Genomic DNA, 56,611 nt, shown 5'->3' with positions numbered 1-56,611 from the left:
CGGCAGTTCCTTCCTGCTACAGGTGGGTGAGTTGGGCGATGTCGGCGGGCAGGAGCAGCCCGTGCCGCACGAGGTCGACGACCACGGAGACGGATGCGCGCTCGAGCTCGGCGACGCCTTCGCTGTCGGCGACGCCCTGCGACGCGGCGTAGAGTCCGACGACGTCGCGCACTGTCAGGCCCTCGGGGTGGAGGCCGGAGACGATGGCGAGCACGCCGGCGTCGATGTCGTGGGTGAACCTCGGGCCGTCGGTACGCGTGAGGCGCAGCGCCTGCGACTCAAAGCCCATGCCGAGCTGCGCGTCGGCGAGCTTGACGTCCTCGAGCGCGACCGTGGGGCGCACGACGTAGCGCGCGTCGAGGACGTCGTCGGCGGCTGAGTCGCGCAGCCATGCGGTGCGCGTGAAGTACTCCTCGGCCTCCGGGCCAAGCGGGTCGGTGAACGGCTGGGTGAGCTCCTCGCACGTGACCTCGCTGGGCGCGTTGCCGATGTCTTCGATGAGGATCCAGCCGAAGCCGACCGCGTGGACGTCGCGCTCGCGGAAGTGCTCGAGCCACTGGGCGGTGCGCGACACGCCCTCGGGCGAGCGCGGGTCGATGGACTCGTCGCGCAGCCACGTGGAGACGTACATTCCGGGGTCGACCACGTCGCGCTGCAGCACCCACGCGTTCACCCCGGTAGACGGCAGCCACGACGCCACGCGCGACTGCCACGTCTCGCCGAGGACGTGCGCCCACGACGCGAGGAGGAACGCGCGGCCGCCCTCGGCGAGATGCTCCGGCGCGCCGGCCGCGACGAGGGCGGAGGCGCCGTCGAGATCGAGCCCCGAGTCGCGATAGATGTGGCCCACCTCAGGCGGGCCGACGACAAACGGGGGATTGGCAACAATGCGATCGAAGCGCTGCCCGCGGACGGGTTCGAACCAGGCGCCCTCGCGCAGCTCGACGTTGCTGACCTCGTTCGCCGCCATCGTGGCCGCCGCGAGCTGCAGCGCCCGGCCGTGGATGTCCGTGGCCACCACGTGCTCGGCGGCGCCGGATTGCGCGAGCGCCTGCACCCCGGAGCCCGTGCCGAGGTCGAGCACCGACGTGACGGGCGTGTGCGGCGACGCGTTCAACAGCGACAGCGAGGCGGATCCGACGCCGAGCACGTGGTCGCGCCCCGGCACGTGGTCCGTCATGGACGCGTCGAGGTCGGAGAGGATGAGCCGCGGGGTGCCCGCGATGACGTGGGGGCGGATGTCGAGGGCGGGGCGCACGAGGCTGCTGTCGTCGCAGTGGACGACCACGGATTCGTCGAGAAGCGACAGCGCGAGTCGGGGGTTGAGCATGTCCGCGAGCTGCTCCGCGGTCGCCGGGCGGCGCAGGAGGAAGAAGCGAATGAGCGCCGCGAGCCGCGAGTCGTCGCCGCACGCGTCGAGGACGACGCCCGGCTCGCGGCGGTAGAGCGCCTCGGTGGCCTCGGGCCCGAGGTGGGCGGCGATGCCGTCGGCGGTAAACCCCGCGGCGGCAAGTTCGCGGGCCAGCTCCTCCGCCACGGTGGGGAGGTTGGCGGTCAGCGGGGCGGGGTCGTTCACGCGGGGCTCCGTTCGGGGTTGTTTTGGGTGCTAGTGCGGGCCGTGATTGTCGGCATCGATGATAACGGGGGAGTGCTCGCCGCCCGCGCCACCCGGCTCGCCCGGCTCGCCCGCAGCACCGCCGAGTTCACGCCGCCGCTGCGCCTCCATGCGCTGCTGCTCGCGCGCCGCCGCCGGCTTGTACACGTTGCGGGTGCGTGAATCCCGCACCTCGCCGACTGCGTTGCCGCGGACCACGGCGATCCACGGCAGTGGCACCGAAACGACGAAGAGGATCGACGCGAGCACCCAGTAGTTCTTCCACGCCGCGAAAATCGCCAGCAGGATAAACGGGATGCGCAGCCCTTGCAGGATCGTGTACTGGCGCTCCCGCGACTGGCGGTTGTGTTCCGCGGTGTGCGAAGCGTCGGTAATGAGCGCCCGCTTCGAGCGCGAGCGCCACTTGTGGCGTCGCGCAGCCGGCGCGGGTACCTGGCCTGCGTCCGGCTTCATGTCCACGATGCCCTCGTCGGGGTGGCGTCCCTGTTCGCTCATGAACCTCGAGGTTAGCGCCCCGGCTTAACGTCCCGCCCCATTTGGGGCATGATGGATCGCGTGAATACGACGACGAAGACACTCGAGCGGCCGGATCTGCGGGAGGACACCTCGTCGAGCACCGACGACGGCGCCCCGAAGTTTTTCCACTACGTGAAGAAGGACCAGATCGTGGATTCCGCGATCTCCGGCAAGATGGTCGTCGCGCTGTGCGGGGAGACCTTCCCAGTGAAAAAGCAGGCGAAGCCAGGCTCGCCCGTCTGCCCCGATTGCGAACGGATTTACAAGGGGCTGCGCCGCAAGTGAGGTCGCAAGGGACCCAGTCCGCATCAACCGGATCGGCCGGGCCTTCGCTGCGTAAATGGCAGCAGGAGGCCCTCGATTCGTTTCTGCGCACGAAGCCGCGCGACTTCATGGCCGTGGCGACGCCGGGCGCCGGCAAGACCACGTTCGCCCTCACGCTCGCTTCGAAGCTTCTCGACGACAAGTCTGTCCAACGCGTTATCGTCGTCGTGCCCACCGAGCACCTCAAGCACCAGTGGGCGGACGCCGCGAAGCGCTTCGGCCTGTCCCTCGACCCCAACTTCACCAACTCCTCGGCCGTCAACGCCGCCTACGACGGCATCGTGGTCACCTACGCGCAGGTGGGCATGCACCCGTTCAAGCACCACGCCGTCGCCTCAGCGCGGCGCACGCTGGTCATCCTCGACGAGATCCACCACGCTGGGGACTCGAAGAGCTGGGGCGACGGCGTCTACGAGGCATACAACGACGTGGAGCACCGCCTCGCGCTCACCGGCACGCCGTTTCGCTCGGACGACTCGCAGATCCCGTTCGTGCGCTACGTCGAGGACGGCGAGGGCCACCTCGTTTCTGAGTCGGACTACACGTACGGCTACTCCCACGCGCTCGCCGACGGCGTCGTGCGCCCCGTCGTCTTCCTCGCCTACTCAGGCGAGGCACAGTGGAAGGACTCGGCGGGCGAGGAGTACTCGGCCCGCCTCGGCGAGCCGCTCAACGCCGAGCAGACCGCGCGCGCCTGGAAGACGGCGCTCGACCCGAAGGGCGACTGGATCGCCGCCGTGCTCACCGCCGCGCACACCCGTCTGACCAAGATCCGCGCAAACATGCCGGACGCCGGCGGGCTCGTCATCGCGACAAACAAGACCACCGCCCGCGCGTACGCGAAGATCCTCAGCCAGCTCTCGAGCACGCCGGTAACCGTCGTGCTCTCCGACGAGCCGGGTGCGTCCGAGCGCATCGACGAGTTCTCCGCCTCGCGCGACGAGTGGATGGTCGCCGTGCGCATGGTGTCCGAGGGCGTCGACGTGCCCCGCCTTTCCGTCGGCGTCTACGCCACCTCCGCCTCCACACCGCTGTTCTTCGCCCAGGCCATCGGCCGTTTCGTGCGCTCGCGTATGCCCGGGGAGTCCGCCTCCGTGTTCCTGCCGTCCGTCCCCGTGCTCCTGCGCCTCGCCGAGGAGATGGAGATCTCGCGCGACCACGTCCTGGGCAAGCCGCACCGCGAGTCCGGCTGGTCCGACGAGCTCCTCGAGCAGGCGAACCGGACGCAGACCGAGCCCGACGACAACCCGAACTACGAGGCGATCGGCGCCTCCGCCGAGCTCGATTCGCTCATTTTCGACGGCTCCACCTACGGCACACCCACCGTCGCCGGCTCCGAGGAGGAGCAGGACTTCCTCGGCCTGCCCGGCCTCCTCGACGCCGACCAGGTCCGCACGCTCCTGGCCAAGCGGCAGAGCGACCAGCTCGACGCCCGCGACGCGGAGGAGAAGGCGCGCCGGGCGGCGGAGCGCAAGGCTCGGGAGCGCGCCGATGTGCTCGGCGAGAGCCCGGATAGGGGAGCGGGGCAGGCGGCACCCGCCGGCGAACAGGGCGCCCGCGGCACCCAGGACGCGCGCGCCACCGCGGCGGACGAGATCCCGGAGCTGCGCAAGGAGCTCAACGCCCGCGTCGCCATCGCCGCGGGCAAGACGGGCCGGCCCCACGGCGCGATCCACACCGAGGTGCGCAAGGCCTGCGGCGGCCCACCCACCGCGCTGTGCAGCGCCGAGCAGCTGCGCGAACGCATCGCGTTTCTCCGGGACTGGTAGCACTGGGGGAGTAGCGGGGTAGCGCCGGTTGCCGTTTTTGCCGGTAGGGTGGGCTTACGACCGATATCCCAGAAAGGACACCGATCAACGATGAGCACCCCGTACAACTCCGGCCAGAACCCGAACGAGCCGTACGGTCGCAACTCCGACGACCCCAGCTGGCAGAACCCGTACGGCACCGCCCCAGAACATGCCCCAAAACAGGCCCGTGAATACGGGGCGGAATACGCGCAGGGCGAGAACTACGGTGGCTACCACGAGCAGCTGCAGCCTGACTACGCCAGCCGCGAGGCGGGTTACCCTGGCTACGGTATGGCGGGCGCATACCAGGACCAGCAGACCACGTACGGCTACACGCCGGCACCGGCTCAGGAGCAGAAGAACGGCCTCGCGCTCGCGGCGATGATCCTGGGCATCATCGGCCTGCTCGGCATCCTCACCATCGTCGGCGGCTTTATCTTCGGCCTCATTGCCCTCATTCTCGGCATCGTCGGCCTGCGCAAGGCGGACAAGATCACTGGCCCCGGCGCCCGTCGGGGCATGGCCATCTCCGGCATCGTCATGGGCGCCATCGCCCTGGTCATCTCCACGCTGATGCTCATCTTCAGCGTGAACATCGCCAAGCAGCTTATCGACGACGGCGTCGTCGATGCCTGCCAGAACCTCGAGCCCGGCTCCCAGGAGCAGCAGCAGTGCCTCGAGGACGAGATCGACCGCAGCCTGAACGGCACGTCTGAGAAGTAGCGCGCAACAGCGCACCAACGCGAAGGGCCCCCGCTTCGGCGGGGGCCCTTCAGCCGTCGATACGCAGTGCCTTAATCGAGGTAGTCGCGCAGCACCTGCGAGCGCGACGGGTGGCGCAGCTTCGACATCGTCTTCGACTCGATCTGGCGGATGCGCTCGCGCGTGACGCCGTAGACCTGGCCGATCTCGTCGAGCGTGCGCGGCATGCCGTCGGTGAGGCCGAAGCGGAGGCGGACGACACCCGCCTCGCGCTCCGAGAGGGTGTGCAGCACGTCTTGGAGCTGGTCCTGCAGAAGAGTGAAGGAGACGGCGTCCACCGCGACGACGGCCTCGGAGTCCTCGATGAAGTCGCCGAGCTGGCTGTCGCCCTCGTCGCCGATCGTCTGATCGAGCGAGATCGGCTCGCGCGCGTACTGCTGGATCTCGAGGACCTTTTCCTCGGTGATGTCCATTTCCTTCGCCAGCTCGAGTGGCGTCGGCTCGCGGCCGAGATCCTGCAGGAGCTCGCGCTGGATGCGGCCGAGCTTGTTGATGACCTCAACCATGTGCACCGGGATGCGGATGGTGCGGGCCTGGTCCGCCATCGCGCGGGTGATGGCCTGGCGGATCCACCACGTGGCGTAGGTGGAGAACTTATAGCCCTTGGAGTAGTCGAACTTCTCCACCGCGCGGATGAGGCCGAGGTTGCCCTCCTGGATGAGGTCGAGGAACGCCATGCCGCGGCCGGTGTAGCGCTTGGCCAGCGACACGACGAGGCGGAGGTTCGCCTCGAGGAGGTGGTTCTTCGCCTTGCGGCCGTCGCGGGCGACGGCGCGCAGGTCCCGCTTCATCGCGGGGGCGAGCTTCGCCTCCGTGTCGCCTTCGGCGACGGCGCGCTCCATCTCGTCGAGGCGGTACTGGGCGTACAGGCCGGCTTCGATGCGCTTCGCCAGCGACACCTCCTGCTCGGCGTCGAGGAGGGCGACCTTGCCGATCTGCTTGAGGTAGGCGCGCACCGAGTCGGCGGAGGCGGTCAGCTGCGCGTCCTTGCGGGCCTGGCGCAGCGCCGCGGATTCCTCGATGTCCCAGACGGAGGAGCTGTCGCCGTCCTCGTCGTCGTCATCGTCCTCGTCATCGTCGGAGCCGCCGCCGAGGCCGTCTTCGTCCTCGACACCCAGGTCGTCGTCCCCGTCGTCCATCTCGTCGTCGAGGCCGTCCACGTCGTCCACGTCATCGTCGAAGTCGTCGTCGCCGCCGAGGTCCGGATCGAAATCGTCGTTGTCGCCGGTGTCGATCGAGGCGTCGCCGCCCACGCCGTCCGCATCGAGCGTGCCTGCACCGTCGACGAGATCCTCGTCCGCCTCAGCGGCCGACGTTGCGGCGGCAGCGCCGGTCTTCTTCGCCGTCTTCTTTGCGGCGGTCTTGCGGACGGTCTTCTTCGCAGACTTCTTGGCGGTCTTTTTCGCGGCTTTCTTGGCCGTCTTCTTTACCGCTTTTTTGGCGGTCTTCGTCACAGACTTCTTGGCCGTCTTCTTCGCGGTCTTCTTAGCCGATTTCTTGGCTGCGCCGGTTCCGGCACCGTTGCCCGCACCACCGTCGGCCGCGACTGCGGTCGCGTCGTCGGTTGTATTGCTTGAACCTTCGCTGGCTACCACGTATGCCCTTTCGAGTCATCGGACTTACCACTGTCAATCCAGGGTACGTATGGGTCTCAAATTTTTCAGAACGACTATCTTAACAGGCACCCGTCAGGTATATTCCTTCTCCCCGCGCAGCGCCCGCCTCGGCGGTGATCATGGGGGCCACCGTACCCCACACGCGCGCGCAGGCTACGGCGCGACATGAGCGCGGGCCGCCATTGCGGCGCCCACGATGCCGGCGCGGTTGCGTAGCGTTGCGGCGGCGACGGGGGTCTCGAGCGTGAGGTGGTGCAGCCACTCGTCCGCCTGCTGCGAGATGCCGCCGCCGAGGATGAACGCGGCGGGGTTGAAGAGGCGGGCGTATTCGTGCAGTACGACGTCGACGCGGGCGGCCCAGGCCTCGTAGCTCAGGGACTCGCGGTCGCGCACCGCGGAGGATGCGAGGTGCTCGGCCTCGGTGCCGTCGATACGCAAATGCCCGAGCTCGGTGTTGGGGAAGAGCACTCCGTCGACGAGGAACGCGGAGCCGATGCCGGTGCCGAACGTGAGGAAGATGACGGCGCCCTCGCGGACGACGTCGGCGCCGAACGCGACCTCGGCGATGCCGGCGGCGTCCGCGTCGTTGAGCACCGCGACCTCGCGGCCGCCGAGCGCGCCCGCGAACAGCGCGCGCACGTCGGTGCCGATCCACGCGGGGTCGATGTTGGCGGCGGTGCGCGCGGTGTGGTTAGTGACAACGGAGGGCAACGTGATGCCGACGGGGCCGTCCCACCCGCACGCGGAAACGATCTCGGCGACGACGCCCGCCACGGCCTCCGGCGTCGACGGCTGCGGGGTGGCGATGGTCGTCGGTGCGCCAACGAACTCGCCCGTCGCGAGGTCGACCACCGCGCCCTTGATGCCGGATCCGCCGACGTCGATGCCGAAGCCAAACGAGGGTGCCTCTGCCGTGCCAACTTGCGTCATGCAACGCAGTGTACAAATCCCGCGCCAGCCCCGCCGTCCGCCACCGAAATTCCGATTCTGAGCTGCGAAGATGACAGGGGCATGTGCATGTCCTAGTATTCCGCTCAAAAGTCGTGCGCGCCGCGACCACGAACGCGGCGCACAAGGCGCACACTGAGCTGACGTTGAGCTGGAGGACAACCATCATGGCCACCGATTACGATGCGCCGCGCCGCCGCGTGGACGACGACATCGAAACCGATTCCCTCGAGGGCCTGAAGGCCGCGGAGGTCGCGGGAAGCAGCATGGACGACGACGGCGAGATCGTCGAGCCGGTCGAGCCGCCCACCCAGGACCTCTCCGGCGAGGAGCTCAACGTGGAGGTCAAGCCGCGCCAGGACGACGAGTTCACCTGCGCCTCCTGCTTCCTCGTGCAGAAGAACAACCGTCTCGCCTACACGGAGCCGGACGGCTCGAAGATCTGCCTCGACTGCGAGTAGCGCGCGTTCGCGGCAGCGTATCGACGGCGCACAGCGGCGGCCCACCGGAAACGGTGGACCGCCGCTTTTGATGCGCCCGCTACCGGCGCCCGCTACCGGCGTCTGCTACCGGCGCCGGCTCGGGTCGGGGAGAAACGCCTCGAGCACCGCCTCGGGGTCTTTCGCCGAGACGAGCCAGTACGGGGTGGGGTCTTCCGGGTCGTCGAGGACGACGAGGACGTGCTCGGCCACCCAGGGACGCGAGACGAGGAACGCCGCCGGATCGAGCTGGCGCCCGAGAGCGTTCTGGCGGGCGGAGGCGGGCACGACCGTGGCGCGGCCGACGGCGGTGTCCGGCAGGTTCGCGTCCTCGGCAAGGAGCCAGCGGGTGCCGTCCGCGTCTTGTTCCACCGACACCGTCGTGCGCGAGAGCCAGACGAGGAACCAGACGAGTAGCGCGCCGACAACGACGAGCGGGACGATGAACCACCAGACGTTCCGGTTGAGCGCGAGCTCGCCGGCGAGGAGCACGTCGAGGCCCGCGACGGCGACCCACCAGTACCACGGCACCCATTGGCGCTCGCTGTAGAGCAACCGCGGCTCGGCGGCCTGTCCGGCCGGGCTCGCGGGGGTGTGGTCTGGGGTGGGGACGCGTGCACTCACGCCCATCACTCTAGGCGGGACGCCCCGCCCAGGCACACGTAAGGTAGGGCCGATGGAACACCAACACCCCCAGCACAACCCGGCGGACCAGCTTCCGCCAATCGCGGTGAAGCGACTCGACCCCGACGTCCCGCTGCCGATGCGCGCGCACCCGGAGGACGCCGGCGCAGACCTGTACGCGGCGGAGGACGTCGTCATCGAGCCCGGGCAGCGCGCCTTGGTGGGCACCGGCATCGCCATCGCTCTGCCGGTGGGCACGGTCGGGCTCATCCACCCGCGCTCCGGGCTCGCGGTGAAGCACGGGCTGAGCATCGTGAACACCCCCGGCACCATCGACGCCGGGTATCGCGGCGAGCTGAAGGTCTGCCTCATCAACACCGACCCCGAGACGCCGGTTGCCATCACACGAGGGATGCGCGTCGCCCAGCTCGTGGTGCAGCGCGTCGAGCTCGTGGACTTCGTTGAGGCCACTGAGCTCGACGACACCGAGCGCGGCAGCGGTGGCTACGGTTCCACCGGGACCCACTGACCCGTCGCATTCGGGGCGGGCACTGCGTATCGACGGTGCGCCCGCGACCGCCACGGCACCGCGGGCTACAGTCGGTAATTGCATACACGACCGCGAATGACACGAGCGAACGCCCGCACCGCGCCCCACGCGCGGCGTCTGGGCAGGAGAAACTAACGAGGAGAGAGGCGACCATGGCGTTTTGGCCGTTTGGCAAGAAAAAGAAAAAGCAGCAGGAAGAGGCCCTGGAGCGGACTCAGGAGCAGGGCGCGGAGCAGGCCGAACAGGCGCAGGAGCCTGCCGAGACCGCGACCGCTGACGCTCCCGCCAAGGACGCCGTGAGCGAGCCGGCCGCGCCCGCCGCGCAGGACGAAACCACCGCGCCGGAGCCGGAGGAAACCACCACCGCGCAGGCCGCGGCGCGCAAGAGCGTCGCGCCGTCCGCGGAGGCGTCGGCCGCGTCCAGCGTGGCGGCGCTGACCGATTACGACCCAGTGGGCGGTTCCACCGGCCCGTTTGACGGCGACAACGTGGACATCGACGATTTTGACTTCTCCGACTTCTCCACGGTCACCCTCAACCTCGGCTCCATGCGCGTGCCGCTGCCGAAGGAATCCCAGGTGCAGGTGGAGATGGGCGAGCAGGGCCCAAAGATGGTGCACGTGGTCACCCGGTTCGGCCGCATCACCCCGGTCGCGTTCGCGGCGCCGCGCACGGGCGGGCTGTGGGCCGAGTCCACCGAAGAGATCATCGAGGGCATGCGCTCCGAGGGCATGCCCGTCGCGCTCGAGCAGGGCCCGTGGGGCCAGGAGATCGTGGGCACCGGCACGAACGGCGTCATCCGCATCATCGGCGTCGAGGGTCCGCGCTGGCTCTACCGCGTCACCCTCGCCGCGCCGACCGGCTCCGAGGACCAGCTCGCCGAGATCGGCCGCGAGACCGTCGCCCGCTCCTTCATCTACCGCGGCGACGACCCGATTCTCGCCGGCAATTCCCTCCCGGTGGTGCTGCCCGCGCAGCTCGCCCAGCAGGTGCAGCAGGCCGCCGAGGCCCGCGCGCGGCAGGCCCAGGCGGCTGAGCAGGCGCCGGCCGCCGGCAACCCGAACGCGCTGAGCGACGCGCTGCAGCAGATCATTGCCCAGAACGCGGAGAACCAGAAGCAGCTGCAGGAGCTGCGCGCGAAGCGCGACGCCGAGCGCGACGCGGCCCGCAAGGCTCGCGCGGCAGGGGGCGACGCCGCCCCCGAGTCGCCGAACGCGTAGTGGACCGCGTCGGAGACCGGCTCCAACTCGCCGTGCGCGCGATGGCGCACGGCGGCGAAGGCATCGCCGACGCGCCCGACGGGCGGGTGGTCTTTATCCGCGGCGCAGTACCGGGCGACACGGTCGACGCGGAGCTGGTGAAGGTGAAGAAGCGCTGGGCCCGCGCCGAGCTGCGCGCGGTCGTGGAACCGTCGCCGCTGCGCGTACCTGCCACCTGCCCGGCCGCGGCGGCGGGGGCGGGGTGCTGCGACTATGCGCACATCGCGCCGCACGCCCAGGCCGAGCTCAAGCGCGAGGTGCTGGCCGGGCAGCTCACCACGCTGTCGGGGCGCTCCGGCGTGCTCGAGGGTTTCGACCTCGACGACATCGAGGTAATCAAGCTCGAACCCTTGACGGGTTGGCGCACCAGGGTCCGCCTCGGCGTGGACAGCGAGGGCCGCGCCGGCCTGCGCCGCGCGCGATCCACCGAGGTCGTCGCGAGCGAGACCTGCACACAACCCGTGGCGGGACTGCTCGAGGGCGTCGCGGGTTCCGGCGCCGACGCCCGGTTCACGCCGGGCGCGGAGCTCGTCGCGGTCATGGACGCCAACGGGCAGCGCCACATCGTGGAGACGACGTCGGCGCAGCGCGGCCGCCGCGTCGAGCTCATCGAGCGAACCGTGGAGGGCACCGAGGACGTCGTCGAACGCGTGCGCGGCGCCGAGTTCGTCTTCCCGGCGACGGCGTTTTGGCAGGCGCACACCCGCGCCGCGGAGGCGTACAGCGACATCGTCGCGGCGTGGGGCCGGGGCGACTACGCCACCCGCACCGGGTGGGACCTCTACGGCGGCGTCGGCGCGTTCGTCCCCGCGATCAGCGACGCGATCGGCGGCGGGCTCGTGGAGTCGGTGGACTATTCGGGCGCAGCTGCGTCTCGACGCCACCAAGGGCTCGCCACGTACGACGCCCATTTCCACCACGGCAAGGTCGAGGACGTCGTCGCCCAGCTGCCCGCCCCCGGGCTCGTCGTGCTCGACCCGCCGCGTTCCGGCGCGGGTGCGGGTGTGATCGAGGCGATCGCCGAGGCGAAGCCGGAGCGCGTCATCCACATCGGGTGCGACCCGGCGACGTTTGCCCGCGACGCGGCCGCGTTCGGGGGCCTTGGGTTCGTCGTCCAGCGACTCGCCCTGGTGGATGCCTTTCCGAACACCCATCACTTCGAGGTGATCGCCCAGCTTGAACCCGCTCGCGGCGGCGAATCGGCCGTGTAAGGGCGGCGTGTAAACTAGCGGGAACATTCCACGCGAAGGAGAACCACAGGACTGTGACACTGCTCGAGCACATTCACACGCCGGCGGATGTCCGCAAGCTGACCCCAGCGCAGCTGTCCGACCTTGCGGACGAGGTCCGCGCGATGCTCATCCAGAAGGTTGCCGCCACCGGCGGGCACCTGGGGCCCAACCTGGGCGTCGTCGAACTGACCATCGCCCTGCACTACATCTTCGATTCGCCGAACGACCCGATCGTCTTCGACACCTCGCACCAGTCGTACGTGCACAAGATCCTCACCGGCCGCGCCGACCAGTTCGACACCCTGCGCAAAAAGGGCGGGCTGTCCGGGTACACGGACCGTGGCGAGTCTGAGCACGACTGGACGGAGTCCTCGCACGCGAGCGCGGCGCTGTCCTACGCGGACGGGCTGTCGAAGGCGAAGGAGCTCACGGGGCGCGGGGGCGACCACGTGGTCGCGGTCGTTGGCGACGGTGCGCTCACCGGCGGGATGTGCTGGGAGGCGCTGAACAACATCGCCGCCGGCAACCGCAACGTGGTCATCGTGGTCAACGACAACGGCAGGTCCTACTCGCCGACCATCGGCGGCTTTGCCGACAACCTGACCAAGCTGCGTGACCAGCTCGCCGCGATCCGCATCCAGCCGGGTTACGACGAGGTGATGGAGTCCGGCAAGAAGACGCTGAAGTCCATGGGGTGGGTCGGGGAGCGCACGTTTGACGCGCTGCACGCGCTGAAAGAGGGCGTGAAGTACCAGGTCCTGCCCACGGAGATGTTCCCCGAGCTGGGGATGAAATACGTGGGGCCGGTCGAGGGCCACGACCTTAAGGCGCTGCTCGGCGCGTTCAAGTACGCCAAGCGCTACAACGGGCCGCTCATCGTGCACGTGGTCACAGAGAAGGGCCACGGGTTCGCGCCGGCCGTGAACAACGTGGCGGATCAGATGCACTCGACGGGCGTGATCGACCCGGTCACGGGCGAGTCGCTCGCCACGTCCGAGCCGGGGTGGACCGCGGCGTTTACCAAGGAGTTGCTGCGAGCGGGCCACGAGCGCGACGACATCGTCGCCGTCACCGCCGCGATGGCCGGGCCGACGGGGCTGCAGCCGTTCGCGGAGCAGTTCCCGGAGCGCTTCTTTGACGTCGGTATCGCCGAGCAGCACGCCGTGACGTCGGCGGCCGGCATGGCGCTCGGCGGACTGCACCCCGTGGTCGCGGTGTACTCCACCTTCCTCAACCGCGCCTTCGACCAGCTGCTCATGGATGTTGCGCTGCTGCGCCAGCCGGTCACGCTCGTGCTCGACCGGGCGGGGGTGACCGGGTCCGACGGCGCGAGCCACAACGGCGTGTGGGACATGGCGATCGCGTCGGTGGTGCCGGGCGTCCGCATCGCCGCACCCCGCGACACCGCGCGGCTGCGGGAGGAGTTCAACGAGGCGCTCGCCGTGGACGACGGACCGACCATCGTCCGCTTCCCGAAGGGTGCGGCGGGCCCGGACATCCCCGCGCTCGAACGCCTCGCTGGCGGCGCCGACATCCTGCGCACCGTGGAGGGCGAGGCGGAGGAAAACGAAGTCGACATCCTGCTCGTGGCCGTCGGGCCGTTCGCCGCATACGCGCTCGAGGTGGCCGAGGCGGTGGCCGAAGACGGCATCCGCGTCACCGTCGTCGACCCGCGGTGGGTCGTGCCCGTGAGCGCGGACGTGTTCGACTTGGCAGCAGACGCGGATCTCGTGGTGGTGTACGAGGACGGCATCGTGCGCGGCGGCGTCGGGTCCGCGGTGGGCGAGGCCCTAAGCGCCGCCGAGGTGGACACGCCCGTGCGCCAGCTCGCGTTCCCGGACATCTTTCCCAAGCACGCCTCGCGCGCGGAGGTACTCGAGGAGTACGGCCTCGCCCCGGACGCCGCGGCGCGACAGGTGCGGCAGTGGGCCGCCACGCTCGCGGATCCGGACGCCGAGTAACGGGACGGGCGCGTTACGCGTCGCGCACCGCAGCGTGCGCGGCGGCGATGAGCGGCGCCGTGTAGTCCACCTGCCAGGGCCGCGCCCCCGCTTCTGCGAGACTGCGGGCAACCGCATGCGTGCCCCAGTGCGGGCCAGACTCAGGCGCCTGCCAAATCACCTCGCGGAGCACCGCCGGCGCAAGGAGTACTTCCGGCTGCATCTCGATGTCTTCCGCGAGCTGCGCAATTGAGGCACGCGACGCCTGGAGCACTTGCCAGGATTCGTGGTGGTAGCGCTCCCACGAGGACTTCGACGGAGCCGCCGCCGGGTCTGGCGCCTGGATCTCGGGCCACGTCGCAGCGTCTGCGGCGAGGGCACGCTCAACCACGCTGAGCCAGCGCGCGGCGTCGCGCGGGCGCATCCGGTCGCGGGAAGCGAGGCGCGTCAATTCGCTGGGGGCGGTTGGCTGTGCGCGCGCGATTTCCACGATCGCCTGGTTGCTCAGCAGCCGCGAGGGTGAGGTGTCGGTGTCGCGCCCCAGTGCGTCGCGCTCGCGCCACAGCTCGCGGGCGACCTGCAGGCTTGCCTTCGAGCGCAGCGTTGACACGCCCTTCACATCGCGCCACGTCTTCGGCGCCGGCGACTCGGCTGCGGCGCGCATGAGGTGCTCGAACTCCTCGAACGCGAAGTCGAGCTTGCCCGACGCGTCGAGGTATTCCGTGAGCGCCTCGGCGAGGTCGTGCAGGTACTCCACGTCGAGCGCGGCGTACTCCCGCCAGGCGGGCGGCAGCGGGGTAGTGGACCAGTTCTCGTGGCCGTGGCCTTTCTCAAGTTCCACGCCGACGAAGCGCTCCACCATGGCGGCGAGGTTGGGCCGGGAAAACCCGGCGAGGCGCGAGGCGAGCTCGGTGTCGAAGAGCCGGCCCGGGTGCAGGCCGAGTTCCGCGAGGCTGCGCAGGTCCTCCTTGGCGGCGTGGATGATCCATTCCTCGCCGTTGAGCACCTCGCCGAACACGTCGCGGGCCGCGTCGCGGTGGCCCTCGGGTGCGATGAGGAACGTGCCGGCGCCGCGCCGGCGTACCTGCACGAGGAACGCGCGGTCGCCGTAGCGGTAGGTCGAGGCGCGCTCGGTGTCCACGGCTAACGGCCCGCGCCCGCCCGCGAGCGCGCCCGCAGCCGTGGCGAAGGCTGCGGGCGTGTCAACGAGCTGATACTCGGGCCGTGCACTCATGGGGACAAAACTAGCGCGCGCCGAGCTGCGTCACACCTTCCGGCGGCAAGCCAGCGACGTGGGCGAGGACGTTCGCGAACGCCTCGACGTGGTGGCTCAGGTCCGTGCCCTCCGCCGTCCAGGAAGCGCGCATTTCAAGCTGGTAGGCGCGCGGCGGGCCGCCGATCTCGCCGAACCGGACCGAGGCGGTGGACGTCACGGTGCCGCCGAGGTTGGTGTAGCGCGCGTCCTTCTCCGCGAAGGACTCGTTGAGCCACTGCCACGCGACGTCGGGCAGCAACGGGTCGGACGCCACGGCGTCGTCCATGTCGGCCTGGATGTAGGCCACGAGGCGCATGGAGCCCTCCCACGCCTCCTGCGCGGCCGGGGAGTGCAGCAGGATGAGGCGGCCGAACGCGTCCCCCTCGGAGTCGACGGGGACGTGCTCCTCGTCCGGGTGCGCGACCTCGAGGCCGATGGCGTGGCTGAACGGGGCGGGACGCTGCGGGGGTCGAATGGTGCCGAGGGTAATCTCGGGGCGCAGGGACGCCGCGTGCATAGACTCGACGGCGGCGGAAAAATCCGCAGGCCAGGCGTCAGAACCGTGGTCGGCTGTGGAGGAGGCGGAGCCCGCGTCGTGCAGGGGCGTGGTGTCCGGATTCATCACAGGCTCAAAACTATCCAGCGCGCAGGCGCGGTGGGGGAGGCGCGCCGGAGCCGGGGCTGGAGGGGGCGGGCCCCGGCGTAAGATTGCCTCAGACTTTCGTTTGATCTGCCGCACCGGCAGGAGAGGAGACCACCATGGCCAAGCTTGATTTCGAGAAGCTCAACGCGACGCAGCGTTTCTTTCAGTTCGCCGTCTTCCGGGCGATCCCCGGCGCGCTGGGCTCGGAGCGCTCCGAGATTATCGACGAAGCCAGGGCCTTCTTCGACGGCCTCGAGCGCGAGGGCGTCGTGGTGGTGCGCGGCATCTACGACAACACCGGCATCCGGGCGGACGCGGACTTCATGATCTGGTGGCACGCCGAGGAGTTCGAGCACCTGCAGAAGGCGCTCGCTGACTTCCGCCGCGAGACCACGTTCGGCCAGCTCGTGGAGCTCAGCTGGATCGGCAATGGCCTGCACCGCCCCGCGGAGTTCAACAAGTCCCACCTGCCCAGCTTCATCATGGGCGAGGAGCCCGGCGCCTGGATCACGGTCTACCCGTTCGTGCGCTCGTACGACTGGTACATCATGGACCCGCAGGAGCGTCGTCGCATCCTCGCCGAGCACGGCATGGCGGCGCGCGATTTCGCGGACGTGCGGGCGAACACCGTCGAGGCGTTCACGCTCGGGGATTACGAGTGGATGCTCGCGTTCGAGGCGCCGAGCCTCGAGCGCATCGAGGATCTCATGCACAAGATGCGCTACACCGAGGCCCGGCTGCACGTGCGAGAGGAGATCCCGTTCCAGACCGGGCGGCGCGTCGACGACATCGCCGAGATCATCGGGATGCTGCCCTAGCGCAGCGCGTGTGCCCTAGCGCAGCGCGTGTGCCCTAGCGCAGCGCGTCGGCGCGGCGGAGCTCGTCGTTACGCTTCCTCGCCCTCGTCGAGCGTCAGCGAGATGGAGTTGATACAGTAGCGCAGGTCGGTGGGGGTGTCGTAGCCCTCGCCGGCGAACACGTGGCCGAGGTGGGAGCCGCAGTTCGCGCAGAGCACCTCGGTGCGCACCATGCCGTGCGACGTATCCTCGCGCTCGATGACGTTGTCGCCGGCGAGCGGGGTGAAAAAAGACGGCCAGCCGCAGTGCGAGGCGAACTTCTCGCTCGAACGGAAGAGCTCTTGGCCGCAGGCGCGGCAGCGGTAGACGCCCTCGGTGGTGGTGTCGGTGTACTCGCCGACGCCGGGGGGCTCGGTGCCCGCCTCGCGGAGTACGTGGAACTCCTGCGGCGTCAGGCGCGCCCGCCACTGGTCCTCGCTGAGGTTTTTGAAGTCGATGGGTTCGTTCATGGGCGGGTCTCCTCCTCCAAAGGTGCGGGTTGCATCGCAGTCGCGGTGGGCACGGCCCATGCCCACGCCGCTACAGCAACTATAAACACGGCCCACCCCGCGGTTGGCAGGAACGTGTTGAGCCACTGGCCCGCGAGCGGGTGCAGGGGGCTTGCCCAGTCGAGCGGGGCGAGGCAGAGCAGCGCGCCGGCCCACGCCGGCCAGCCGTGCATCGGGCTCGCGCGGTGGAGCGCCGTGAACAGGGCGGGGAAGAGCATCATCGAGTAGTACGCCTGGCCGAGCGAGGAGAGCAGGCACACGCCCGCGAGCAGCACGCCGGTGCTCATGGCGAGCCAGAGCCACTCGTCGCTGCGCCGCCACCGCGCGAGTCCGACCACGGCTGCGGCGACGGCGGTCGCGAGGACCGCGGCGAGCACCGCGTGCGCCCACCCGGGCATGCCGAAGTACACCGCGAGGCCGGACAGCGACGAGTTTGCGTAGTCGCGCGTCTCGCCGAGGTACGGCACCACCACGTCGAGGTAATCGCGCGCCCCCGGGGTGAGCGGCCACGCCACGAGGTTGAGCACGACCGGCACCGCCACCCCGGCGACGAATGCGCCCCACCGCAGCTTCAGCAGCGGCAGCAAGAGTAGCGGCGCGAACATCGGCTTGACGACGATAGCTACGCCCAGCACCGCCCCCGCCGCGACGTCGCGCCCGTGCACAAAGAGCGCGAGAAACGCGGTGAGCGCGAGCAACAGGATGCCGTTGATGTTGGTGAACACGAGGGTGTTGGTGACGGCCTCCGTCGCGAAGGCGAGCGCGAGCGCGACGGGGAACACCGCGTCCGTGGTGCGGCGCCCGCTGAGGCGGGTGAGCCAAGCGAGCGCGGCGATGATGCACACGGCGTTGAGCGCCACGAAGCAGGGGCGGGCCGCCTCGGCGCTGGGCAGGAGGCCGAGCGGGGCGAGCAGTAGCGTCGCGCCGGGGTTGTACAGGTAGTGCGGGTTGACGTGGCTGTACACCTCGTCGTACACCGGCACCCGGTCGATAAACCGGCGCGCGGCGGACCAGACGGTGGTGAAGTCGTCCGTGACGGACCCTGCGCGGGCGAGCACCAGGACGCGATGGAGGATGAGCAGCACCGCCGCCGGCCACGCGAGCGCCGCCGCCCCGCGCCCAAACGCTGCGCCGGAGTCGCGTCCGGACCCGTAGCTGGGATCGCGGGTGTCCGCCGGCGGCGGGGCGGTCAGCCAGGAATCGAGGCGGGAGTGCGTAGTCACCCGACTAACGCTACCGGGTGCGCTGCGGCGAGCTGTCCCGCCCGCTCCGGTAGCGGCAGAAGAGGAGGGAATCGCTCGTGCAATGCACCGCCTCGAGCTCGAAGCGGCGCTCGCAGGTCTCATCGGACTCCCCGAACAGCCGCACCGCCGAGGGCTGCACCGCGAGCGGGCTGATGGTGTAGTGGAACACGTCCACCAGGTCCTGCTCCACGAGCTGCGTGTTCACGCTCGGACCGCCCTCGCACACGATCCGCGCGTGGCCACGCTCGCGCAGTGCGCCGACGACGGCGGCGAGCGAGTCGCCCCCGACCGGGAGGATCTCCCCGCCCGCCCGCCGGATCGCGTCGGCCCGCGCGGCGATGTCGCCCCCGTCCAGCGCCGCATTCGGCACCGTGAACACCGGGGCGACAGCGGTGTCCGTGATTAGCTGGGTGTCCGTGTCGAAGTCGAGGCTGCGGCTGACCACCACGATCGGCGGCACGGGCTGCTGGCCCGCCGCCTCGCGCTCCCGGCGCTGCTGCTCGCTTACTTTCACGCCGAAGTAATTTTCCTTCCGCGCGGTCTCCGCCCCGACGAGCACGGCGTCCGACCAGACGCGCAGCGCGTTGAGCAGCGCGAAATCGGTGTCGTTGCCCAACCCCGACGAGGTGCCGTCGCTCGTCGCGGCCCCGGTAAGCGCGCTGATTCCCATGAGTCGCAGCTCCGGCTCGCCGACCGGGCGCACCTGTCCGATGAGTTCCGCGGGGTCGATCGAATCGGGGCACGGGCGGGTGGCCGAGTGAGTCATTACACTGAACTTTCAGTCTTGTGAAGGGGATGTTGTGGAACCTACAGGAAACGCCTTCGACATCGCGGCAGCCGCAACCGTCGCGCGGGAGGGATGGACCTCGGACGCCGACCAATCCGAGCTGTACGCGATGCTGTTCGACGGCGCCGGTGGGGACGGCACAGACGGCGACGTCGCGCAGGCGTGGAAGGACAGCCTCGTTGCGCTCGCGGACGCGGTCTTCGCCGAGGAAGCCGCCGCCGCCACGGCAGCATCGGCAAACCGCACCTGCCGTATCTCACCACCGCGCTCATCGAGCTACAGCTGTACCGCTTCGATTTCAACTACGAGGGCATCTACGAAATCCTCAGCCGCGCCGACGACGCGCCGCTCCAGGTCGGGCCGTACGACCTCAACGGCATCTACCTCACCTTCGCCCAGCTCAGCTCGGGCAAGCGCGTCAGCGCCGCGGCGCTGTTCGCCTCCATCGGCCTCGAGCTCGACGCCGCCTCCAACGTCGCCCGGGATCTCGACCGCGTGCCCATTAAGCTGCGCCACCTCCTACTGCACGGCATGTGGCTGTTCCCGTTCCGCTACTACGGGGTGGAGATGCTCATCCTCGCGGAATCCCTAGTGAAGTCCGACCCGAAGGACGGCAACGCCTACTACCGGATGGGCGAGGCGTACCGCCGCATCGCGGCCGCGACGCAGTGGGACGTCGAACCCGGCTCGGCCGTCGTCGAGACGCCAGAGCTCGAGCTGAGCCTTGATGCGGACCCCACCCTGCTCGAGGACCAAAACTACTGCTACCGGCGCGCGGTGGAGTCCCTCGACATGGCGATCCGGGTGCTCGACCCGCAGCAGCTGTGGCTCCACGAGGAGTACAAAAACTACCGCCTGCTCGTGTCCACCGAATGGCAGGTGCAGACCGCGATTCGCAGCGCGGTGGAGCAGCAGGTGGCCAACGTCGACGCGAAGGTCCTCGAGCTCTCGCGCCAGCTCGAGGCGGAATCGAACAAGCTCGTGTGGAAGTCCGTCGAGGTGCTCTCGCTCTTCGCAGCGCTCATGGGGCTGTTGATCACCAACATCAGCGTCCTGGGGATCCAGGGCATCTCCACCGCCGAGCGCGTCGGCCTCATCGTCCTCATGGCGGTGGTCATGGTCGGCTTCTTCCTCCTCGTGCGCAACACGGTCTTCCGCGTGCGCGACGACCGCACCGGGCAGGAGGAGGTGCGCACCCGCGCACAGCGGTTCTCGCTGCGCAGGCCGAGCAAGACGGCGGCGATGCAGGAGCGCATCGACGAGCTCGAGCACGACGTCGCCCGCCTCAGGCGCTCCAACTACCAATTCGCGCCGTTGCTGTCCGGCCCGAGCGAGCCGACAGGGGAGTAGCGCATGTACGCCGTCAACGCCACACCCGCCGAGTTCGTCGCCGACGAGCGCGTCCTCGCGCCGGGTTCCCACGACATTGCAGACGCCGCAGAGGCGATGCAGCGTATCGACGCCTACCTTCGGCAACGACTCGCCGCGGCCGTCGAGCGCTGGCCCGGCCGCCCCGTCCTGCAGCTGTCCGGAGGCATCGACTCGATCCTCATCGCGAGCTACCTTGCGGACATCGCCCCCGCCGCGCTCGCCGTGACGTACAGCAGCGGCGACGCGGACGAGGAGCTCGAGCGGGCGTCGCGCGTCGCCGCGCTGTACGGGTTCGAGCACTGCGTCGTCCAACCCGACGTTGAGGAGTTCGACGCGCTGCTCGCCGGCACGGTGCGTGCCCTGGCGTACCCGGAGCCGTGGGAGATCGCCGCGGGCGTCGTGCTCGTGGCCGTCGACCGCGCGGCGCGGGAACGTGGCGCGGACGGCGCGCTGCTGTCCGGCGCCGGCGCGGACGCGTTGTTCATGGGCGGCAAACGCATTCAGCCGCGAGCAGGGGAGCGTCTCGCGGCGGCGTGGGACGAGGCACTGCGCGCGAACGTGTCCCGCAACTTCACCCGCCGCCGGTTCATCCCCGACTTCTACGAACGGCTCATCCCGCAGCCCGAGCGCCACATCCAGGTCTGGCAGACCCACGCCGCGGTCGAGCTCGCGCAGGGGTGCGACCCGGCGCTGTTCCAGCGGGACGGGGAGGAGTCCGACAAGCTGCTGTTCCGCGAGCTGGCGGTGGAGCGCGGCGTACCCGCAGACGTCGCGAACGCGGGGAAGAACCCGATGCAGGTGTCCTCGGGCGTCGTCGGCGACGTCGTCGCCGCGGCCCGGCGCCGGTTGGCCGCCGACTTCGGGGAGCGGACCTACTCCTCGCCGCTCGACGAGGACCTGGAGTTCACGGTGGCGCGGCTGTACCTAGAGCGCCTGCGGGGCGAGCAACGCTAAAACCCCGCCGCACCGGGAACGGGGGCGACGGAGCTGAGGTGGAGCGGATGACGAGACTCGAACTCGCGACCCTCACCTTGGCAAGGTGATGCGCTACCAACTGCGCTACATCCGCAGCGCGGGCGTACGCCCGCACAGGGGATCCGGGGGGGGGGATCCTGGTGCGCGATACTGGGATTGAACCAGTGACCTCTTCCGTGTCAGGGAAGCGCTCTCCCGCTGAGCTAAACGCGCAAGGCTGGTGACAGCTTGGAGGTGGATACGGGAATCGAACCCGTGTACACGGTTTTGCAGACCGTTGCCTAACCACTCGACCAATCCACCGTGGAGTTACCTCCGAAGTATTCGGTGTGCTCCGAAGTACTTGGAGCGGATGACGAGACTCGAACTCGCGACCCTCACCTTGGCAAGGTGATGCGCTACCAACTGCGCTACATCCGCATGTATTCAGTTCGCGAGGGCAACACCCTCTGTGCGCGATACTGGGATTGAACCAGTGACCTCTTCCGTGTCAGGGAAGCGCTCTCCCGCTGAGCTAATCGCGCTCGACGTTCCGCAAGGGAACTGGAGCGGATGACGAGACTCGAACTCGCGACCCTCACCTTGGCAAGGTGATGCGCTACCAACTGCGCTACATCCGCATGCGCTCCGGCACTGTTCGCGCCGAGTGCGAGAACAAACCTTATCCGCATTGCGCTCGACGTTCCAAATCCGCTGTTCAACGCGCGCCCCGGCGCCGTCGAAGAGCGCCGAAGTGGAATTGCACCGGTGTGATTTTCAAGCAGGGCATTGCGTATCGACGTCCCCACCTCCGGCCCGCCGTCGAGAAGCCTGTGAGCTGGGGATTCGTTGGTTCGCCCACCAGCGTGTAATCTACCAACTCGTTCGGTCCTATGGCTCAGTGGAAGAGCGTTCCGTTCACACCGGAAAGGTCGCTGGTTCGATCCCAGCTAGGACCACACGACAAACCGCCTGGCAACAGGCGGTTTTTTGCTTTTCCCACCCCGCGCAGCTGCGGCGCATGGGGCTGGCGTGGGAGTTTCCTCCCGCGGAGCGCGCGAACTACACTGTGGTGCGTTACACGCAGTTTCACGCAAGGAGGCGCTATGCACATGCCGGCACTGGCCCGACGCGGGGGAGCGGCGGCCGCGGTGGTGGCCGTCGTGGCCCTTATGCCCGCCCCCGCGTTCGCGCACGACTCCGTCATCGGCTCGAACCCGAAAGACGGCAGCGTGGTCAGCGAGTTCCCGCGCGCCATCGAGCTCGAGTTTTCCGGCGAGATCCAGGACGGCTTCAACACCGTGGCGCTCTCGCGCGAGGTGGACGGCCAGTCCGAGGTGCTCTACTCCGGCGAGCCCACCGTGCAGGGCCGCGATGTCACGCTCGACCTGCCTGACGACCTCCACCCGGAGCCTGGCGAGTACAAGGTGGGGTTCCAGATCGTCTCCTCGGACGGGCATTCCACGAAGGGGATGACCACGTTCGAGTACGCGTCCGGGGACACATCCGGGGAGGGGGCCGAAGGTACGTCGACAAGCGAGCGCGCCTCCGACGGTGAAACGAAGGTGCGCGAGGAGGGCATGAGTACCTGGGCGAAGGTGCTGCTCAGCCTGGCCGGCGTGCTTGTGGTGCTCGGCGCGCTTGTCGCGGCGCTGGTGAAGTACCGTCGTGTGAAGCGCCTTGACACCACCGGATCCGCAGACCTCTAGGGAGTACCCATGCACAACCGAATGACCGCCGCCGCTGTCGCGTGCCTCGCCGCCCTCGCGCTCGCCGCGTGCTCCGACACCGCCGACGAGGACGCCGTGGCCACGACGCCGTCGATGTCGGCCGAAAAGACCCAGCCCGCCACCGGCAATTCCCCGGGCGAGGTGGGCGAGGGAGACGTGGTTCTCGACGAGGGCACGGTGCGCGCCAAGGCCGCGAGCGACGCGCCCGACGGCAGCGACATGACCGCCATCTTTGGCAACCTGCGCAACACTACGGATCACGACATCACCGTCGTCGGTTTCACCACCTCTCTCAGCGACGCGACGTACCAGATCCACGAGGTCGTCGACGGCAAGATGCAGGAGAAGGCGGGCGGCTTCGACATCCCCGCCGGCGGCGGGCACCAACTCATCCCCGGCGGCGACCACTTCATGGTGCTCAACTACGCCCCCGCGATCGAGGCCGGCGACACCGTCGACCTCACGCTCCTGCTCGACGGCGGCTCCACCGTGTCGATCCCGGACGTCGCCGTGCGCACGATGCTGCCCGGCGATGAGGACTACGGCGACCAGGCGGATCACGCGGATCACGCCGCCCACGCAGAGCACAACCACTAGGAGGGCGAGGCCATGCCGGGCGTGAGCCGGCGGGGGTTTTTGGCTGGGGCTGCAGGGGCGGCCGGGGCGGCCGGGGCGGCGTGGACAAGCATGCTGCTCGCGGGCTGCGACGACGCGCCCGCGGGCGAGGAGAGCAACTCCGCGCCGAACAACGAGCCGCTCACCGGGGCCGCCGTCGCGTTCGACGGCGCGACGCAGGCCGGCATCCGCACGCCGACCCAGGCGCACCTCAACCTCGCCGCCTTCAACCTGCGCGACGGTGTGGACGCCGCGGGCGTGCGGCGGCTCATGCGGCTGTGGACGGAGGACGCTCGCGCCCTCGCGTCCGGGCGCAACCCGCTGTCCAGCCTCGAGCCGGAGATGGTGGAGTGGCCCGCGAACCTCACCATCACCTGCGGCTTCGGCCCGCGCGTGTTCGCCCTCGCCGCCCCCGACGCCGCGCCCGCCTGGCTCGGCGGCATCCCGGCGATGCGCCGCGACGCGCTGCGCCCGGAGTGGGGCCAGAGCGACCTCGTGCTGCAGATCTGCGCCGACGACCCGGTGATGTGCGCGTGGGCCCTGCGCCACATGACGCGCGCGGGTGTGGACTACGCGCGGATCGCCTGGCTGCAGCAGGGGTTCATGAACGCCTACGGCTCTATCCCGAAGGGCCGCACCCCGCGCAACCTTTTCGGGCAGGTGGACGGCACCGTCAACCCCAGCACCGACGACGACTTCGCGCAGCAGGTGTTCAACCCGGACGGGTCGTCCTCGCTCGTCGTGCGCCGCATCGCGATGGATCTCGACGGGTGGGAGCGGCTCGACCGCGCGTCGCGCGAGCAGGTCGTGGGGCGCCGGCTTGACGACGGTGCCCCGCTCACCGGCCACGACGAGCACGACGCGCCCGACCTGTCCGCGCGCGACGAGTTCGGCCTGCCCGTCATCGACCCGAACTCGCACATGGCCCGCGCGATGCCGCCCGCGGACCACCCGGAGCAGCGCTTCCTTCGCCGGCCGTACAACTACAACCTGCCCCCGGCGCCGGGGTCGGAGTCGCTGTCGGACGCGGGGCTGATCTTCCTTGCGTACCAGAAGGACCCGGAAGCGCAGTTCACCCCGGTACTGCGACGGCTCATGGAGGCGGACCGGCTCAACGAGTGGACCACGCATATCGGCTCGGCGGTGTACTGGCTGCCGCCGGGCACTGCACAGCCGGGCACTGCACAGCCGGGCGCGTCGCAGGAGCGCGGCGGCGGCGACGCCTACTGGGGTGAGACGGTGCTGGCGGGCGGCCGGGGGTAGGATTCTTGGGGTCCGGCGCGCCAAGTGCGCCGTCGGGACAGTGAACAGCACGATGGGCTGCGTCCAGGTATGACGCAGCCCAATGACGCGCAAAGGAGCGCACGACAGATATGTCTACCGAAGCAGCAGTCGAGTTCGCACCGTTTACGGTTCCCGCCGGCACCGCCGTGGGCGCCGCCATGCGGGAGCTGAACCTGCCGAACAAGGGGGAGGACGCGATCGTCTGCGTCCAGGACGAAGCGGGCAACCTCAAGGACCTCTCGCACGTGCCCGATGAGACGGCGACGTTCATGCCCGTGCCCGCAAACACCGAGCTCGGCCGCTCCGTGATCCGCCACTCCTGCGCCCACGTGCTCGCCCAGGCCGTGCAGGTCGAGTTCCCCGGCACGAAACTGGGCATCGGCCCCGCGATCAACGACGGGTTCTACTACGACTTCGACGTCGCCGAGCCGTTCACGCCCGAGGATCTGAAGACGCTTGAGAAGCGGATGAAGAAGATCATCAAGTCTGGCCAGAAGTTCGTCCGCGGCGTCTACGCCTCGCCGGAGGAGGCCGCCGAGGACCTCAAGGACGAGCCGTACAAGCTCGAGCTCATCAACGACAAGGGCAACGTCGACCCGGATTCGGACGAGGCGACCGAGGTGGGCGCCGGCGAGCTGACGCACTACGACAACGTCAACCCGCGCACCGACGAGGTGGAGTGGCACGACCTGTGCCGCGGCCCCCACGTGCCCACCACGAAGTACATCCCCGCCTTCGCGCTGACCCGCTCGTCCGCCGCCTACTGGCGCGGCGACCAGAACAACGCGGGCCTGCAGCGCGTCTACGGCACCGCGTGGGAGTCGAAGGAAAAGCTCGACGAGCACCTCACCATGCTTGAGGAGGCGGAAAAGCGCGACCACCGCCGCCTGGGCAACGAGCTCGACCTGTTCTCCTTCCCGGACGAGGTCGGCTCCGGCCTGCCGGTGTTCCACCCGGACGGCGGCATCGTGCGCATGACCATGGAGCAGCACTCCCGCGAGCGCCACCTGGCCGCCGGCTACTCGTTCGTGAACACTCCGCACGTGACCAAGGGCGACCTGTTCAAGAAGTCCGGCCACCTCGACTGGTACGCCGACGGCATGTTCCCGCCGATGAAGCTGGACGGGGAGGTCGACGAGGACGGCAACGTGACCAAGCAGCCGGTCGACTACTACACCAAGCCGATGAACTGCCCGATGCACAACCTCATCTTCGATTCGCGCGGGCGCTCCTACCGCGAGCTGCCGCTGCGCTTGTTCGAGTTCGGCACCGTCTACCGCTACGAGAAGTCCGGCGTGGTCCACGGCCTCACCCGAGCCCGCGGCTTCACGCAGGACGACGCGCACATTTACTGCACCGAGGACCAGCTCGAGGACGAGCTGACCAGCGTGCTGGAGTTCATCATCTCCCTGCTGCAGGACTACGGCCTCGACGACTTCTACCTGGAGCTGTCCACGAAGGACCCGAACAAGTACATCGGCGACGACGAGATCTGGGAGCGCTCCACCGCGATTCTGGAATCCGTGGCCAAGAAGTCGGGCCTTGAGCTCGTGCCGGACCCGGCGGGTGCGGCCTTCTATGGCCCGAAGATTTCCGTGCAGGCCCGCGATGCGATCGGGCGCACCTGGCAGATGTCCACCGTGCAGCTCGACTTCAACCTGCCGGAGCGCTTTGACCTCACCTACACCGCCTCCGACGGCTCGAAGAAGCGCCCGGTGATGATCCACCGCGCGCTGTTCGGCTCGATCGAGCGCTTCTTCGGCGTGCTGCTCGAGCACTACGCCGGCGCCTTCCCCGCGTGGCTCGCGCCGCACCAGGTGGTTGGCATCCCGGTGGCGGACGCGTACGGCGACCACCTCGACGGCGTCGTGGCCGCGCTGCGCGAGCGCGGCATCCGCGCCGAGGTGGACCACTCGGACGACCGCATGCAGAAGAAGATCCGCACCCACACCACCGGCAAGGTGCCGTTCATGCTCCTCGCCGGCGAACGCGACGTGGAGGCGAACGCGGTGAGCTTCCGTTTCCTCGACGGCACGCAGGTCAACGGCGTGCCGGTGGATAAGGCGGTGGACATCATCGCCGAGTGGGTGGCCTCGAAGCGCAACGACCAGCCCAGCGAGGACAACGTTGCAGCACTCGGGCAGTAGCGCGCCGGACGAGGCGCAGGGCACGTACGTGGACACCGGCGCCGGGGATCCGGACCGCCTCGTCCGGCTCTGGGCGCCGTACCGCTCGAGCTACATCGCGGCGGAGCCGGAGGCGTCGAAACGCAATGGCGATCCGTTCCTCGAGATCCCGCAGATGAGCGACGAGGACGGCCTCGTCGTCGCGCGTGGGGAGACGGTGTTCGCGGTGTGCAACCTGTACCCCTACAACGCGGGCCACCTCATGGTGGTGCCGTACCGCAAGGTCGCGGACCTGGAGGCCCTCACCGATGAGGAAACCGCGGAGCTCATGGTGTTTGCGAAGCGGGCGGTGAAGACGCTGAAGAAGGTCTCGCGGCCCGAGGCGGTCAACGTCGGGCTGAACCTGGGCAAGGCCTCCGGTGGCTCGGTGGGCGACCACCTCCACCTCCACGTCGTGCCGCGCTGGGCGGGCGACGCGAACTTCATGACCGTGATCGCGGGCACGAAGGTGTTGCCCCAGGTGCTGCGGGAAACGCGTACGCTGCTGGCCGAGGGTTGGCGCGAGGTGGAGCGAGACGAGCGCGAGGAAAAGGAGCGAGGCTGATGCTGAGCGTGCACGGACGGAAACCGGCGGCCGTTGTGGTCGAGCCGGTGGCGAAGGCACTGCTGAAGGCGGGCCTGACCCCGAACGCCACGACCGTCGCCGGGACGGTGGCCACCATGGCTGCGGCGATGGTGCTCATCCCCACCGGGCACCTCGTCTGGGCGGCGGTGCTGAGCACGCTGTTCGCGGCCTTCGACATGGTCGACGGGACGATGGCGCGGCTGAGTGGCGGGGGCACCGCGTTCGGTGCGACGCTCGACGCGAGCTGCGACCGGCTCACGGACGGCGCACTGTTCGGCGCGATCGCGATGTGGATGGTCTACGTGGCGGACGCCGCGCCGGTCAACGTCGCGGTCTGCCTCGCCGTGCTTGTGTTGTCCCAGGTGATCAGCTACATCAAGGCGCGCGGCGAGGCCGGGGGCCTGAACATCGTCGGCGGGCTGATCGAGCGGCCCGAGCGCCTCATCCTCGCGCTCGGCGGGCTCGCGCTCGAGGGCTTCGGTGTCCCGCACGCCGTCGAGGTCGCGCTTTGGATCCTGCTGGTCGGCTCCGCCTACACCGTCGTCCAGCGACTGCAGTTCGCCGCGCACGACGAGGGTGCAGCTGCGGCCGTCGCCCCTCCCGCGGGGGCGTAGGTGGGCTCCGCGCGCGAGGCGATCACCGCCGCCGGCTACATCGCCGGCTGGAAGGCGGTTGGCCTCGTGCCGCCGCGGCTCGCAGCCCGCGCCGCGCAGGCGGCCGCCGACCGGGTCTCCGACGACGGCAAGGGCATGGACATGCTGCGCCGCAACCTCGCCCGCGTCGTGGGGCCGGAGCACGTCACCCGCGAGCTCGTGCGTGACGCGACACGCTCTTACGCCCGCTACTGGCTCGAGGCGTTCCGGCTCCCGCGCCTGGCGGGGGATCCGCAGCTGGATGCGAAGCTTACCGCCGGTCTGACCGGCCGCGAGCACCTCGACTGGGCCGTCGCTCAGGGCAAGGGTGTGGTCTTGACCCTGCCGCACTCCGGGAACTGGGACATGGCGGGGATGTGGCTCGTGCGCCACTACGGGCAGTTCACCACCGTCGCGGAGCGGCTCAAGCCGGAGGCGCTCTTCGACGCGTTCGTGGACTACCGCGAGTCCCTCGGCTTCGAGGTGCTTGCGTTGACGGGAGGGAAGCGCGCACCGTACGCCCGCCTGAAAGAGGTGCTCGAGTCCGGCGGCATCGTCTGCCTCATGGGCGAGCGCGACCTCGGGCACCACGGCGTGCCCGTGACGTTCTTCGGCGAGGACACGACGTTCCCGGTCGGGCCCGCGAAGCTCGCGCTCGACACCGGCGCCCAGCTGCTGGCCGTGCACTCCTGGTTCACCGGCGACCCGGCCGACCGAGCGTCCGACGCCGGCTGGGGCATGAGCGTCTCGGCGCCGCTCGAGGTAAGCACGCTCGAGGAGACCGCGCAGCGCGTGGCCGACGCGTTCGCGGCCAACATCGCGGCGCACCCGGCGGACTGGCACATGCTCCAGCCGCTGTGGCCGGCGGACGTGCCGGCGCCGAGCCGGCGGCGCGATCTCGAGCGCCGGGTGCGCGAGCACCAGTCGCGCGGGCGAGGGGGCAGGTAATGCGCGTCGGCCTCGTCTGCCCGTACTCGTTCGACGAGCCCGGCGGCGTGCAGGCGCACGTCCTCGAGCTCGCCGCGCAGCTGCGCGCGATGGGCCACTCCAGCGAAGTGCTCGGCCCGGCCTCGGAGGACATCTCACTGCCGGAGTGGGTCACCCGCGGAGGGCCGGCGGTGCCGGTGCCGTACAACGGTTCCGTCGCGCGCCTCTCGTTCGGCCCGCGCGTGCGGCGCACGACGAAGCAGTTCATCGAGCGCGGCGACTTCGACGTGCTCCACGTGCACGAGCCGAACTCGCCGAGCTACTCCATGGTGGCCACCCGCATGGCCACCGGGCCGATCGTGGCCACCTACCACGCGTCCGCCGATTCCTCGTACGCCCTCAAGCTCGCGCTGCCCGCCCTGCGCGGCAGCCTGGAGAAGATCCGCGCCGGCATCGCGGTGAGCGAGATGGCGTGGCAGTGGCAGGCCGAGCAGGTGGGCACCGACCCCGTCATCATCCCCAACGGCGTGGATACCGCCCGCTTCGCAGCCGCCCGCGGGCCCCGCAACGACACGGGCGACGTCGAGGTCGTCTTCCTCGGCCGCATCGACGAGCCGCGCAAGGGGCTCGACGTGCTCCTCGCCGCGGTCGCGCAGCTGCCCCGGCGCCCGCGCGTCACCGTCATGGGGGCGGGCACCCCGCGCGAGGTCGACGGCGTGCGCTTCACCGGCCGCGTCACCGAGTCCGAGAAGGAAACGATCCTCGGCCGCGCGGACATCTTCGTCGCGCCGAACCTCGGCGGCGAGTCGTTCGGCATCATCCTCGTCGAGGCGATGGCCGCCGGGTGCGCCGTCGTCGCCAGCGACATCCCCGCATTCGCGGCGGTGTGCGACGGCGCCGGTGCGCTCGTTCCGCCCGGCGACAGCGCCGCGCTCGCGCGTGAGATGCAGCGGCTTATCGACGACCCTTCGGCCCGCAACCGCCTCATCGACGCCGGCGTCGCCCGCGCGGAGGCCTTCGATTGGAACACCGTCGCCCGCCAGGTGGTCGCGGTGTACCAGGCCGTCTCCTACAACGAGAAAGTCGGGATTGAGCGGTGAGCGGGATCAACGTCGCACTCGTCGTCATTGTGGTCGCGCTCGCCGTGGCAACGCTGACGTGGCTGTACTCGATTGCCCAGCGCCTAGACAGACTGCACATCCGGCTCGACCGCTCGCGCGACGCGCTGCAGGCTGCGCTCGACCGGCGCTGCGCGGTGGTGGCGGCGCTCTACCCGCAGCTGGCGCCGCTCGCTGCGGAGGTGGAGCAGATGCGCCTTACCCCGACCGACCTCGCGGAGCGGCTGGTCAGCGAGGAGGCGTTCATGTCCGCGGTCGCCGAGGCGCAGCGCGGGGACGCGCCGGCCCCGCTGCAGGACGCGAATACGCGCGTCGAGCTCGCCATGCGGTTCTACAACGACGCGGTCGACGACACGCTCGCGCTGCGCCTGCGCCCCACGGTGCGCGCGCTCCATCTCGGCGGTACAGCGGCGTTGCCACAGTTCGCAGGCGGCCACCGGTAGCGGCGGCGAGGGCGGGCGTGCGTATACTTGCCGTCTGTCAACCGTCAACCGAGGAAAAGGGGTGCTCGATGTCAGGCCACTCAAAGTGGGCAACGACGAAGCACAAGAAGGCCGCGAACGACGCCAAGCGTTCGAAATTGTGGGCGAAGCTGATTAAGGACATCGAGGTCGCGGCCCGCACCGGCGGCGGCGACCCCGCCGCCAACCCGACTCTCGACGACATGATCAAGAAGGCCAAGAAGGCCTCCGTCCCGGGCGACAACATCGAGCGCGCCCGCAAGCGCGGCTCCGGCGAGATCGCGGGCGGCTCGGACTGGCAGACCGTCATGTACGAGGGCTACGGCACGAACGGCGTCGCCGTGCTCATCGAGTGCCTCACCGACAACCGCAACCGCGCCGCCACCGAGGTCCGCACCGCGATGACGAAGAACGGCGGCAACCTGGGCGAGTCCGGCTCCGTGGCGTACATGTTCGAGCGCACCGGCGTGGTCACCATCCAGAAGGGCGAGCTCACCGAGGACGACGTGCTCATGGCCGTGCTCGACGCGGGCGCCGACGAGGTCAACGACCTCGGCGAGGAGTTCGAGATCATCTGCAAGCCGACCGACCTCACCGCCGTGAAGGAGGCGCTCACCGCCGAGGGCATCGAGGTGGAGGACTCCGAGCAGGAGTTCCGTGCCGGCGTCGAGGTCGACCTCGACGCCGAGGGCGCGAAGAAGATGATGCGCCTCATCGACGCGCTCGAGGAGTCCGACGACGTGCAGAACGTCTACACGAACATGACGTTCTCCGACGAGGTCGCCGCGCAGCTCGACGACTAGCGTGGCGCCGCCGCGACCCGGGCATCCCTCGCAGGGGTGCCCGTTTTGCGTCTCGACGCTCCGTGCGGCGCCAGCTGCCACCGCCGCGTCCGGCGCGTGTGGTAGAACATATGTGTCACATGTGCCGGCCGAGCGAAGGGGAGGCGGAATGAACAGCGCCGTGCATCTCGAGGGCCTGCGCGTCATGGGCATCGATCCGGGCCTGACCCGGTGCGGGCTGTCCGTCGTGCAGGCCGGCCGCGGCCGCCAGATCATCCCGGTCGCCGTCGGCGTCGTGCGCACACCGTCCACCGCCGAACTTTCGGAGCGGCTGCTGCGCATCTCGCGCGCCGTGGGCGAGTGGATGGACGACTACCGGCCGGACGTCGTCGCCATGGAGCGCATCTTCGAGCGCGGCAACGTCTCCACTGTCATGCACACCGCGCACGCGGTGGGGGTGATGGTCCTCGCCGCCGCGGAGCGCGGCATCCCGGTGCACATGTACACCCCGTCCGAGGTCAAAAAGGCCATCTCCGGCAACGGCCGGGCGGACAAGAAGCAAATGACCGCGATGATCACCCGCATCCTTGGGCTCTCGGAGCCGCCGAAGCCCGCGGACGCTGCGGACGCGCTGGCGATTGCGGTGTGCCACTGCTGGCGCGCCCCGCTCATCGCCCGCACGACCAACCTCACGCAGAAGGCGGCGAACATATGATTGATTCTCTCTCCGGCGAAGTGCTTTCCATCGGCCTCGACCACGCGGTGATCGAGTGCGCCGGGGTCGGCTACCGGTTCCTCGCCACCCCGCATACGCTCGGCCGGCTCGCCCGCGGGCAGCAGGCGAGGGTGCTCACCACGATGGTGGTCAAGGACGACGGCGTGACGCTCTACGGCTTCGGCGACACGGACGCGCGCGAGATGTTCCACAAGCTCCAGACGGTCTCCGGGCTCGGGCCGAAGCTCGCGCTCGCCGCACTGTCGGTGTTCGACGCCGGCGAGCTCTCCTCGCGCATCGCGGCGGGCGACGCGAAGGCGGTGCAGTCCATCCCGGGCGTGGGCAAGAAGATGGCGGAGCGCATCGTGCTCGAGCTCAAGGACAAGGTAGAGGCGTTCCTCCCTCCCGAGCCGGCGGGGGCTGCCGCTGGTGCGGCGTCGATACGCGGGGGCTCCTCCCTCGCCTCCGAGCAGGTGGTGGAGGCGCTCGTGGGGCTCGGCTTCCCGGAGCGCAGCGCGCGCCCGGTCGTCGACGCGCTCGTGGAGGAGCGCCCGGGCGAGGACACCTCGGTGCTGCTGCGCGCAGCGCTGAGCGAGCTGGGAAAGAAGTAGGGTAAGGCCCATGTCGGACGTGGAAAAGACCGAGTTCGAGCTGCCGGAGGGGTTCGCGGCACGGGGGCCTTCGCCTATCGACGCGCACGCGCAGGCCGACGAACACGACGTCGAGCGGTCGCTGCGCCCGAAATCGATCAACGAATTCATCGGCCAGCCGAAGGTGCGCGAGCAGCTCAACCTCGTGCTCGCCGGCGCGCGCAGCCGCGGCGTGACGCCGGACCACATCTTGCTGTCCGGCCCGCCCGGGCTGGGCAAGACCACGATGGCGATGATTGTGGCGCAGGAGCTGGGCACCTCGCTGCGCATGACGTCGGGCCCGGCGCTCGAGCGGGCGGGCGACCTCGCCGCGATGCTGTCGAACCTCATGGAGGGCGACGTCCTGTTCATCGACGAGATCCACCGCATCGCGCGCCCCGCCGAGGAGATGCTCTACATGGCGATGGAGGATTTCCGCATCGACGTCATCGTGGGCAAGGGGCCGGGCGCGACGTCGATCCCGCTGGAAATCCCGCCGTTTACGCTGGTCGGGGCGACCACGCGCGCGGGTATGCTCACCGGCCCGCTGCGCGACCGCTTCGGGTTCACGGCGCAGATGGAGTTCTACGACGTGGACGACCTGACCAAGGTGGTCAGCCGCGCCGCCACCATCCTCGGGGTGCGCATCGACCCGGACGCCGCGGTGGAGATCGCGTCGCGCTCGCGCGGCACGCCGCGTATCGCGAACCGGCTGCTGCGCCGCGTGCGAGACTGGGCTGACGTGCACGGCGACGGGCACGTCGACGTCGCCGCGGCGCGGGCCGCGCTCGACGTGTTCGACGTCGACGAGCTCGGGCTGGACCGGCTGGATCGGGCGGTGCTCGACTCGCTCATTCGGGGCCACGGCGGCGGGCCGGTAGGCGTCGGTACGCTGGCGATCGCCGTGGGGGAGGAGCCGAGCACCATCGAGGAGGTGTGCGAGCCGTACCTCGTGCGCGCTGGGTTGATGTCGCGCACCGGGCGCGGCCGCGTGGCGACGGCTGCCGCATGGGAGCACCTCAGCCTGCAGGCGCCGCCGGATGCGCCGGGCCAGCTGCCGCTCTACTAGCTGCGCGGTGACCGGCGGCGGCCGTGTGGGATACTCGTGCGTCATGGAGATTGTTCTGCTCGTTGTCATCCTCGCCGTGTTCATGCTGCCGTCCCTGCTCATGGGGCGGGCCCAGAAGAAGCGGCAGTCCGAGGTCGAGGCCATGCGCACTGCGATCCAGCCGGGCGACCGCGTGGTCAACGTCGCCGGCTTCCACGCCACCGTGCTGGAAAACCGCGGGGAGACGATGCTCGTTGAGCTCGCGCCCGGCGTCGAGGTGGAGATGGAGTCCGCGGGTGTGATGAAGCGCATCGAGGGCCCGGCGGGGGAGCGTCCCGCCGTCCCGTCCGCGGACACCGTGTAAGCATTCCGGGGCCCATGACGTAGCATGTTCCGTTGTGCCTTCGCCGGCACTTGGTTCTCCCATGCTCCGAACCGGGGCGCGGGGGAGGTCCGGCGAAGTGAATATTGGAGCTCGGAAACAGAGGAGTCAGCTCAGTGTCCAACACCACTCGGCGTTCCGGCGAGGCGAAACGAAAGCGGCAGTGGCCCGCGCGGGCGTTGGCGTTGTTCGCCATCCTGGTCATCGGCGTCTACGCGCTCGTGTTCTTTACCGGTTCGAAATCGCCGGAGCCGAAGCTCGGCATCGACCTGCAGGGTGGCACCCGCGTCACCCTCGTGCCGCAGGGCGATAACCCGACGCAGGACCAGTTGAACGACGCGCGCAACATCCTGGAAAACCGCGTGAACGGCATGGGTGTCTCGGGCGCGAGCGTGGTGGTGGACGGCAACACCATCGTCATCGAGGCGGCGGGTGACGATACGTCCGAGATCCGCAACATCGGCCAGACCTCGCAGCTGTTCTTCCGCCCGGTGCTCCAGCCGCCGGCCGCGGACCCCGCCAAGGTGGACGACACGATCTACGACATGACCAACGAGTGGGTGAAGTACGGCGTGTTCTCCGAGCAGGAGGGCCAGGCGGTGCTCACTCAGATCGCCTCGCGCAAGCAGGCGGCGGAGAAGCAGGCCAAGGAGGCCGCGGAGAAGGGTGACAAGGCCGACGGCCAGGACGAGGCGGGCAAGGATGTCGCCCCGACCGAGTCGGAGCAGCCGTCCGAGCCGGTGGACGTGCCGCAGCTCAAGGAGAAGCCGCTGCCGGAGCCGAACGGCCCGGTCGAGGCGACCGAGCGCCGCCAGGAGACGACGGACATGCTCCGCCGCACCCGCCAGTCCACGGACCCGAACGAGCAGTACGCGGCCCTGACGCTCATGTCCGCGCGCTGCATGGGCCAGAAGACGGACCTGCTCGCGGGTTCAGACCGCCAGGACCTCCCGCTCGTCGCCTGCGATTCGAACACCGGCCAGGCGCTGCTGCTCGACGAGGTTCCGCTTCTCGACGGCGTCACCGACCCGAACGGCCCGCGCCTGACCGGCGAGCAGATTGACACCTCCCGCGCGATCACGGGCGGCTACAACCCGAAGTCGAACCAGATGGAGATCAGCTTCGCGTTCAGCCAGGCCGGCGAGCCGAACGGCTCCGAGACGTGGGCGAAGCTCACGAGCGAGATGCTGCAGAAGCAGATCGCCATCACCCTCGACTCGCAGGTCATTTCCGCCCCGGTGATCCAGGGTGCGACGCCGGTCGGCTCGGCGACGTCGATCACCGGCAGCTTCACGCAGGCCGAGGCGGAGAGCCTGGCGAACAACCTGCGCTACGGCGCGCTGCCGCTGTCCTTCGCCGGCGAGAACGGCGAGCCGGGCGGCACGGCGACGACGGTGCCGCCGTCGCTCGGCCAGGCCTCGCTCAAGGCCGGCCTGTACGCGGGCCTGGTGGGCCTGCTCCTCGTCGCGCTGTTCGTCCTCGCGTACTACCGCCTCTACGGCCTCATCTCGCTGCTCACGCTCGTCGCCTCCGGCGCGCTGGTGTACGGCACGCTCGTGCTGCTCGGCCGCTGGATCGGTTACTCGCTCGACCTGTCCGGCATCGCCGGCCTGGTCATCGGCATCGGCGCGACGGCCGACTCGTTCGTGGTCATCTACGAGCGCATCAAGGACGAGGTGCGCAAGGGCAAGACGTTCCGCTCCGCCAGCGCGTCCGGCTGGGATCGCGCGAAGGACACGGTGGTCACGGGCAACATGGTCACCCTGATCGCCGCGGTGATCATCTACTTCCTCGCCATTGGCGACGTGAAGGGCTTCGCGTTCACGATGGGCCTGACCACCATCTTCGACCTCGTGGTCACCTTCCTGGTCACCGCGCCGCTGCTCATCCTCGCCTCGCGCAGCACATTCTGGTCCAAGCCCAGCGTCAACGGCATGGGCAACGCGTTCCGCACGGCTGAGCAGCGCCGCACGGCGGCGCAGACCTCTACGGAACCGGCGGAGCTCGTCTCCGCCCCGGCCGCAACGATTGAGGAGAACTAACCATGTCGAGCACCAAAGTCGCTTCCACAGAGAACACCGGGAACACCGGGAACACTGAGAACACGCGGAAGGTTCAGTCGCGCCGGCGCGACACCGAGGCGCTGCACGACGGCACGAGCACGATCGACTTCGTCGGCCGCCGCAAGCTTTGGTACGGCATCACGCTCGCGCTCGTCGTCATCTCGCTGCTCGCCATGCTGCTGCGCGGCTTCAACATGGGCATCGACTTCGAGGGCGGCACGAAGATGACCATGCCCGCGGACGACCTCGTGGCGGAGGAAGTCGAGCAGACGTTTACCGACGCCACCGGGGTCACCCCGGAGCTCACTCAGATCGTCGGCTCGGGTGACGCCCGTATGCTGGAGATCAACTCCGAGCACCTCTCGCAGGAGCAGATCGACGCCGCGCGCCAGGCGATCTACGACGAGTACCAGCCCGAAGATTTCGACGGCAACCCGAGCCCCGAGGCGATCGGTGACTCGACGGTGTCCGAGTCGTGGGGCTCCACCATCACCAACCGCATGCTGCTCGCGATGGTGGTCTTCCTCGTCGCCGCCGCCGTCTACGTTGCGCTGCGCCTGCAGCGCGAGATGGCGCTCGCCGCGATGGCGGCGCTGCTCATCGACGGCGTGCTCATCCTCGGCTTCTACGCCTTGTTCGGGCTCGAGATCACGCCGGCGATGATCATCGGCTTCCTCACCGTGCTCACCTTCTCGCTCTACGACACCGTCATCGTCTTCGACAAGGTGAAGGAGAACACGGCCGGAATCCTGGACTCCCGCCGGTCTACGTACGCGGAGGAGGCCAACCTCGCCGTGAATCAGACCGTGATGCGCTCGATCTCCACCTCCGTGATCTCCGCCCTGCCGATCATCGCGCTCATGGTCGTCGCCGTGTGGATGCTCGGCGTGGGCACCCTGCGCGACCTGGCGGTCATCCAGCTCGTCGGCGTGATCGAGGGCATCTTCTCCTCGCTGTTCCTCGCCACGCCGCTGCTCGTGTCCATCGTGAACCGCGAGAAGAAATACAAGGAGCACAACGCCGAGGTCGAAGCTTACCGCAGCGGGGCCGTCGAGGAAGAGGAGGAGCCTGTGGTCGTCGAGAAGCGGCAGGTGGCTGCTCCCGTGAGCCGTGCCGCCGGCGAGACCCGGGCGACGGGGTCGAGCACCTGGCGCCCGACGAACCGCGGGTAGTGCGGGGCGTGCGATGAGACGACGCATGGCCGCCGCGGCGGCCGCGGCAGCGCTGCTGCTCGCTGGCTGCTCGGACCACACCGAGCAGCAGGAGGCGACGAAGCAGTACTTCGGCTACCAGGCGGTGAGCGACCTTCGCTCGACGAACGCTGGCACGCTCGCCGGCGCGACGGACAACGCGGAGCTCCTCTCCGGCAGGCTTTATCCCGGCGTGTACGTGCCGGGGCCGAGCGGGGAGATGATCCCGAACACCGACCTGGTGACAACGCAGGTGCTGCCCGGGGACCAGCGCAAGGTGATCTACACCCTGTCCGACGACGCCGTGTTCTCCGACGGCACGGCAGTCACGTGCGCGGACTACCTGCTCACGTTCACCGCGGGGCAGTACCCGAGCCTCTTCGGGGCCCACCTGCCCCTCTTCGACGACACCGCCGACCTGAGCTGCACCCCCGGCTCGAAGGAATTCACCGTCGCGTTCAAGGAGCGCCGCGGCGCGCGCTGGCGTGGCCTTTTCGGCGCGGGGACGGTCATGCCGGCCCACGCAATCGCCGGGAAGCTGGGCGAGAGCGTCGATCAGCTTATCGACGACCTCCGGTCCGACGACTTCTCCCGCCTCAAGCCCGTGGCACAGATCTGGCGGGAGGGATTCGACCTCGCGCACTTCGACCCAGACCTGCAGGTCTCCTTCGGCCCGTTCAAGATCGCCGAGGTCGGCGAGCGCGGCGAGGTGCACCTCGTGGCCAACGAGTACTACTACGGCGACGCGCCGCAGATCCCGGAGCTCGTAGTGTGGCCCGGGTCGGCGGATTCGGGCGAGCTTGCGGAGTCCGGCGCGCTGCGTATCGGGGACCTGCGCGACGCCAACCCGGCGTGGTACGACGCGGACGCGGAGGGCAATCGCCTCAAGGTGACCACCGAGGTCGGTGAGCTCACCGAGGTGCTCTCCTTTGAGGAGTCCGGTATGTGGGCGGAGCCGGCGAACCGCGAGGCCGTCTCGCGCTGCATCGACCCCCGCGCGGTCGCGCAGGCGTCGGGCAAGGTCGCGGGTATCGAGGTCCCCGTCGCTCCGCTGCACGTCCTGCAGCACGGCGACCCGCTGGCGCAGCGGCTTGCCGACGTCGCTACGCCGCACCTCGACGTGGACATCGCGGCGGCCTCCGCGCTCTCCGGGTCCACCCTGCGCGTCGGGTACGCGCACCCGGACGCCCGCCTCGCCGCGATGGTCGAGTCCATGCGCCGCACGTGCGAGCCCGCCGGCATCCAGATCGTGGACGCGACGGAGGGCGGCAAGACGCTCGCCGACCTGCCGCGCGTGGACTACGACGAATGGGGCAATGCCGAGCAGCAGGACGGCTCCGTGGACGCCGTCATCCACGCGGTCGACCCGATGACGGAGCACCCGGCTGCGAACAACCGCGCCCAGGAGCTCGCGGCGCTGCGGGCGCAGGAGGGGCAGCTGTGGAAGGACCTGCCGTCCATCCCGCTTGCCGCCCAGCCGCGTACCTTCGCCATCGACGGTGCCGTGCGTAACGTGGTGCCGTACACGGGCCGTGCCGGCATCGGGTGGAACATGGACCGCTGGCAGGTGCAGCCCGACACCACGACAACCGCAAACTAGCCCACCACAACACACTTTGAGGAGACCGACCACCATGGCCCCGACACCGATCAACGGCAAGACGTACGCCAACGCACGCGAAGCGCTCGAGCACAAGATCCGCCACGTCCCCGACTTCCCGGAAAAGGGCGTGCTCTTCGAGGACCTCACCCCGGTGCTCGCCGACCCGGCGGCGCTCAACGTCGTTATCGCCGAAATGGCGGAGGCGAGCCGCGCACTCGGGGCCGACCTCGTCGGCGGCCTCGACGCGCGCGGGTTCCTCCTCGGCTCCGCCGTCGCCTACGAGATGGGCACCGGCATCCTCGCCATCCGCAAGAAGGGTAAGCTGCCGCCCCCTGTGATCACGCAGGAGTACACCACCGAGTACAGCACCGCTGCGCTGGAAATCCCCGCCGACGGCATGGACATCGCCGGCAAGAAGATCGTGCTTGTCGACGACGTGCTGGCCACCGGCGGCACCCTCGTGGCGGCGCGCGACCTCATCGAGCGCGCGGGCGGCGAGGTCGCCGGGTACGTCGTCGTCCCCGAGGTCGCGGGGCTGGGCGGGCGCGACAAGCTCGGCAGCGCACCCTTGGTGGTCCTCGGCGAGGAGAAGCCCGACCAGGCGTAGTATTGGGCTTTTAGCTGGCTGACCTGTTGCGCCATGGGAGGAACGACATGTCCGATAAACCGGTGAAACGTTCTGGGCCGTCGGTGCGCAGCATGTCGGCCCGCCTCGCGCGCTCGTTGACCGGCAGCGGCCGTCCGCGCACGAACCCGGTGCTCGACCCGCTGCTGTCCATCCACCGCCAGTACCACCCGAAAGCGGACGCGGAACTGCTCAACCGCGCGTACGAGACAGCGGAGCACTTGCACGAGGGCGTGTTCCGCAAGTCGGGGGACCCGTACATCACGCACCCGTTGGCCGTCGCCACGATCTGCGCGGAGATCGGCATGGATACGACGACGCTCGTCGCCGCGCTGCTGCACGACACGGTGGAGGACACCGACTTCACGCTGGACGACCTCACCCGGGACTTCGGCCCGGAGGTGGCGAAGCTGGTCAACGGCGTGACCAAGCTGGACAAGGTCGCCCTCGGCGCGGCGGCCGAGGCGGAGACGATCCGCAAGATGATCGTGGCCATGGCGGAGGACCCGCGCGTGCTGGTGATCAAGGTGGCCGACCGCCTCCACAACATGCGCACCATGCGCTTCCTGCCGCCCGAGAAGCAGGCGAAAAAGGCGCAGGAGACGCTCGACGTCATCGCGCCGCTCGCGCACCGCCTCGGCATGGCGAGCGTGAAGTGGGAGCTCGAGGACCTCGCCTTCGCCATCCTGCAGCCGAAGAAGTACGAGGAGATCGTCCGTCTCGTCGCAGACCACGCCCCGTCGCGCGACCGCGCGCTGCGCGAGATCACCGCGGACCTCCAGCGCGAGCTCGCCGCGAACGGTATCGAGGCCGAGGTGATGGGGCGGCCGAAGCATTACTGGTCGATTTACCAGAAGATGTCGGTGCGCGGGCACGACTTCAACGAGATCTTCGACCTCGTGGGCATCCGCGTCCTCGTGGACACCGTGAACGACTGCTACGCGGCAATCGGCGTGGTGCACTCGCTGTACTCCGCGATGCCCGGGCGGTTCAAGGACTACATCTCGAACCCGAAGTTCGGCGTCTATCAGTCGCTGCACACGACGGTGATGACGCCGACGGGCCGCCCCCTCGAGGTGCAGGTGCGCACGCACGAGATGCACTACAACGCCGAGTTCGGCGTCGCGGCGCACTGGCGCTACAAGGAGACGAAAGGCTCGCACAAGGGCGACCAGGCCGAGGTGGACCAGATGGCGTGGATGCGCCAGCTGCTCGACTGGCAGAAGGAGGCCGCGGACCCGAACGAGTTCCTCGACTCGCTGCGCTACGACCTCACCAGCCAGCAGATCTTCGCGTTCACGCCGAAAGGCGACGTCGTCGATCTGCCCGCGGGATCGACGCCAGTGGACTTCGCCTACGCCGTGCACACTGAGGTCGGCCACCGGTGCATCGGCGCGAAGGTGAACGGCAAGCTTGTCACCCTCGAGACGGAGCTGAAGTCGGGCGACCGCGTCGAGATCTTCACGTCGAAAGACCAGAACGCCGGCCCGTCGCGGGACTGGCAGGACTTCGTCGTCTCCCCGCGGGCGAAGGCGAAGATCCGCCAGTGGTTTGCCAAGGAGCGCCGCGAAGAGCAGCTCGAGGCGGGCCGCGACGCGCTTGCCGCGGAAGTCCAGCGCGGCGGGCTGCCCATCCACCGCCTGTTCACGAACGAGTCGATGCGACAGGTGGCCACGCGCCTGCACTACGCGGACGTCGACGCCCTCTACACCGCGATCGGCGCCGGCACCGTCTCCGCGCAGCACGTCGCGCGCTCGCTCATGGACATGTTCGGCGGGGACGAGGACGCCGTCGACGACCTCACCGCGCGCACGCCGATGTCGGCGCTCGTGCGGCCGAAGGCGGCCGGCGACGGGCCGGGCATCCTCGTCGAGGGCAGCCCGGACGTCATGGCGAAGCTGGCCAAGTGCTGCCAGCCGGTGCCGGGCGACGCGATCTTCGGCTTTGTCACGCGCGGCGGGGGAGTCTCCGTCCACCGCGCGGACTGCACAAACGCGGCAAAGCTCAAGGCGGAGCCCGAGCGGCTTGTCGACGTCGCATGGGCGTCCGCCCGCTCCAGCCGCGATGCCTCGCGCGCGACGATCCAGCTCGAGGCGCTCGACCGCAACGGCCTGCTCACCGAGACAACGGGCGTGCTCTCGGACGCGAAGCTGCCGATCCTGGCGCTGTCGTCCCAGGCGGGCGACGACCGCATCGCGACGATCCGGCTCACCATCGAGGTCTCCGACATCAAGCAGCTCGGCTCGATCATGAACCAGATCCGCAACATCGAGGGTGTCTTCGACGTGTATCGCGTGACGGCTTAATAGGTTTCGCACAGGTTGGATTGAGGTTACCGTGCGGTGAAATGTTGGTGGACAGCCGGTTATCTTCGCAGTTCACGTCCGTCGCTCAACGGTTAACTTGCTGCGCGAATGCGGAAATGGGACTACAAGGGAGACACCACTATCCCAACTTCCTGAGGAGTCACCGTGTTCGATTTCCGCCGCGCCGGCGCGCTGATCGCCGCCACGACCACCACCGCCGTTGTGCTGACGGCGACCCCGTTCGTCTCCGCCGCTGAGGCGGATCAGGTGACCATCGACGTCGCCAACATCACCGACTTCCACGGCCGTCTCAAGGCAAACCTGACCAAGGACAAAGAGACCGGTGCCCTCACGCCGAAGAGCACCGACGAGATGGGTGCCGCGAACGTCGCGGGCATCATGAACTACCTGCGTGGCCAGAACCCGAACACCATCGTCACCTCCTCCGGCGACAATCAGGGCGGCTCCGCATTCGTCTCGTTCATCTCGGACGACAAGTACACGATGGACTTCATTAACGCCATCGGCACCGACGGCTCCGCCGTGGGCAACCACGAGTTCGACAAGGGCTACAAGGACCTCATCGACCGCATCGTCCCGGGCACCAACGACAAGCAGCTTGGCGCGAACATCTTCGTCGATGGCAAGCAGACCGTGAAGCCGTACACCATCGTGGAGAAGGACGGCGTGAAGGTCGCGCTCGTCGGCACCACCTCCAACCTCACCCCGGAAAAGTCCAGCCCCGCCAACGTCGCCGGCATCGACTTCAAAGACTCCGCGGAGCAGGTCAACGTCGAGGCGAAGAAGATCAAGGACAACGGCGAGGCCGACATGGTGATCGCCCTCATCCACGATCCGGCGGACACCAGCTCGCCGAAGCTCGACCCGAAGTACGTCGACTTCGTCTTCGGCGGCGACGACCACATCAAGCGCCTCGACCTCAACGCGGCCGTGCCGTTCGCGCAGTCCTACGAGTACGGCAAGGTTGTCACCGACGTCACCTTCACCTACGACAAAGCCGAGAAGAAGGTTGTCAAGGTCGACGCAAAGCAGATCGACGCGACGCAGCTCGCCGACCTCGGCATCACCCCGGACCCGGAGGTCGAGAAGATCGTCGCCGAGGCCGAGAAGATCTCCCAGGAGCGCGGCCAGAAGGTCATCGCTACCATCGACGCTGACTTCAAGCGCGGCTCCAACCCGGGTGACAAGCCCGGCACCAACCGCGGCACCGAGTCCACCGCGAACAACATGCTCGCCCAGTCGGCCGTCGCGGCGCTCTCTGCGTTCCTGGACACGAAGATCGACTTCGGCGTGATGAACGCTGGCGGCGTCCGCGATGACCTCTCCAAGGGCGACGTGACCTACGAGCAGGCCGCGACCGTCCAGCCGTTCGGCAACAACATCGCGGTGGCCACCCTGTCCGGCGCCGCCATCAAGGAGGCGCTGGAGAACCAGTGGCGGACGGCTGAGGCCGAGGCGAAGTCCGGCCGCCCGCGCCTGGACATGGGCCTGTCGGACAACGTCTCCTACACCTACAACCCGAACGCCGAGCGCGGCAACCGCATCCTCGACATCAAGATCAACGGCGAGTCCGTCGACCCGAAGAAGGACTACACCGTCGCGGCATCGACGTTCCTCCTCGACGGCGGCGACGGCCTGATCAACAAGGACGAGGTCCGCGACCGCAACGACGTGGGCTACAATGACCTGCAGGCGTTCGTGGACTACCTCCAGACCGGCAATGCGAAGGTGCGCGAGGGCCAGAAGGACGTCGGCGTGGTTCTGCCGGAGGGCGGCCTCAAGGCCGGCGAGAAGAACACCATCGAGCTGACCTCCCTGAGCTACTCCTCTGACGGCGAGGCCAAGGCGAGCACCGTCGACGTGAAGCTCGGTGGCGCGACCGGTTCCGCAACGGTGAACAACGACGTCACCGACGCCGACAAGGGCCTGGGCGAGCAGGGCCGCGCGAAGGTCGAGATCGAGATTCCGGCGGACGCTTCTGGCGCGCAGACCCTCGAGATCACCACCAACGCTGGCACGAAGGTCACGCTCCCGGTCACGGTGGCCGCCGCCCCGACCCCGACCCCGACCCCGGAACCGACCCCGACCCCGGAACCGACCCCGGCGCAGGATCCGAAGCCGACGCCGACGCCGGAACCGACCCCGACGAACACCACCACGACCACTTCCCCCGCCCCGACGACCGCGAAGGGCTCCAGCTCCAGCTCCGACGGCTCGAGCTCGAACGGCTCCAGCAACGCCCCGCTCGCAGTCATCATCGCGGGCATGGTCGCGCTGCTCAGCGTGCTCGCCGTGTTCCTGGCCGGCCCGATCGATAGCATCCTCGGCCCGATCGCCAAGATCTCCTAGCGCGTAGCAAAAGCGAAAACCGTCGGAGTCCCTACTCGGGGGTTCCGGCGGTGTTGCTGTGTCCCTGTGCCCCTGTGGGGTGCCGAAATGCACGACACCGACCGGCCAGGCGGCGCGGTCGGTGCGGGAACGCTTGGGCTAGCGGGCGAACTTGTTCACCACGGTGAGCACCTGGGTGATCAGGCCGACGATGGCGGTGACCACGGCGATCCAGTCGTTGATCTCGTCGATGCTCATCTCGGAGATGTCGGAGAACGAGGAACCCCCGCTCTTTTCCTTCGTGGTCTCCTGGGCCTTGCTCTCGGGGGTGTCGTTCACGGTCACCGCGCCCGCGGCGGTAACGCCGGAGACGGTGACGGCTGCGGCGGTGGCGGCGGCTGCGAGACTGGTGCGGGCCTTCATTGCGTCAAACCTCGTTCAGTGGAGTCGAAAAAATACAGCGGTGTGCTTCTGGGGATGCTAACGGCTGCGCACCCCCGGTGCAATGGATGGTGGCTACTTCACGGTTGCTTTCTGGATGCGGACCTCCTCGGCCGGTGCGCCGTCCTCGGAGCCGCCCTCGACGCCGTTCGCGGCGATCTTGTCCAGGGTGGACAGGCCGGCGTCGTCGATGTGGCCGAAGTAGGTGTACAGCGGGGGCAGCACCGAGTCACCGTAGTTGAGGAAGAACTGCGAGCCGTTCGTGTCCACGCCGGCATTCGCCATGGCGATCGTGCCTCGCTCGTAGCGCTCCGGCTGGGCGACCTGCTGCAGCATCATCGAGCGGGTCTGCTTCTTCTCCTGGTCGGTGGCGGTCTCAGGGATGTTCACGCCGGACATATCCACCTCGTCGAGGGCCTTGTCCGTGGGCAGTTCGTTGTCGAACTGGAAGCCCGGGCCGCCGGCGCCGGTGCCGGCGCGGTCGCCACACTGCAGCACCTTCAGGCCGTCGCCCGTGGTCAGGCGGTGGCACACCGTGTCGTTGTAGAAGCCCTCCTTGGCCAGGTGCTCGATGGCGTTGACGGTGCACGGGGAGGCGGAGCGGTCGAGCTCCATGCCGATCGGACCCTGGTTCGTGTCCAGCTCGACGGTGACGGTGCCCTCGGTGGAGATGCCGTCGGTTTGCGGCGCGCTCACGCCGTCGCCGCCGTCGTTGGCCTTGTTGTACGTGCAGTTGACGGTCGGCGGCAGGGCGACGTCACGCGTGGTGGCGATCGGCTCGTACTTCGAGGCGTCGAACGGCTCCTGCTCGGTGGTGGAGGTGTCCGCGCTCTCCGTCGCGGTGGTCTCGCTCGCGGCAGTGTTGTCGCCGTCGTCCTTCGTGGCGGCGAAGAAGATGCCGCCGCCGACGAGGGCGATGACCGCCGCGGAGATCGCGGCAACCGTCCACGGGCGGTTCTTTTCTTTCCTGTCGCGCGCGTTGAGCTCGCGCTCGAGATCAGACAGGGCGTCTTTGCCGCGCTGTTCGTTCGTTGCCACTGGGCGTGCACCTCACTGGTTCGGTTAGTTGAAAGCGGAGCTCGTCGATACGCAACTGCCCCGCGCGAACGGTGTGAAAGCCTAGCAGCCGGCATACAGTGGCCAGCATGAGAATCACCGGTTTCGCCGCGGGTCCGTTCCAAACCAATTGTTACATCGTGGAGGAGCGGGGGCGCGCCCTCGTCGTCGACCCGGGGCTCGGCGCGTACGAAGCCGTCACCGAGCACCTCGCGTGCGAGGGCGCCAGCCTCGAGGCGGTGGTGCTCACGCACGGCCACATCGACCACACGCGCGACGCGGCGAAGTTCGGCGTGGACACGTTCATCCACCCCGCGGACGACTTCATGCTCGAGCGCGGCGAGGGGGTGAGCGAGGAGGCGCGGGTGCTTTACGACGCCTCCGGCATGCAACCCGTCGAACACCTCCACGACCTGGCCGGCGGCGCGCCGCTTGACGTCGCCGGCGTGACCTTCGACGTGGTGCACGCACCGGGCCACTCGCCGGGCTGCGTCATGCTCGTCGCCGACGGTGTGGTGTTCTCCGGCGACGTGCTCTTCCGCGGCTCGATCGGGCGCACCGACCTGCCGGACTCGGACCCGGCGCAGATGCTGGAAAGCCTGCGCGGGCCGGTGTGGAACCTCGACGACGCGCTCGACGTCCTGCCCGGCCACGGCCCGGCGACGACGGTTGCCCACGAGCGCGCCACCAACCCGTTCCTGCGCCGGAGCCGCTGAACTAGACTGACTGACCGTGAGCGAGAACCAGAACGACCAGTTCCAGAAGCTGTCCGCGCCGAAGGGCGTGCCGGACTACGTCCCCCCGGCCTCCGCGGCGTTCATCCACGTGCGCGACGAGTTCGCCCGCCAGGCGCGCCTTGCCGGGTACCAGCACATCGAGCTGCCGGTGTTCGAGGACACGACGCTGTTCGCACGCGGCGTCGGCGAGTCCACGGACGTGGTGAGCAAGGAGATGTACACGTTCGAGGACCGCGGCGGGCGCTCTGTCACGCTGCGCCCGGAGGGCACGGCCGGGGTGATGCGCGCGTTCATCGAGCACAACATGGACCGCGGCTACCTGCCGGTGAAGCTGAACTATTACGGCCCGTTCTTCCGCTACGAGCGCCCCCAGGCGGGCCGCTACCGCCAGCTGCAGCAGGTGGGCGTCGAGGCGATCGGCGTCGACGACCCGCTCATGGACGCCGAGGTCATCGCGCTGGCGGACCGCTGCTACCGGTCGGTGGGGCTGACCGGCTTCCGCCTCGAGCTGACCAGCCTGGGCGATCGGAACTGCCGCCCGGCCTACCGCGAGAAACTGCAGCAGTTCCTCTTCGACCTGCCGCTCGACGAGGAGACCCGCCACCGCGCGGAGATCAACCCGCTGCGCGTGCTCGATGACAAGCGTGAGTCCGTCCGCGAGATGACCGCGGACGCGCCGCTCATGCTCGACCACCTCTGTGACGAGTGCCGCACCCACTTCGAGACCGTCACCGGCGCCCTCGACGCATTCGGCGTGCCGTACGTGATCAACCCCCGCATGGTCCGCGGCCTGGACTACTACACAAAGACGACGTTCGAGTTCGTCCACGACGGGCTCGGCGCGCAGTCCGGCATCGGCGGCGGCGGGCGCTACGACGGTCTCATGTCCCAGATCGGCGGGCCGGACCTGTCCGGCATCGGCTTCGGCCTCGGCGTCGACCGCACCGTGCTCGCCCTCGAGGCGGAGGCCATCGAGCTCGAGGAGGCGTCGCACCGCGTCGACGTCTTCGGCATCGCCATCGGCGACGAGGCGCGGGTGAAGATGAGCTCGCTTATCGACGAGCTCCGCGCCGCCGGCGTCTCCGCCGACATGGCCTACGGCAGCCGCGGGTTGAAGGGCTCGATGAAAGGCGCGGACCGGGCCGGCGCGCGCTACGCCCTCGTCCTCGGCGAGCGGGAACTCGAGGCCGGCGAGGTGGCGGTGAAGAACCTCGCCGAGCACACCCAGGAGTCCGTCGCGCTCACCGCGGAGGCGGTGGCGCGGGCGATCCGCTAGCGCCCTAGCACTCCGTGATGTTCACGGGCAGGCCGAGCTGCACCGCGAGGCCGCCCATGGACGTCTCTTTGTACTGCGTCATCATGTCGCGGCCCGTCGCCGCCATCGTTTCCACGACGTCGTCCAGGGTGACGATGTTCGTGCCGTCGCCGAGCTTGGCCAGGCGCGCGGCGTTGATGGCTTTTACGCCGCCAATGGCGTTGCGCTCAATGCATGGCACCTGCACGAGACCGCCGACCGGGTCGCACGTGAGGCCCAGGTTGTGCTCGAGGGCGATCTCCGCGGCGTTTTCCACCTGCTGCGGTGTGCCGCCGAGGATGGCGCACATGCCCGCGGCCGCCATCGAGGAGGCCGAGCCGACCTCACCCTGGCAGCCGACCTCGGCGCCGGAGATCGACGCGTTCGTTTTGATGATCGACCCGATCGCCCCCGCGGTGAGCAGAAACTCGCGGGCGCGCTCCACCGTGAAGTCGTCCGTGAAGTCGCGGCAGTAGTGCATCACCGACGGGATGATGCCAGCCGCGCCGTTCGTCGGGGCGGTGACCACCTGGCCGTGCGCCGCGTTCTCCTCGTTCACTGCGAGCGCGTAGAGGTTGACCCACTCCATCGCGTCGAGGCCGCGCGCGGTGGACGCCTCGTACTCGGCGGTGAGCAGCCGGTGGACGCGGTTGGCGCGGCGCTTGACGTTGAGGCCGCCGGGCAGCGTCCCCTCGGTCTTCAGCCCGTGCGCGACGCACTCCTGCATGACGTCCCACACCGCGTCGAGGTGCGCGTTGAGCTTCTCGGCCCCGTGGATGGACTCCTCGTTTGCGCGCATGACCTCGGCGACCGTGAGCCCCGTCTCCGCGCAGCGCGCCATGAGCTCCTTGCCGGTGGCGATGGGGTACGGCACCGCCGCGATCTCGCGCGCGGTGGCCACGCCGGGCTCGTTGCGGTGGGCCTCCATCTCCCAGCGGTCGAGGATGAACCCGCCGCCGACCGAGTAGTAGTCCTCCCGCTCCGCGAGCACGTTGCCGTCGGCGTCCCAGGCGTCAAAGATGAGGCAGTTCGGGTGCGCCGCCACCGGCGCCGGGTCGAAGCGCAGCTCGTATTCGACCGTGCCGGCGGGGCCCTCGATCACGCCGGTCGCGGGGATCGGCTCGCCGGGGATGGGGGCGATATCGGCCGTCGTCGTGGTGGGGGTGTAGCCGACGAGGCCGAGCAGCGCCGCGCGGTCGGTGCCGTGCCCGACGCCCGTCGCCGCGAGCGAGCCGCGCAGCTCCACCGCGACCTTCGCGGGGGTCGCGTCCAGCCCCGCGACGAACGCCTGTGCGGCGCGCATCGGGCCGACGGTGTGGGAGGAAGACGGGCCAATCCCGATGCTGAACAGGTCGACGACGCTCACGAAATTTGTAGACATGCCGGGGATGTTACAGCAGGTTCGGGGCCGGAGGACGTCGCTACGCAAGGCCCGCTCAGGCGGCCTGCGAGAGTGCCGGGATGTCCGTCGCGCCGAGCACCGAAATGGGCTTCTCCGTGGGCTTGCCGTGCTCGGTGACGATGGCGAGGCGCGGCACCGCGCCCGAGGGCAGCGGGGTGCTCAGCGCCTCCACCGCCATGGCCGCGGTGACGGTGCGGGGCAGGAACACCGGCTCGTCGAGCTTGCCGCTGTGCTCGAGCACTTCGGCGACGGAGGCGGCGGGCAGCGTGCGGTCCGCGTCGAGCTCGGCGGCGACCCAGCGGGCGATGGCATTGGTGGTCAGCAGCCCGACGCACTCGCCGGCTTCGTACACCGGGAACTGCGCGAGGCCCTCGTCCGCGATGGCGCGCAGGGGCTCCTCGATGTCGTCGTCGGGGGAGAAGGAGACGACGCGCTGTTGCTTGACGACGTCTAAAGCGAGCGCCGGGGAAAGCAGCGCGTCGCGCAGCCGCTCGATGTCCGCGACCGTTTCGGGCAGCGGCTCGGCGATGGGGCGCAGGTTGTCGTACTCGCCGTGGCTGATGGCGTTGCGCAGCTCGGCGTACTCCTGCAGCGTCTCCGCCTGGTCGTGGGTGAGTACGCCCCGCTTCGCCGCGAGGCGGGCCATCCAGGCGAAGGAATCGGACTTCTTCGCGCCGAGTGCGTCGCGGAGGAAGCCCTCGATGGCGTTGAACGCCGCGAGAAACGGCACGGCCCGGTTGGGGGCTGTGCGGTCGGGCTCGGCGCTGCTCATGGCCTAGCTCTTGTAGCCGCCGCGGTTGAGCGTGTCGCAGGATTCCATCTTGCCGGTCTCGTAGCCGCTCTTGAACGACTGCATGCGCTGCTCGGAGGAGCCGTGGGTCCACGCGTCAGGGTCGACCTCGCCGCCGGACTTGCGCTGGATGTTGTCGTCGCCGATGGACTGCGCGGTTTGCAGCGCCTCGCGCAGCTGGTCGTCGGTGATGGGGTCGAGCGCCGCGTTCGGGCCCTGGGAGGCGTGGTGCGCCCAGATGCCGGCGTAGCAGTCGGCCTGCAGCTCGAGGGCGACCGCGGCCGAATCCTGGCCCGGGTGCTTGTAGTCGCTCAGGCCCAGGGTGCCCTCGAGGTTCTGGATGTGGTGGCCGTACTCGTGCGCCGTCGCGTACTCCTGCGCGAGCGGGCCGTTCGAGCCGCCGAGCTGGCCGAGGCTGTCGAAGAAGCTCACGTCGAGGTACGCGGTGCGGTCCTGCGGGCAGTAGAACGGGCCGGTGTCCGAGCTCGCGTAGCCGCAGCCGGTGTTCACGTCACGCTTGAACAGTTCCATCTTCGGCTCGGAAAAGTTCACGCCGGCCTGCTCGGGCAGCTGCTGCGCCCAGATGGAGTTGAGCGAGCCCCACGTCGCCGCCGCGCGGCAGTCGTCGTACTCGTTCGACGAACCGGCCTGCTGGCAGTGCTCGAGGGAGTAGCCGCCCTGGCCCTGGCTGTCCGAGCCGCCACCGCCGAAGATGCTGCTGCCGCCGCCGAGGAAGAACCACAGCAGGAGGATGATCAGGATGGTGCCGCCACCACCGCCGCCGAGGAGCAGGGGCAGGGCGAGCAGCGGGCTCGCACCGCGGCCGCTGCCGGAACTGGTGGAGACATTGCCGCCTTGGCCCTGCGCGTAATCGCCTCTGAAAGTCATGCAGGGAATTCTGCCAAATATCCGCCCGCGCCGCGGGATAGGGCGGGAATTGGCGGGGTGGAAACGCGGTTCAGGTGCGGCGGGTAAACTCTGCCAGGTTAGTTTCGCCATCACGTGGAAGGACGTGGAAGTTACCGTGCTGCGCACTCACCTTGCGGGGAACCTAGGGAAAGAACTCGACGGCCAGACCGTCACGCTCACCGGCTGGGTCGCCCGGCGCCGCGATCACGGCGGCGTCATCTTCATCGACCTGCGCGACCGCTCCGGCCTGGCCCAGGTGGTCTTCCGTGAGTCCGAGGTCGCGGAGGCGGCGCACGATCTGCGCAGCGAGTACGTCATCCAGGTCACGGGTGTGGTGGAGCCGCGCCCGGAGGGTTCCGCGAACCCGAACCTCGCCTCGGGCGAGATTGAGGTGAACGTCACCGACCTCAAGGTGCTGAACAAGGCGGCGGCGCTGCCGTTCCAGATCGAGGACGCGTCGTCCGCCGAGGTGGGCGAGGAGACCCGCCTGCGCTACCGCTACCTCGACCTGCGCCGCGAGCGCCAGGCGAACGCGATGCGCCTGCGCGCGAAGGCGAACCAGGCGGCGCGACGCGTGCTTGACAGCCACGACTTCACCGAGATCGAGACCCCGACGCTGACCCGCTCCACCCCGGAGGGCGCGCGCGACTTCCTCGTGCCGGCCCGCCTCAAGCCCGGCTCGTGGTACGCGCTGCCGCAGTCGCCCCAGCTGTTCAAGCAGCTGCTCATGGTCGCGGGCATAGAGCGCTACTACCAGATCGCGCGCTGCTACCGCGACGAGGACTTCCGCGCGGACCGCCAGCCGGAGTTCACGCAGCTCGACGTCGAGGCGAGCTTCGTCGACCAGGACGACATCATTGCGCTGGCCGAGGAGATCCTCGTCGAGCTGTGGAAGCTCATCGGCTACGACATCCAGACGCCGATCCCTCGCATGACCTACAAGGAGGCGATGGAGAAGTACGGCTCCGACAAGCCGGACCTGCGCTTCGACATCCCGCTCGTGGAGTGCACCGAGTTCTTCAAGGACACCACGTTCCGCGTGTTCAAGGCCGAGTACGTCGGCGCCGTGGTTATGGAGGGCGGCGCCTCGCAGCCGCGCCGCCAGCTCGACGCCTGGCAGGAGTGGGCGAAGCAGCGCGGCGCGAAGGGCCTCGCCTACATCCTCGTGCAAGAAGACGGCGAGCTGACCGGCCCGGTGGCGAAGAACATCACGGACGAGGAGAAGGCCGGCATCGCCGCGCACGTTGGCGCGAAGCCGGGCGACTGCATCTTCTTCGCGGCGGGCGAGACGAAGGCCTCGCGCGCACTGCTCGGCGCGGCGCGCGGCGAGATCGCCCGCAAGCTCGACCTGATCAAGGACGGCGACTGGGCGTTCACTTGGGTCGTCGACGCGCCGCTGTTCGAGCCGGCCGCCGACGCCACCGCATCCGGCGACGTCGCGCTCGGCCACTCGAAGTGGACCGCCGTGCACCACGCGTTTACCTCCCCGAAGCCGGAGTTCCTAGACAACTTCGAGGAGAACCCGGGCGAGGCGCTCGCGTACGCCTACGACATCGTCTGCAACGGCAACGAGATCGGCGGCGGCTCCATCCGTATCCACGAGCACGACGTGCAGAAGCGTGTGTTCGAGGTCATGGGCATCACCGACGAGGAGGCGGACGAGAAGTTCGGCTTCCTACTCGACGCGTTCCAGTACGGCGCCCCGCCGCACGGCGGCATCGCGTTCGGCTGGGACCGCATCGTCTCCCTGCTCGGCGGCTTCGACTCCATCCGCGACGTCATCGCCTTCCCGAAGTCCGGCGGCGGCGTCGACCCGCTCACCGATGCGCCCGCCCCGATCCCGGCGGAGCAGCGCAAGGAGACCGGCGTGGACTTCAAGCCGAAGCAGGCCGCCGGCGACGAGGCCGAGGCGGCCAGCGTCGCGAAGTAGCGCGGGCGGTGCCATGGGCGAGCAGAGCGAGATCATCGGCGCAGCCGCCGAGATTCTGACGAAGCGGTACGGCGGCGAGCAGCAGCTTGTCGACGTCGCACGCCTCGACGGCTCCGGCCTCGCCGACGTCTTCCGCGCGCGGGTAGTGACCAACCCGTTTTTCCAGCACCGCTCGGTGGTAGTCAAGCACGCCCCGGCGACGGGCGAGGAGCTCGGCGACGCCGCGTTCCTGCGCGAGGTGGTGGCCTACCAGTTCGCCACTTCGCTGCCCGAACACTCCCGGCCCGGCCCGGTGCTGCTGGGCTACGACACGGCGCAGCGCATCCTCATCGTGTCCGACCTCGGCGAGGGAGAGACCCTCGCGGAGGCGCTCGAGGCCGCCGACGAGGCGACGCACGTCGAGCTGCTGCGCACGCTCGGCTGCGCGCTGGGCAAGATGCACGCCGGCACGGCGAACGAAGAGGACGCCTATAACGTGCTCTTCCAGCGCATGACGCGCTCGCGCCCGAACGCGGTCGTCGTCCAGAGGCTGCGCGACCGGATGCTCGCGCACCGCATCCGCCTCGGCGTGGATTTCCTGCGCCGCGCCGGCATCGAGATCCCCACCGAGGTCGCCCTCATCGCGGCGAACGTGCAGTCGCGCCTGCTGCGCGGCGGCATGCGCGCGTTCACCCCGTTCGACCTCGCGCCGGACAACATCATCCGCGGAGATGGCACGTTCCACTTCCTCGACTACGAGTGGGCGGGCTTCCGCGACGTCTCTTTCGACGTTGCGTTCGTCGTCGCCCGCTTCCCGGTCTTCCTCGCGGCGCAGCCGTTCAACCCCGAGGCGACGCAGGCGTTTATCGACGCCTGGGTGGCCGAGGTGGGTGGCATCTGGTCGAGCGTGCGCCACCCCGACACGCTGCAGGCCCGCATCACGGCGGCGCTTATCGGCTGGGCGATGAGTAGCGTGGCCATGCTCGAACCGTTCACCGCCGCGGACGTGCTGGCCAGCGACGCGCGGCTGGCGAAGGAGTTCGAGGACGCGGGGCTGACCGCCGACGACTTCAGCACCGAGGCCGAGCGCGCGGAGGCGACCGACGGCGCGACCGAGTTCAACGGCGACGTGCTGCGCCCGCACGTCGAGGGCCCGTTCACCGAGGATGAGCTGCTTGTGCGGCGCGACCTGCGCGAGACGTTCGAATCCCTCGCCGCTTTCGCCGGCACCGGCGCGGACCCCGCGTACCGCCAGATCGCCGCGTTCGCCTCCGGGCTCGCGGAGCGGCTGCGGTAGGGGCGCACGGATGGAGCAGGAGGGACTCTTCGGCCCGGTCGGTTCCGGCGAGACAGCCGGGTCGGGCAACCGCGGCACGTCGTTCTTCGAGGTCGGCGCGAGCGCCCCGCTCGCCGCGCGGATGCGCCCGCGCTCGCTCGACGAGGTCGCGGGCCAGGAGCACCTCCTCGGGGAGGGCAAGCCGCTGCGCCGCCTCATCGAGGGCTCCGGCGCCGCGTCCGTCGTCCTCTACGGCCCGCCCGGCACCGGCAAGACGACGATCGCGTCGCTCATCGCGAAGGCGATGGGGCAGAATTTCGTGGCCCTGTCCGCGCTGTCCTCCGGCGTGAAGGAGGTGCGCGCCGTCATCGACGAGGCGCGGCGCGACCTCGTCCGCGGCGAGAAAACTGTCCTCTTCATCGACGAGGTGCACCGCTTCTCCAAGACGCAGCAGGACGCCCTCCTCGCCGCGGTGGAGAACCGCACGGTGCTCCTCGTCGCCGCGACGACCGAAAACCCGAGCTTCAGCGTCGTCGCCCCGCTGCTCTCGCGCTCGCTGCTGCTCAAGCTCGAGTCGCTCGACGAGGCGGGCCTGCGCGCGGTCATCGACCGCGCCATGGCGGACGAGCGTGGCTTCAACGGGGCACTCCAGCTTGACGACGACGCCCGCGACCAACTCGTCCTCCTCGCCGGGGGCGACGCGCGTCGCGCCCTGACCTACCTCGAGACCGCCGCTGAGGCGGTCGAGCCCGGCGGGACGATCACGCTCTCCACCGTCCGCGACAACGTCAACCGCGCGGTGGTGCGCTACGACCGCGACGGCGACCAGCACTACGACGTGGTCAGCGCCTTCATCAAGTCGATTCGCGGCTCCGACGTCGACGCGGCGCTGCACTACCTCGCGCGCATGATCGAGGCGGGGGAGGACCCGCGCTTCATCGCCCGCCGGCTGGTCATCCACGCCTCCGAAGACATCGGCATGGCTGACCCGACCGCGCTGCAGACCGCGACGGCGGCAGCGAACGCGGTGCAGTTCATCGGCATGCCGGAGGCGCGCCTCGCGCTCGCGCAGGCGACGATCCACCTCGCCACGGCGCCGAAGTCGCCGGGCGTGGTCAAGGCGATCGACCGGGCCCAGGCGGACGTGCGCGCCGGCCGCGTCCCGCCCGTGCCGGCGCACCTGCGCGACGGGCACTACGAGGGAGCGAAGAAGATCGGCAGCGCCGTGGGCTACGTGTACCCGCACGACGACCCGAAGGGCGTCGTCACGCAGCAGTACATGCCCGACGGTCTCGAGGACGCGGTGTACTACGAGCCGACGGACCACGGGGCCGAGAAGCGGATCAAGGATTACCTCGGCAGGCTGCGCGCATTGGTGCGGGGGCGCGCGGGGTAGAGTAAGCGCCGATAATCACCGGCGCAGATGAAAGGACACCCACCCGCGTGCAGACCCATGAGATCCGAGAGCGCTTCACCAACCACTTCGTCGAAGCCGGACACACCCCGGTGCCGAGCGCCTCGCTGATTCTGGACGACCCGACGCTCCTGTTCGTCAACGCGGGCATGGTGCCGTTCAAGCCGTACTTCCTCGGCGACCAGACGCCGGACTTCGCCAACGGCACCGCGACCTCGATTCAGAAGTGCGTGCGCACCCTCGACATCGAAGAGGTGGGCATCACCACCCGCCACAACACGTTCTTCCAGATGGCGGGCAACTTCTCATTCGGCCAGTACTTCAAGGAGGGCGCGATCACGCACGCGTGGACGCTGCTCACCTCCTCCGTCGCGGACGGCGGCTACGGCCTCGACCCAGAGCGGCTGTGGGTGACGGTCTACCTCGACGACGACGAGGCGGCGTCCATCTGGCGCGACAAGATCGGCGTGCCCGAGGAGCGCATTCAGCGCATGGGCATGGAGGACAACTTCTGGTCCATGGGCATCCCCGGCCCGTGTGGCCCGTGCTCGGAGATCTACTACGACCGCGGCCCGGAGTACGGCAACGAGGGCGGGCCGATCGCCGACGACAACCGCTACATGGAGATCTGGAACCTCGTGTTCATGGAGTCCATCCGCGGCGAGGGCGACAAGAAGGGCAACTTCGACATCGTCGGCGAGCTGCCGCAGAAGAACATCGATACCGGCATGGGCATCGAGCGCGTCGCCTGCATCCTGCAGGGCGTGGACAACGTCTACGAGACGGACCTGCTGCGCCCGGTCATCGACGCGGCCGTGGAGCTCACCGGCGCGAAATACGACGCCGGCAACAAGGACGACGACGTGCGCTTCCGCGTCATCGCCGACCACGCCCGCACCGGCATGATGGTCATCCTCGA

General features: G+C 69.2%; 53 protein-coding genes and 7 tRNA genes (2 of these 60 cut by a window edge). 38 read left to right on the top strand and 22 right to left on the bottom strand.

Annotation, left to right across the window (positions count from 1 at the left end):
* The 3 genes in view from dtd to CJEDD_RS07465 are tightly spaced (at most 30 nt apart) and all read right to left on the bottom strand, a layout consistent with a single transcriptional unit that may run on beyond the window.
* Position 1, bottom strand: a 1-nt sliver of a protein-coding gene (dtd, locus tag CJEDD_RS07475; protein WP_042408543.1) for a D-aminoacyl-tRNA deacylase. Its footprint begins 434 nt before the window's first position; only 1 of the gene's 435 nt is visible here; only part of the start codon is in view: it crosses the left edge, with 1 base visible at position 1; its stop codon lies beyond the left edge, outside the window.
* A 15-nt stretch (positions 2-16) separates the two neighbouring features.
* Complete coding sequence (locus CJEDD_RS07470; RefSeq protein WP_081764566.1) at positions 17-1,576, bottom strand: N5-glutamine methyltransferase family protein; 1,560 nt, start codon at positions 1,574-1,576, stop codon at positions 17-19.
* 30 nt (positions 1,577-1,606) lie between these two features.
* A complete protein-coding gene (locus tag CJEDD_RS07465; protein WP_273657460.1) occupies positions 1,607-2,110 on the bottom strand; it encodes a DUF3099 domain-containing protein in 504 nt (167 codons plus the stop codon).
* 51 nt (positions 2,111-2,161) lie between these two features.
* Here CJEDD_RS07465 and CJEDD_RS07460 point away from each other — a divergent pair, with 51 nt between their 5' ends.
* The 3 genes from CJEDD_RS07460 to CJEDD_RS07450 all read left to right on the top strand — a co-directional run bounded on the left by CJEDD_RS07460 (position 2,162) and on the right by CJEDD_RS07450 (position 4,968).
* Positions 2,162-2,416 (top strand): DUF3039 domain-containing protein, encoded by a 255-nt coding sequence (locus CJEDD_RS07460; RefSeq protein ID WP_074432542.1) that lies wholly within the window; start codon positions 2,162-2,164, stop codon positions 2,414-2,416.
* The gene (locus tag CJEDD_RS07455; RefSeq protein ID WP_042407995.1) at positions 2,413-4,224 is read left to right on the top strand and encodes a DEAD/DEAH box helicase; all 1,812 of its coding nucleotides are present in this window, start codon (positions 2,413-2,415) and stop codon (positions 4,222-4,224) included. Before CJEDD_RS07460 ends, CJEDD_RS07455 begins: the two co-directional genes overlap by 4 nt.
* A 90-nt stretch (positions 4,225-4,314) precedes the next feature.
* Positions 4,315-4,968, top strand: coding sequence for a DUF4190 domain-containing protein (locus CJEDD_RS07450; RefSeq protein ID WP_052333825.1), 654 nt, complete (start codon positions 4,315-4,317; stop codon positions 4,966-4,968).
* A gap of 71 nt (positions 4,969-5,039) precedes the next feature.
* Here the strand turns inward: CJEDD_RS07450 and CJEDD_RS07445 are convergent, their stop codons facing one another.
* Positions 5,040-6,602 carry an RNA polymerase sigma factor gene (locus CJEDD_RS07445; protein WP_042407992.1) on the bottom strand — a complete coding sequence of 521 codons (1,563 nt, stop codon included), beginning with the start codon at positions 6,600-6,602 and terminating at the stop codon, positions 5,040-5,042.
* Between the two features lie 174 nt (positions 6,603-6,776).
* Positions 6,777-7,553 carry a polyphosphate--glucose phosphotransferase gene (ppgK, locus tag CJEDD_RS07440; RefSeq protein WP_042407989.1) on the bottom strand — a complete coding sequence of 259 codons (777 nt, stop codon included), beginning with the start codon at positions 7,551-7,553 and terminating at the stop codon, positions 6,777-6,779.
* Positions 7,554-7,738: 185 nt separating this feature from the next.
* Between ppgK and CJEDD_RS07435 the strand changes: the two genes are divergently transcribed.
* Positions 7,739-8,032 carry a DUF4193 domain-containing protein gene (locus CJEDD_RS07435; protein WP_042408001.1) on the top strand — a complete coding sequence of 98 codons (294 nt, stop codon included), beginning with the start codon at positions 7,739-7,741 and terminating at the stop codon, positions 8,030-8,032.
* A gap of 105 nt (positions 8,033-8,137) precedes the next feature.
* On the opposite strand, the gene CJEDD_RS07430 is transcribed toward CJEDD_RS07435, so the two are convergent.
* Complete coding sequence (locus CJEDD_RS07430) at positions 8,138-8,680, bottom strand: DUF3093 domain-containing protein (protein ID WP_042407985.1); 543 nt, start codon at positions 8,678-8,680, stop codon at positions 8,138-8,140.
* Positions 8,681-8,726: 46 nt separating this feature from the next.
* Between CJEDD_RS07430 and dut the strand changes: the two genes are divergently transcribed.
* The 4 genes from dut to dxs all read left to right on the top strand — a co-directional run bounded on the left by dut (position 8,727) and on the right by dxs (position 13,676).
* The gene (gene dut / locus CJEDD_RS07425; RefSeq protein ID WP_042407981.1) at positions 8,727-9,203 is read left to right on the top strand and encodes a dUTP diphosphatase; all 477 of its coding nucleotides are present in this window, start codon (positions 8,727-8,729) and stop codon (positions 9,201-9,203) included.
* A 173-nt stretch (positions 9,204-9,376) separates the two neighbouring features.
* Entirely contained in the window at positions 9,377-10,444 is a 1,068-nt protein-coding gene (locus tag CJEDD_RS07420; RefSeq protein WP_042407978.1) for a DUF3710 domain-containing protein, read from the top strand.
* Positions 10,444-11,694 (top strand): class I SAM-dependent RNA methyltransferase, encoded by a 1,251-nt coding sequence (locus CJEDD_RS07415; protein WP_074432540.1) that lies wholly within the window; start codon positions 10,444-10,446, stop codon positions 11,692-11,694. The genes CJEDD_RS07420 and CJEDD_RS07415 overlap by 1 nt, the downstream gene beginning before the upstream one ends.
* Before the next feature lie 53 nt (positions 11,695-11,747).
* A complete protein-coding gene (gene dxs, locus CJEDD_RS07410; RefSeq protein WP_042407976.1) occupies positions 11,748-13,676 on the top strand; it encodes a 1-deoxy-D-xylulose-5-phosphate synthase in 1,929 nt (642 codons plus the stop codon).
* Between the two features lie 13 nt (positions 13,677-13,689).
* Here dxs and CJEDD_RS07405 read toward each other — a convergent pair whose 3' ends face one another.
* Together CJEDD_RS07405 and CJEDD_RS07400 are read right to left on the bottom strand one after the other, a co-directional pair.
* Positions 13,690-14,889 carry an HRDC domain-containing protein gene (locus tag CJEDD_RS07405; protein ID WP_042407974.1) on the bottom strand — a complete coding sequence of 400 codons (1,200 nt, stop codon included), beginning with the start codon at positions 14,887-14,889 and terminating at the stop codon, positions 13,690-13,692.
* Positions 14,890-14,899: 10 nt separating this feature from the next.
* Positions 14,900-15,532, bottom strand: a complete 633-nt coding sequence (locus CJEDD_RS07400; RefSeq protein WP_042407973.1) for a DUF3000 domain-containing protein — start codon at positions 15,530-15,532, stop codon at positions 14,900-14,902.
* Between the two features lie 137 nt (positions 15,533-15,669).
* Between CJEDD_RS07400 and hemQ the strand changes: the two genes are divergently transcribed.
* Positions 15,670-16,371 (top strand): hydrogen peroxide-dependent heme synthase, encoded by a 702-nt coding sequence (gene hemQ, locus CJEDD_RS07395; RefSeq protein ID WP_042409330.1) that lies wholly within the window; start codon positions 15,670-15,672, stop codon positions 16,369-16,371.
* A gap of 68 nt (positions 16,372-16,439) precedes the next feature.
* Here the strand turns inward: hemQ and msrB are convergent, their stop codons facing one another.
* Genes msrB through CJEDD_RS07380 form a run of 3 tightly spaced genes read right to left on the bottom strand, consistent with a single transcriptional unit; the run spans position 16,440 to position 18,908 of the window.
* Positions 16,440-16,859, bottom strand: coding sequence for a peptide-methionine (R)-S-oxide reductase MsrB (gene msrB / locus CJEDD_RS07390; protein ID WP_042409333.1), 420 nt, complete (start codon positions 16,857-16,859; stop codon positions 16,440-16,442).
* Positions 16,856-18,121, bottom strand: a complete 1,266-nt coding sequence (locus tag CJEDD_RS07385; RefSeq protein WP_052333854.1) for a glycosyltransferase family 87 protein — start codon at positions 18,119-18,121, stop codon at positions 16,856-16,858. The genes msrB and CJEDD_RS07385 overlap by 4 nt, the downstream gene beginning before the upstream one ends.
* Positions 18,122-18,131: 10 nt before the next feature.
* Positions 18,132-18,908: a pyrimidine reductase family protein gene (locus CJEDD_RS07380; protein WP_042409335.1), complete on the bottom strand. Its 777-nt coding sequence runs from the start codon at positions 18,906-18,908 to the stop codon at positions 18,132-18,134.
* Between the two features lie 183 nt (positions 18,909-19,091).
* On the opposite strand from CJEDD_RS07380, the gene CJEDD_RS07375 reads away from it, so the two are divergent.
* Together CJEDD_RS07375 and CJEDD_RS07370 are read left to right on the top strand one after the other, a co-directional pair.
* The gene (locus CJEDD_RS07375) at positions 19,092-20,279 is read left to right on the top strand and encodes a hypothetical protein (protein ID WP_042409339.1); all 1,188 of its coding nucleotides are present in this window, start codon (positions 19,092-19,094) and stop codon (positions 20,277-20,279) included.
* Between the two features lie 3 nt (positions 20,280-20,282).
* Positions 20,283-21,254 (top strand): asparagine synthase-related protein, encoded by a 972-nt coding sequence (locus CJEDD_RS07370; RefSeq protein WP_042409341.1) that lies wholly within the window; start codon positions 20,283-20,285, stop codon positions 21,252-21,254.
* A gap of 39 nt (positions 21,255-21,293) precedes the next feature.
* Here CJEDD_RS07370 and CJEDD_RS07365 read toward each other — a convergent pair.
* The 6 genes from CJEDD_RS07365 to CJEDD_RS07340 all read right to left on the bottom strand — a co-directional run bounded on the left by CJEDD_RS07365 (position 21,294) and on the right by CJEDD_RS07340 (position 21,895).
* Positions 21,294-21,369 (bottom strand) — tRNA-Gly (locus tag CJEDD_RS07365).
* Between the two features lie 44 nt (positions 21,370-21,413).
* Positions 21,414-21,488, bottom strand: a tRNA-Val gene (locus CJEDD_RS07360).
* A gap of 16 nt (positions 21,489-21,504) precedes the next feature.
* Positions 21,505-21,578 (bottom strand) — tRNA-Cys (locus CJEDD_RS07355).
* A gap of 41 nt (positions 21,579-21,619) precedes the next feature.
* Positions 21,620-21,695: transfer RNA gene (locus CJEDD_RS07350), tRNA-Gly, on the bottom strand.
* Between the two features lie 32 nt (positions 21,696-21,727).
* Positions 21,728-21,799: transfer RNA gene (locus CJEDD_RS07345), tRNA-Val, on the bottom strand.
* Between the two features lie 20 nt (positions 21,800-21,819).
* Positions 21,820-21,895 (bottom strand) — tRNA-Gly (locus CJEDD_RS07340).
* Between the two features lie 246 nt (positions 21,896-22,141).
* Here CJEDD_RS07340 and CJEDD_RS07335 point away from each other — a divergent pair.
* From CJEDD_RS07335 to CJEDD_RS07235, 21 genes are all read left to right on the top strand, one after another.
* Positions 22,142-22,213, top strand: a tRNA-Val gene (locus CJEDD_RS07335).
* 147 nt (positions 22,214-22,360) lie between these two features.
* Complete coding sequence (locus CJEDD_RS07330; RefSeq protein WP_042409344.1) at positions 22,361-22,963, top strand: copper resistance CopC family protein; 603 nt, start codon at positions 22,361-22,363, stop codon at positions 22,961-22,963.
* A gap of 9 nt (positions 22,964-22,972) precedes the next feature.
* Complete coding sequence (locus tag CJEDD_RS07325) at positions 22,973-23,581, top strand: copper chaperone PCu(A)C (protein ID WP_042409347.1); 609 nt, start codon at positions 22,973-22,975, stop codon at positions 23,579-23,581.
* 12 nt (positions 23,582-23,593) lie between these two features.
* The gene (locus tag CJEDD_RS07320; protein WP_273657459.1) at positions 23,594-24,862 is read left to right on the top strand and encodes a Dyp-type peroxidase; all 1,269 of its coding nucleotides are present in this window, start codon (positions 23,594-23,596) and stop codon (positions 24,860-24,862) included.
* 110 nt (positions 24,863-24,972) lie between these two features.
* Positions 24,973-27,030 carry a threonine--tRNA ligase gene (thrS, locus tag CJEDD_RS07315; protein ID WP_273657458.1) on the top strand — a complete coding sequence of 686 codons (2,058 nt, stop codon included), beginning with the start codon at positions 24,973-24,975 and terminating at the stop codon, positions 27,028-27,030.
* The gene (locus CJEDD_RS07310; RefSeq protein WP_042404833.1) at positions 27,011-27,613 is read left to right on the top strand and encodes an ATP adenylyltransferase; all 603 of its coding nucleotides are present in this window, start codon (positions 27,011-27,013) and stop codon (positions 27,611-27,613) included. The genes thrS and CJEDD_RS07310 overlap by 20 nt, the downstream gene beginning before the upstream one ends.
* Entirely contained in the window at positions 27,613-28,248 is a 636-nt protein-coding gene (gene pgsA / locus CJEDD_RS07305; RefSeq protein WP_042404834.1) for a phosphatidylinositol phosphate synthase, read from the top strand. Before CJEDD_RS07310 ends, pgsA begins: the two co-directional genes overlap by 1 nt.
* Complete coding sequence (locus CJEDD_RS07300; RefSeq protein ID WP_042404836.1) at positions 28,249-29,214, top strand: phosphatidylinositol mannoside acyltransferase; 966 nt, start codon at positions 28,249-28,251, stop codon at positions 29,212-29,214.
* A complete protein-coding gene (locus CJEDD_RS07295) occupies positions 29,214-30,293 on the top strand; it encodes a glycosyltransferase family 4 protein (RefSeq protein WP_042404838.1) in 1,080 nt (359 codons plus the stop codon). Before CJEDD_RS07300 ends, CJEDD_RS07295 begins: the two co-directional genes overlap by 1 nt.
* 5 nt (positions 30,294-30,298) lie before the next feature.
* Positions 30,299-30,754, top strand: coding sequence for a hypothetical protein (locus CJEDD_RS07290; protein WP_042404897.1), 456 nt, complete (start codon positions 30,299-30,301; stop codon positions 30,752-30,754).
* 68 nt (positions 30,755-30,822) lie between these two features.
* On the top strand, positions 30,823-31,575 hold the full coding sequence (locus tag CJEDD_RS07285; protein ID WP_042404840.1) for a YebC/PmpR family DNA-binding transcriptional regulator: 753 nt from the start codon (positions 30,823-30,825) through the stop codon (positions 31,573-31,575).
* Positions 31,576-31,735: 160 nt separating this feature from the next.
* Complete coding sequence (gene ruvC / locus CJEDD_RS07280; protein WP_157034374.1) at positions 31,736-32,269, top strand: crossover junction endodeoxyribonuclease RuvC; 534 nt, start codon at positions 31,736-31,738, stop codon at positions 32,267-32,269.
* Complete coding sequence (ruvA, locus tag CJEDD_RS07275) at positions 32,266-32,880, top strand: Holliday junction branch migration protein RuvA (protein ID WP_042404842.1); 615 nt, start codon at positions 32,266-32,268, stop codon at positions 32,878-32,880. Before ruvC ends, ruvA begins: the two co-directional genes overlap by 4 nt.
* Positions 32,881-32,890: 10 nt before the next feature.
* Positions 32,891-33,967 (top strand): Holliday junction branch migration DNA helicase RuvB, encoded by a 1,077-nt coding sequence (gene ruvB, locus CJEDD_RS07270; RefSeq protein WP_042404844.1) that lies wholly within the window; start codon positions 32,891-32,893, stop codon positions 33,965-33,967.
* Positions 33,968-34,010: 43 nt separating this feature from the next.
* Entirely contained in the window at positions 34,011-34,310 is a 300-nt protein-coding gene (locus CJEDD_RS07265; protein ID WP_042404846.1) for a preprotein translocase subunit YajC, read from the top strand.
* A 134-nt stretch (positions 34,311-34,444) separates the two neighbouring features.
* Entirely contained in the window at positions 34,445-36,370 is a 1,926-nt protein-coding gene (gene secD / locus CJEDD_RS07260) for a protein translocase subunit SecD (RefSeq protein ID WP_042404848.1), read from the top strand.
* Between the two features lie 2 nt (positions 36,371-36,372).
* Entirely contained in the window at positions 36,373-37,563 is a 1,191-nt protein-coding gene (secF, locus tag CJEDD_RS07255) for a protein translocase subunit SecF (RefSeq protein WP_042404850.1), read from the top strand.
* Positions 37,564-37,576: 13 nt separating this feature from the next.
* A complete protein-coding gene (locus tag CJEDD_RS07250) occupies positions 37,577-39,181 on the top strand; it encodes an ABC transporter substrate-binding protein (RefSeq protein ID WP_081764452.1) in 1,605 nt (534 codons plus the stop codon).
* 34 nt (positions 39,182-39,215) lie between these two features.
* Entirely contained in the window at positions 39,216-39,791 is a 576-nt protein-coding gene (locus tag CJEDD_RS07245) for an adenine phosphoribosyltransferase (RefSeq protein ID WP_273657457.1), read from the top strand.
* A 47-nt stretch (positions 39,792-39,838) separates the two neighbouring features.
* Entirely contained in the window at positions 39,839-42,115 is a 2,277-nt protein-coding gene (locus tag CJEDD_RS07240; RefSeq protein WP_042404854.1) for a RelA/SpoT family protein, read from the top strand.
* 165 nt (positions 42,116-42,280) lie between these two features.
* Positions 42,281-44,485 carry a bifunctional metallophosphatase/5'-nucleotidase gene (locus CJEDD_RS07235; RefSeq protein ID WP_273657456.1) on the top strand — a complete coding sequence of 735 codons (2,205 nt, stop codon included), beginning with the start codon at positions 42,281-42,283 and terminating at the stop codon, positions 44,483-44,485.
* Between the two features lie 138 nt (positions 44,486-44,623).
* Here the strand turns inward: CJEDD_RS07235 and CJEDD_RS07230 are convergent, their stop codons facing one another.
* Together CJEDD_RS07230 and CJEDD_RS07225 are read right to left on the bottom strand one after the other, a co-directional pair.
* The gene (locus tag CJEDD_RS07230; protein ID WP_042404858.1) at positions 44,624-44,887 is read right to left on the bottom strand and encodes a hypothetical protein; all 264 of its coding nucleotides are present in this window, start codon (positions 44,885-44,887) and stop codon (positions 44,624-44,626) included.
* Between the two features lie 93 nt (positions 44,888-44,980).
* Positions 44,981-45,943 (bottom strand): peptidylprolyl isomerase, encoded by a 963-nt coding sequence (locus CJEDD_RS07225; RefSeq protein ID WP_042404860.1) that lies wholly within the window; start codon positions 45,941-45,943, stop codon positions 44,981-44,983.
* Positions 45,944-46,050: 107 nt separating this feature from the next.
* On the opposite strand from CJEDD_RS07225, the gene CJEDD_RS07220 reads away from it, so the two are divergent.
* Entirely contained in the window at positions 46,051-46,677 is a 627-nt protein-coding gene (locus CJEDD_RS07220; protein WP_198132949.1) for an MBL fold metallo-hydrolase, read from the top strand.
* 16 nt (positions 46,678-46,693) lie between these two features.
* Positions 46,694-47,974 (top strand): histidine--tRNA ligase, encoded by a 1,281-nt coding sequence (hisS, locus tag CJEDD_RS07215; protein WP_042404863.1) that lies wholly within the window; start codon positions 46,694-46,696, stop codon positions 47,972-47,974.
* A 4-nt stretch (positions 47,975-47,978) separates the two neighbouring features.
* Here the strand turns inward: hisS and CJEDD_RS07210 are convergent, their stop codons facing one another.
* The 3 genes from CJEDD_RS07210 to ypfJ are packed head-to-tail and all read right to left on the bottom strand — an operon-like array spanning position 47,979 to position 51,072.
* Positions 47,979-49,373 carry an L-serine ammonia-lyase gene (locus CJEDD_RS07210; protein ID WP_042404865.1) on the bottom strand — a complete coding sequence of 465 codons (1,395 nt, stop codon included), beginning with the start codon at positions 49,371-49,373 and terminating at the stop codon, positions 47,979-47,981.
* Between the two features lie 55 nt (positions 49,374-49,428).
* Positions 49,429-50,166 (bottom strand): CBS domain-containing protein, encoded by a 738-nt coding sequence (locus tag CJEDD_RS07205; protein ID WP_042404867.1) that lies wholly within the window; start codon positions 50,164-50,166, stop codon positions 49,429-49,431.
* 3 nt (positions 50,167-50,169) lie between these two features.
* Positions 50,170-51,072 carry a KPN_02809 family neutral zinc metallopeptidase gene (ypfJ, locus tag CJEDD_RS07200; protein WP_042404869.1) on the bottom strand — a complete coding sequence of 301 codons (903 nt, stop codon included), beginning with the start codon at positions 51,070-51,072 and terminating at the stop codon, positions 50,170-50,172.
* Between the two features lie 136 nt (positions 51,073-51,208).
* On the opposite strand from ypfJ, the gene aspS reads away from it, so the two are divergent.
* The 4 genes in view from aspS to alaS are tightly spaced (at most 47 nt apart) and all read left to right on the top strand, a layout consistent with a single transcriptional unit that may run on beyond the window.
* Positions 51,209-53,023, top strand: coding sequence for an aspartate--tRNA ligase (aspS, locus tag CJEDD_RS07195; protein WP_042404902.1), 1,815 nt, complete (start codon positions 51,209-51,211; stop codon positions 53,021-53,023).
* A 13-nt stretch (positions 53,024-53,036) separates the two neighbouring features.
* Complete coding sequence (locus CJEDD_RS07190; protein ID WP_042404871.1) at positions 53,037-54,299, top strand: phosphotransferase; 1,263 nt, start codon at positions 53,037-53,039, stop codon at positions 54,297-54,299.
* A 10-nt stretch (positions 54,300-54,309) separates the two neighbouring features.
* The gene (locus tag CJEDD_RS07185; RefSeq protein WP_042404873.1) at positions 54,310-55,674 is read left to right on the top strand and encodes a replication-associated recombination protein A; all 1,365 of its coding nucleotides are present in this window, start codon (positions 54,310-54,312) and stop codon (positions 55,672-55,674) included.
* A 47-nt stretch (positions 55,675-55,721) separates the two neighbouring features.
* Positions 55,722-56,611, top strand: the start of a protein-coding gene (gene alaS / locus CJEDD_RS07180) for an alanine--tRNA ligase (protein WP_042404876.1). It continues 1,780 nt past the right edge of the window; 890 of the gene's 2,670 nt are visible here — the first part of the coding sequence; its start codon is at positions 55,722-55,724; its stop codon lies off the right edge, out of view.

It is taken from the genome of Corynebacterium jeddahense (assembly GCF_028609865.1).
In the GTDB taxonomy this organism is placed as follows: Bacteria; Actinomycetota; Actinomycetes; order Mycobacteriales; family Mycobacteriaceae; genus Corynebacterium; species Corynebacterium jeddahense.
Note: the sequence above shows the minus strand (reverse complement) of the source record. Positions and strands in the feature narration are given on the sequence as shown.

Bases quoted from the DNA above. Each gene is read 5' to 3' on its own strand.
- dut (WP_042407981.1), top strand. From the start codon at position 8,727: ATGGAACACCAACACCCCCAGCACAACCCGGCGGACCAGCTTCCGCCA.
- CJEDD_RS07450 (WP_052333825.1), top strand. From the start codon at position 4,315: ATGAGCACCCCGTACAACTCCGGCCAGAACCCGAACGAGCCGTACGGT.
- CJEDD_RS07380 (WP_042409335.1), bottom strand. From the start codon at position 18,908: ATGACTCACTCGGCCACCCGCCCGTGCCCCGATTCGATCGACCCCGCG.
- thrS (WP_273657458.1), top strand. From the start codon at position 24,973: ATGTCTACCGAAGCAGCAGTCGAGTTCGCACCGTTTACGGTTCCCGCC.
- CJEDD_RS07265 (WP_042404846.1), top strand. From the start codon at position 34,011: ATGGAGATTGTTCTGCTCGTTGTCATCCTCGCCGTGTTCATGCTGCCG.
- CJEDD_RS07460 (WP_074432542.1), top strand. From the start codon at position 2,162: ATGGATCGCGTGAATACGACGACGAAGACACTCGAGCGGCCGGATCTG.
- hemQ (WP_042409330.1), top strand. From the start codon at position 15,670: ATGGCCAAGCTTGATTTCGAGAAGCTCAACGCGACGCAGCGTTTCTTT.
- CJEDD_RS07285 (WP_042404840.1), top strand. From the start codon at position 30,823: ATGTCAGGCCACTCAAAGTGGGCAACGACGAAGCACAAGAAGGCCGCG.
- CJEDD_RS07230 (WP_042404858.1), bottom strand. From the start codon at position 44,887: ATGAAGGCCCGCACCAGTCTCGCAGCCGCCGCCACCGCCGCAGCCGTC.
- secF (WP_042404850.1), top strand. From the start codon at position 36,373: ATGTCGAGCACCAAAGTCGCTTCCACAGAGAACACCGGGAACACCGGG.
- CJEDD_RS07205 (WP_042404867.1), bottom strand. From the start codon at position 50,166: ATGAGCAGCGCCGAGCCCGACCGCACAGCCCCCAACCGGGCCGTGCCG.
- CJEDD_RS07240 (WP_042404854.1), top strand. From the start codon at position 39,839: ATGTCCGATAAACCGGTGAAACGTTCTGGGCCGTCGGTGCGCAGCATG.
- msrB (WP_042409333.1), bottom strand. From the start codon at position 16,859: ATGAACGAACCCATCGACTTCAAAAACCTCAGCGAGGACCAGTGGCGG.
- CJEDD_RS07325 (WP_042409347.1), top strand. From the start codon at position 22,973: ATGCACAACCGAATGACCGCCGCCGCTGTCGCGTGCCTCGCCGCCCTC.
- CJEDD_RS07190 (WP_042404871.1), top strand. From the start codon at position 53,037: ATGGGCGAGCAGAGCGAGATCATCGGCGCAGCCGCCGAGATTCTGACG.
- CJEDD_RS07405 (WP_042407974.1), bottom strand. From the start codon at position 14,889: ATGAGTGCACGGCCCGAGTATCAGCTCGTTGACACGCCCGCAGCCTTC.
- CJEDD_RS07370 (WP_042409341.1), top strand. From the start codon at position 20,283: ATGTACGCCGTCAACGCCACACCCGCCGAGTTCGTCGCCGACGAGCGC.
- CJEDD_RS07220 (WP_198132949.1), top strand. From the start codon at position 46,051: ATGAGAATCACCGGTTTCGCCGCGGGTCCGTTCCAAACCAATTGTTAC.
- ruvA (WP_042404842.1), top strand. From the start codon at position 32,266: ATGATTGATTCTCTCTCCGGCGAAGTGCTTTCCATCGGCCTCGACCAC.
- pgsA (WP_042404834.1), top strand. From the start codon at position 27,613: ATGCTGAGCGTGCACGGACGGAAACCGGCGGCCGTTGTGGTCGAGCCG.
- ppgK (WP_042407989.1), bottom strand. From the start codon at position 7,553: ATGACGCAAGTTGGCACGGCAGAGGCACCCTCGTTTGGCTTCGGCATC.
- CJEDD_RS07320 (WP_273657459.1), top strand. From the start codon at position 23,594: ATGCCGGGCGTGAGCCGGCGGGGGTTTTTGGCTGGGGCTGCAGGGGCG.
- CJEDD_RS07400 (WP_042407973.1), bottom strand. From the start codon at position 15,532: ATGAATCCGGACACCACGCCCCTGCACGACGCGGGCTCCGCCTCCTCC.
- ruvB (WP_042404844.1), top strand. From the start codon at position 32,891: ATGTCGGACGTGGAAAAGACCGAGTTCGAGCTGCCGGAGGGGTTCGCG.
- CJEDD_RS07420 (WP_042407978.1), top strand. From the start codon at position 9,377: ATGGCGTTTTGGCCGTTTGGCAAGAAAAAGAAAAAGCAGCAGGAAGAG.
- CJEDD_RS07185 (WP_042404873.1), top strand. From the start codon at position 54,310: ATGGAGCAGGAGGGACTCTTCGGCCCGGTCGGTTCCGGCGAGACAGCC.
- CJEDD_RS07330 (WP_042409344.1), top strand. From the start codon at position 22,361: ATGCACATGCCGGCACTGGCCCGACGCGGGGGAGCGGCGGCCGCGGTG.
- CJEDD_RS07210 (WP_042404865.1), bottom strand. From the start codon at position 49,373: ATGTCTACAAATTTCGTGAGCGTCGTCGACCTGTTCAGCATCGGGATT.
- CJEDD_RS07430 (WP_042407985.1), bottom strand. From the start codon at position 8,680: ATGGGCGTGAGTGCACGCGTCCCCACCCCAGACCACACCCCCGCGAGC.
- CJEDD_RS07295 (WP_042404838.1), top strand. From the start codon at position 29,214: ATGCGCGTCGGCCTCGTCTGCCCGTACTCGTTCGACGAGCCCGGCGGC.
- CJEDD_RS07435 (WP_042408001.1), top strand. From the start codon at position 7,739: ATGGCCACCGATTACGATGCGCCGCGCCGCCGCGTGGACGACGACATC.
- CJEDD_RS07245 (WP_273657457.1), top strand. From the start codon at position 39,216: ATGGCCCCGACACCGATCAACGGCAAGACGTACGCCAACGCACGCGAA.
- CJEDD_RS07465 (WP_273657460.1), bottom strand. From the start codon at position 2,110: ATGAGCGAACAGGGACGCCACCCCGACGAGGGCATCGTGGACATGAAG.
- CJEDD_RS07250 (WP_081764452.1), top strand. From the start codon at position 37,577: ATGAGACGACGCATGGCCGCCGCGGCGGCCGCGGCAGCGCTGCTGCTC.
- ypfJ (WP_042404869.1), bottom strand. From the start codon at position 51,072: ATGACTTTCAGAGGCGATTACGCGCAGGGCCAAGGCGGCAATGTCTCC.